The organism is Butyrivibrio sp. VCD2006 (assembly GCF_000423925.1).
Lineage (GTDB): Bacteria > Bacillota > Clostridia > Lachnospirales > Lachnospiraceae > Butyrivibrio.
Genome location: NZ_KE384106.1, coordinates 1 through 57671 on the forward strand (window position 1 = coordinate 1; position 57671 = coordinate 57671).

Genomic DNA, 57671 nt, shown 5'->3' on the forward strand with positions numbered 1-57671 from the left:
TAGATCACCACCTTTACTGAAAAGGGAACAGCAGCATTGACTGTCGTCCTGTGACTATATAAGTTGGCTTATACCAATGCTAAGAGTCCGGGCTCAATGTCCCACTTGTTTGTACTTGTGAGGGCGACGACACATATAAGTATACGGGGTCGAAATAAACTACTTCGCCACACCTCCTCTCGTGCTCTGTAGTATACCGCTGTTCCTTAGTATAGTATAAGGCTTTATTGAGAAAATGTAGAGGGGATGCACAGACAGATTTTTTCATTCCATGTTTGTGCCTGAGCGAAGTGAAAGGAATGATAAAAAGTATGACAAAAGAAGAATTAATTAGTTATTTTAGCAAAAAGAAATTGGCGTTCCTTGACGGAGCAACAGGAACTTATCTAATAAAAGGCGGTATGGCAGGTGGTGTCTGCCCTGAAACATGGATTCTCGATCATCCCGATGTAATAAAAAGTCTCCAGAAGAGTTATGTGGATGCAGGTAGTGATATTATCTATGCTCCCACCTTTACAGCCAACAGAGTAAAGCTTAAATATTTTGGTGTTGAAGACAGAATAGAAGAAATCAACACAAAGCTTGTAGAGTATTCAAAGGAAAGCGCAGCGGGTAAAGCCCTTGTTGCAGGTGACGTGACAATGACCGGACGTCAGCTTAAGCCCATGGGCGATCTGGAATTTGAAGAGCTTATCGAAATTTATAAGGAACAGATAGAAATTCTTTGTAAGGCAGGAGTTGACCTTATTGTTGTGGAGACAATGCTTAGTCTTCAGGAATGCAGGGCAGCACTTATCGCAGCTAAGGAAGTATCGGATATCGCTGTCATGGTGACTCTTACCTTTGAATCTGACGGCAGGACACTTTTTGGTACAGATGCAAAAACTGCTGCCATTGTTCTTGAATCATTAGGAGCTGCTGCCGTAGGTGCAAACTGCGGTGCAGGCCCTGATACCATGGGCGATATAATTGCCGACATGGCTTCTGTAACAAATATTCCTATTATTGCAAAGCCAAATGCCGGACTTCCTGTGATGAATCCTGACGGATCTACATCATATGACATGGAGTGTGAGAGATTTGTTCCTGAGATGGAAAAGCTTATAAAAGCAGGAGCAACAGTTATCGGCGGATGCTGTGGAACAGGTATTGAATATATTAAAGGGCTTCATGATAGATATGGGGTTTCTGAAGGCGGAGAAGACAACCTTCCTGAGACTTTAGAGTATCCGGATGGAAGAAAGTTTACAAGAAAACAGAAGGGTGTAAGATTCCTTACCAGTGAAAGACAGAGCATTTCATTTGGAATGGACGATCCCTTCATGATTGTCGGTGAGAGAATTAATCCCACCGGTAAAAAGAAGCTCCAGGCTGAGCTTAGAGAAGGCAATCTATCAATGGTTTGCGATTTTGCCGCAAAGCAGGAGGAAGACGGAGCAGCCATTCTTGATGTAAACGTTGGAATGAGCGGAGTTGATGAGAAGCAGCTGATGAGTGATGTACTTGATGAGCTTATTCCGCTTACATCACTTCCGTTATGCATAGATACAAGTGATGAGAAGACCATGGAGATGGCTCTTAGGAAGTATCCCGGAAGAGCTCTTATTAACTCTATCTCTTTGGAAAAGGATAAAGCTGAGAGATTTCTACCGCTTGCCAAGAAATATGGTGCGATGTTCATAGCACTTCCAGTAGGCCCTAAGGGACTACCCACAAGTCTTGAGGAAAAGCATGAGTTCATTGACACCCTGTGCGATAAAGCTTACAAATTAGGCCTTACAAAAGAAGACATAGTTGTCGATGGCCTTGTAGCAACAATCGGAGCAAATCCCAACGCTGCACTTGAGACACTTTCAACTATCGCATATTGCAAAGAAAACGGACTTGCAACTATCTGCGGATTATCAAATATTTCCTTTGGACTTCCGCAGAGAGCATTTATAAATACAGCCTTCCTTACAATGGCTATTGCGAACGGCCTAACAATGGCTATATGCAATCCTTCGCAGGAGCTTCTTGTAAACAGTGCTTTTGCTTCTGATCTCTTAAGACATAAGGAAGAGGCTGACATAAGGTACATAGAGAGAATGGACCGCTATGACGGAATGAACGTCACTGTCGCATGCGTTCCTAAAGGACAGACGCTGCAGGCTGTAGGTGTTACGCCTTCTTCAGATAAAAATGCTTCCGGAAATAGCACTTCAAATGACGGCAAAGAAGTTACACCTGAGAATCCTCAGGATGCTTTCTTGAAGCTGATTAAGAAGGACGTTATGAAGGGCAGCAAAAAGACTGTTGAGAAGGATACTAAGGAAGCCATTGCTGCCGGATGCGATCCCAAACAGCTTTTGAATGATGTTCTTATGCCTGCAATAAATGAGGTTGGTGAGCTTTTTGATAAAGGAAAATATTTCCTTCCTCAGCTTATTGCCAGTGCTGAAACAATGAAGATGAGTATCGGTGTTCTTGAGCCACTGCTTAAGGAAGCTGAGGGTGATGGCGGTAAAGCTAAAGAAACCATAATTATCGCAACTGTTCATGGAGATATCCATGATATCGGTAAAAACCTGGTTGCTTTGATGCTTAAGAACCATGGCTTTAATGTAATAGATCTTGGAAAAGATGTTCCAAGTGAAAAAATCGTGGATACTGCACTTGCAGAAGGCGCATCGATCATCGCATTATCAGCTCTTATGACAACAACCATGCAGGAAATGAAAAACGTGGTTAAACTTGCAGCTGAGAAAAACTGTACCGCAAAGATAATTATAGGCGGCGCAGTCGTAACAGAAGACTACGCATGGGAAATCGGTGCAGACGGCTACTCATCCGACGCAGCCAACTGCGTCCGCGTAGTCAAAAAAATCCTAGGTGTCATCGACGAGGATAAATAAAAAAGTGATTATGTAGACAATGAAACCTAATAAATGCTATCTATGTATATCTTGAAAATAATGAAGTAGTAGATAAGACCATGGCATTTATTAAAACTTATCTATGAGAATTGTGACACTTTGACGTATACGATTATTTGTTATTTAATATATTAATAATCAAAATCATTCTTACTAAATTATTTCTAGGAAGAGCCTTAGGACATTATATACCTTTTAAGCCGATTGTGCGTAAGCAATGAGGCGCAAAAGGTATATGATGCCTAAGACGACCCTATAAACAATAGGAGGAACTTAATGAACGGTTCTGAGGCGATAGTTAAGTGTTTGTTGGAAGAAAAAGTTGATGTTGTTTTTGGCTACTCCGGAGTCGCAATAGCTCCCTTTTACGATGCTCTGGGCGAGACAAACGTAAAACAGATACTTATTAGAACTGAGCAAAATGCAGCTCACTGCGCAAGCGGATACGCGAGAATAAGCGGCAAGGTAGGCGTATGTGCCGTTACCAGTGGCCCCGGCGCAACTAATCTTATTACAGGTATTGCAACAGCATATGCAGACAGTATTCCTCTTGTCTGCATAACAGGTCAGGTTAATTCGGAACTTATCGGAAGTGATGTTTTCCAGGAGGCTGATATCACAGGAGCTGCCGAATCATTTGTTAAGTACAGCTATCTCATTAGGGATGTTAACGACATTCCCAGGATCATGAAGGAAGCTTTCTATATTGCCAATACAGGTAGAAAGGGACCTGTTCTTATTGATGTCCCGATAGATGTTCAGCAGCAGGAAATCAGCAAATTCTCATATCCCGAGAAGATTAACATGAGAACCTACAAGCCTACTGTTGAGGGTAATGCTGTTCAGATAAAAAAGGTCGTAAAGGAGCTTGCTAAGGCTACAAGACCTATTATCTGCGTTGGTGGCGGTGTCCACCTATCAGGCGCTGTCGATGAGATAAGGAAATTTGTTAAGGATAACTGCATTCCTGTTGTTTCAACAATGATGGGAATTGGCGTAATGGCATCAGAGGATCCATACTATTTCGGAATGGTTGGAAATAACGGAAGACCCTGCGCAAACAGGGCTCTTAACGAATCTGATCTTCTTTTAATGGTTGGAGCAAGAGTAGCGGACAGAGCAGTTAACAGACCTGATCTAATCACAGAGAACAAGGTTCTTATCCATATTGATGTTGACCCTGCTGAGATTGGTAAAAATGCAGGCCCCAACATTCCTCTTGTAGGTGATATAAAGCATATTTTCAAAAAGATAAATGAATTCGAGGATAAGGAGGATCTGATCCACGAGAGAACAGAGTGGATAAAGACTCTTAATCAGTATAAGGTCGACATGCCTGAAAAGAGGCCTGAGATTGATACTGATAAGTATGTTGATCCTATGCAGTTTTTACAAAACCTCTCAAGAAAGCTGCCTAAGGATGCCATTTATGTTGCTGACGTTGGACAGAACCAGATTTGGTCCTGCAGATGGCACCTTGTAAGAGAGGGAAGATTCCTTACATCAGGTGGAATGGGTACCATGGGCTACTCGATCCCTGCTGCCTTTGGAGCAAAATATGCAGCTCCAAAGAAGAAGGTTGTGGCCGTTATGGGTGATGGTGCATTCCAGATGTCCATGATGGAACTCTCCACAATGAGACAGTATGGAATGAACGTAGCACTTATTGTCTTTAACAACGGTTATCTTGGAATGGTTCGTGAGTATCAGCACTATAAGCTTGATGACCGCTACAACATGGTAGAACTTCACAACACACCTAAGCTCGACAAAATCGCTGAGGCATATGAAATGAAATATCTTCGAGCATCTTCTCAGGCAGAGGCGGAAGCTCTTATTGATGAGCTTATGAAGAAGGATGAATGTGTGTTGTGTGAAGTTGTTGTTGACCCTATGGATCTTGCAAAATAAGGCCCTCATCCGGCAGCTTCGCTGCCACCTTCCCCCGGAGGGGGAAGGCTTTAAATCATTGCCTTCCCCTTGGGGGGAAAGCTTTAAATCATTGCCTTCCCCTTGGGGGAAAGCTTTAAATCATTATCTTCCCCTTGGGGGGAGACTTTAAATCATTGCCTTCCCCTTGGGGGGAAGGTGGCGCGAAGCGTCGGATGAGGGGTAAAGGAGCAAACATGAAACGAATATATTCAGTACTCGTTGAGAATCACGCCGGTGTACTTTCCAAAGTGGCAGGTCTTTTCTCAAGAAGAAATTTTAATATCGATTCCCTTGTTGTAGGCGAGACCAATTCCAAGGATGTGTCCTGCATGACAATCGTCTCAAGTGGAGATGAGAGAACAATAGAGCAAATAGAAAAACAGCTCAATAAGAAGCTCGATGTCATAAAGGTAAAAACCTTTAAAGAGAGCATGAGCATCTGCAGAGAGCTCACACTTCTAAAGGTGCGATACAACAGAGAAAACAGAAGAGACATCATGGAGAACTGCGACATAATGAAGGCGCAGATTGTCGATATGAGCAAGAACATGATGATAATTCAGATATGCGACACCCCTGAGAGGGTTGGTGTTTTCATTGAAATGCTAAGAACTGTCTCAATTGTAGAGATGGCTCGAACAGGAACTGTGGCCCTTACAAAATGTTGTGAAGGCGATAAATAAAAATTTAATGCTTTAAAGTTTTAATTTAAAAAAGTATTTCGTTGACTTTGAACTTAAATGCTAATATAATCGCTTAGTATAGGGTTACGGGAAGAACTAAAAAGTAATTCTATAAAATTATGATTTGAATGAGTTGGAGGGGTATGAAAAGAAAAGTCTTTCAGCTGCTTGTTGATAATACATCCGGCGTACTTACCAGAATTTCAGGTCTTTTTGCAAGACGTGGTTATAACATCGAGAGCATAACTGCCGGAACTACAGCAGATCCCAATTATACCAGAATAACAATAGTTACATCAGGTGATGATGTGATCCTTGATCAGATTGAGAAGCAGCTTTCCAAGCTGATCGATGTAAGGGATATTCATGAGCTTGAGCCCGAGGAGAGTGTTTACAGAGAGCTTGCTCTTGTCAAGGTTCGCGCAGGTGAGAAGGAGAGAGATAGCCTTATCACTATCGCCGGAATTTTCAGAGCTAATATCATCGATGTTACTCCCGAATCACTTATTATCGAGATCACCGGTAACCAGTCCAAGGTTGATGCTCTTTTAAAAATGCTTGAGGGCAAGGAGATACTTGAGCTTGCAAGAACAGGTATCGCAGGACTCGGAAGAGGTACCGACAAGGTTATTTCGATAGAAGAGCTCGAGAAAATGTGAGAGCTCACTAGCAAAAGTTAACTTCGAAAATTTCAGGATTTTCGCAGCTATATAAAAACATATATATTTACGGAGGTAAGAGACATGTCACAGGATGCACGTATTTTCTATCAGGAAGATTGTAATCTTTCACTTTTAGAGGGTAAGACAATTGCGATTATCGGTTATGGTTCTCAGGGACACGCCCATGCGCTTAATCTTAAGGAGTCAGGATGCAAGGTAATCGTAGGACTTTATGAGGGTTCTAAGAGCAAGGCTAAGGCTGAGGCACAGGGACTCGAGGTTTATACAACAGCAGAAGCTGCTAAGAAGGCTGACGTGATCATGATTCTTATCAACGATGAGAAGCAGGCTAAGATGTACAAGGAAGACATCGAGCCCAACCTTGAGGCAGGCAACATGCTTATGTTCGCTCACGGTTTCAATATTCATTTCGGACTTATTCAGCCTCCGAAGGATGTTGACGTAACAATGATCGCTCCCAAGGCTCCCGGCCACACAGTAAGAAGTGAGTACCAGGCAGGTAAGGGAACACCTTGTCTCGTAGCTGTTTACCAGGATGCTACAGGTAAGGCACTTGATAAGGCACTTGCTTATGGCGCAGGTATCGGCGGAGCAAGAGCAGGTATTCTTGAGACAACATTCAGAACAGAGACTGAGACAGACCTCTTTGGTGAGCAGGCAGTTCTTTGCGGCGGTGTATGTGCACTTATGCAGGCTGGTTTTGAGACACTTGTTGAGGCTGGCTACGATCCGAGAAATGCATACTTCGAGTGTGTACACGAGATGAAGCTGATCGTTGATCTTATCTATCAGTCAGGTTTTGCAGGAATGAGATATTCAATCTCCAACACAGCTGAGTACGGTGATTACATCACAGGTCCTAAGCTTGTTACTGAGGAGACCAAGAAGACAATGAAGAAGATCCTTGCTGACATTCAGGATGGTACTTTTGCTAAGGAATTCCTTCTTGATATGAGTGAGGCAGGCGGACAGGTTCACTTCCAGGCTATGAGAAAACTTGCAGCTGAGCATCCCGCAGAGCAGGTTGGTGCTGAGATCAGAAAGCTTTACAGCTGGAACAACGAGAGCGATAAGCTTATCAACAACTGATAAAAACCAATAAATCACTTAAAAGGAGAGCTGCCGCGAAAACGGCAGCTCATTTTGGAAGAGTATGGAATACTATAAAAAAAGACCGTTTCGTAAACGGGCACTGCAGCTTTTTCTTCTTTCATTCAGTATGTATATGGTGGCGGTTTTGCCTTTCTTCATAGAAAGAGGCATGCCGTTTTTCTATTACGGAGATTATAACGTACAACAGATTCCCTTTTATACTGTGGCACACAGAGCTGTAAGAAGTGGCAACCTGTTTTATTTATGGAACGTGGATTTTGGAAGCTCTCTCATTGGAAGCTTTTCATTTTATCTTCTTGGGAGTCCTTTTTTCTGGCTGACAGTTCCGTTTCCCGAAAGCTTTATTCCATATATGATGCCGTTTTTGATGGCATTGAAATATTCAGTCTGTTCCATTACAGCATATGCTTATATCAGAAGGAAGGTCATTCGCGATGATTCCGCAATGATCGGAGCACTTCTATATGCTTTTTCCGGTTTTAATGCCTGCAACATTGTATTTAATCATTTTACAGATGTTGTAGCGTTCTTTCCGCTGTATCTGCTTACCTTCGACAGGCTTATGGAAATAGATCATCATAAGGATCTGTGGATATTTAAGCTCGGTAAAAAGAGATTTATCCAGTTTACGCTTATGACAGCGTACATGGCTGTTATCAATTATTATTTCTTTTTTGGTGAAGTAATATTTTTGATTCTTTATTTTGTCATTTGCTATATTCCCGGAAATTCATTAAGGACAAATATCAGAATGTTCCTTAGAGCTTTGGCGGGCGGAATACTGGGTGTTATGGTACCGGCATTCTATGTCCTGCAGGCTGTGATGGGAGTTGCTGGCAACAACAGACTAAATAATATTCTCATCGGCTATGATGTTGTGTCATATTCCAGTATGAACATGCTTTGGGATATCCTAAAGAGCATGGTCATGATTCCGGACATAATCGGAAAGGGTACTGTATTTTACACTTCACCTGTTAAAAATGCTTCTCTTGCTGTATTCTTGCCGCTTTTTGGATTGTCGGGCGTCATTGCATATTGCCTAATGAAAAAGAAAAGTGTATATAGGAGACTGATGCTTGTCTGTCTTGTTTTTGCACTAATTCCTGGGCTTAATGCAGTTTTCTCACTTATGAATGAGAGCTACTATGCAAGATGGTTTTATATGCCTATTCTGTTTATGTCGCTTCTGACAGCTAAGGCTATTGAAAGAGGAAAATCCAGAGAGCTGAAAATCGGCACATTAACAACCTGCGGACTTTTCATAATCATTCTGGGAATTTCACTGCTTCCTTCATACAATGACTATCATGAGGTTGTAAACTTTGGACTCATACAGAATGAAAAGATCTACTGGAGAGATGTGATCGGAACTGCGATCATGATGATCATGCTGATAGTTTCGGTATTCGTTGTTCCAAAATGCGTAAGAAGGATAAAGCTTCCTTTTTCCTCAGGAGAAGGCATAGAATTGAAGCGCCCTATCATGAGACTTGAAGTGCTTTTCATTTTTACTGCGATAGCATCTATCATTTCTCTTCATATTGTTTTGAAAAATGGCAGCGGTCTTATTACTGATTTCGGTAAAGAACAGTGGCAGGCGCAGATGATTGATTCAAGCCCGGACCTTCCTGAAGATAATGATTTTTTCAGAACCGAAACCGATAACACGGCTACCAATTACGATATGTTCTGGGGGTATGGTTCGCTTCACAGCTTTATAAGTACGATACCTGCACCGACCTTTGATTTTCTTTATGGAACAGGGGAAATTGACAGGACAGTTGAGACGAGAATACCTGAGTTCAATATCGGTCTTAGGGCTATATTGTCACAGAAGTATTATTTTGAGAATTCTCTTATAAATGAAGAGGGCATCTTCAAGACAGGAAACGGAATCCAGGGATTCTATTTATACGATTCTCAAAATGGCATAGATATATACCAGAATTTGAATTATATACCTATGGGCTTTACATATGATTACTGCATCAGGGAATCCGACTTTGAAGCAATTGATGATATTGAGATAAAGGATCACCTTCTCTCGGTTGCTGTCGTTTTGTCAGATGATGATGTGGACAAATACAGCGAGTTTTTAAAAGAGTTGCCGGAAGCCTATTACACAGAGCCTCTTGCATTTGATGTATTTGTAAATAATTGTGAGGAAAGAAGAAATTCAGCCTGTCAGAAATTTGAAACCGATACAAAAGGTTTCTATGCCATGACAAGCAATGTTAATTCCGATAAACTGCTGTTTTTTTCTGTGCCTAACATGAAGGGCTTTACCGTTAAAATAGACGGTAAAAAGACAGAAATAATTAACGCAGATTACGGAATGATGGCGATAAAATTGTCCCCCGGAGTACACGAAATAAGAGCGGATTATATTCCGGCAGGATTTTTTGAAGGATTCATAATAAGCATTATAGGAATAGTGCTTTTATGTATATATGTAGCAATTTGTCATTTTTACAAAAATCGCTGAATATGGTATCTTTATTCAAGATGTATAAAGCGGTTTAGTGAGATTTTATCTGAGTTTTTTGAAAGGTGGGGAGTTAATTTAATGGCAGGAATGACTATGAGCCAGAAGATTCTGGCAGCACATGCAGGACTTACCGAGGTTAAGCCGGGACAGCTTATTGAGGCTGATCTTGATCTTGTTCTTGGTAACGATATAACCAGTCCTGTTGCCATCAAGGAGATGGAAAAATTTAATACTAAGAGTGTCTTTGATAAGGACAAGATAGCGCTTGTACCTGATCATTTTGTTCCCAATAAAGATATTAAGTCAGCTGAGAATTGCAAATGCGTAAGAGAGTTTGCAAAGAGAAATTCCATCACCAACTATTTTGAAGTTGGACAGATGGGTATTGAGCATGCACTTTTACCGGAAAAAGGATTAACGCTTCCCGGAGACCTTATTATCGGCGCGGATTCTCATACATGTACCTATGGTGCACTTGGCGCATTCAGTACAGGTGTAGGTTCAACTGATATGGCTGCCGGAATGGCAACCGGTAAGGCATGGTTTAAGGTACCCTCAGCTATAAAGTTTGATCTTGTGGGAGAGCTTCCTAAGTATGTAAGCGGTAAGGACGTGATCCTTCATATCATCGGCATGATCGGTGTTGATGGTGCTCTTTATAAATCCATGGAGTTTACAGGCGAGGGCGTTAAGGCTCTTTCTATGGATGATAGATTTACTATCGCCAACATGGCAATCGAGGCCGGCGGAAAGAACGGTATTTTCCCTGTAGATGAGAAGACTATCGAGTATCTTAAGGAGCATGCTGCAGGAAAAGAATATAAGACCTTTGAGGCTGATCCTGATGCTGAATATGATGAGGAATATACTATTGACCTTAGCTCGCTGAAATCAACCGTTGCATTTCCGCATCTTCCTGAGAATACTCATACATTCGATGATATTGATGAGATTAAGATTGATCAGGTTGTTATCGGATCCTGCACAAACGGACGTATAGATGATATCAGAATGGCAGCTGAGATTCTTAAGGGCAGAAAGGTTGCTGACGGCATAAGATGCATTATCATCCCTGCAACGCAGGCTATTTATATGCAGGCAATGGAAGAGGGACTTCTTAAGATATTCATTGAAGCAGGCGCTGTTGTTTCCACGCCTACCTGCGGACCTTGCCTTGGCGGTTATATGGGAATTCTTGCTTCAGGTGAGAGATGTGTATCGACAACCAACAGAAACTTTGTAGGAAGAATGGGCGCTACCGATTCGGAGATTTATCTTGCTTCTCCTGCTGTAGCTGCTGCAAGTGCTGTGACTGGTAAGCTGTCTCAGCCCTCCGAACTGTAATTGACTCTCATCAGCTCTTCGGGCACCTTCTCTCGGAAGGGAGAAGGCATAAAAACAGAAAGGAACTATCATGAAAGAAGCTAAAGGAAAAGTTTTCAAATTCGGGGATAATGTCGATACTGACGTAATCATCCCTGCAAGATATCTGAACACAACAGATCATGCTGAGCTTGCAGCTCACTGCATGGAGGATATAGATAAGACCTTTATTCAGAATGTAAAAGAGGGCGACATCATTGTTGCCAATAAGAACTTTGGCTGCGGATCTTCAAGAGAGCATGCACCTATTGCCATAAAAGCTGCCGGTGTTTCCTGTGTTATTGCAGAGACCTTTGCACGTATTTTTTACAGAAACAGTATTAACATCGGGCTTCCGATCGTTGAGTGCAAGGAAGCAGCAACAGAGATAGCTGCAGGTGATACTGTCAGCATCAATTTTGATACAGGTGTTATTACCGATGAGACCACCGGTAAGACATATCAGGGACAGGCTTTCCCTCCCTTTATGCAGAAAATAATTGACAGCGAAGGACTGGTAAATTATATCAATGCAAAATGATATCAGATTATTCATGGTGATTCCCTGCTACAATGAGCAGGAGGTTTTACCTGAAACATCCAGGAGACTGGAAGAAAAATTTAATGACCTTATCAGCAAAAACATCATATCAGGCTCAAGCAGAGTGGTTTTTGTTGATGATGGTTCAAAGGATAACACCTGGCAGATGATCGATGATCTGCATAAAAAGAATCCTATTTTTCAGGGTGTTAAACTATCAAGAAACAGAGGACATCAGAACGCACTTCTCGCAGGTCTTATGACTGTGAGAAGTGTTTGTGACGTCTCAATATCTATGGATGCCGATCTTCAGGACGATATTGGAGCTATCGATGAGATGCTCGAAAAGTATAAGCAGGGTGCTGAGATTGTTTTTGGAGTAAGAAGCAGCAGAGAAACCGATACTGCTTTTAAAAGAGGTACGGCACAACAGTATTATAAATTGATGAATAAGATGGGCGCAGATATTGTCTACAACCATGCTGATTTCAGATTGATGAGCAGAACTGCACTGGAGATGCTATCCGAGTTCACAGAGGTGAATCTGTTCCTTAGAGGAATAGTTCCCATGGTGGGATTAAAGACGGATATTGTTTACTATGAGAGATCAGAGAGATTTGCAGGAGAGAGCAAATATCCTCTTATGAAGATGCTATCTTTTGCATTTGAAGGCATTACATCTCTGAGTGTTAAACCTATAAGAATGATCTCTGGTCTTGGAGTCCTGATTTTTTCAGTTAGTATTGTAATCCTGATCTACTCACTGGTGAGACACTTTACCGGTAATACAATCCCGGGATGGACCACAACCGTTTTATCTATTTGGGCCACAGGTGGTCTTACAATGATTTCACTTGGAGTAATAGGTGAGTACGTCGGTAAGATATATCTTGAGACAAAAAACAGACCAAGATATATAATAAGTGAGTATCTTGGTGATGCAGAAGATAAGGTAAATCTCACTGATGTTAAAATTATAAGATGATAAGGTTTTCCTTATTTGCCATATATTATGGCGCTAAAATGCATTGTGATTTAGGGTTCAATGCATGAACTATTTTTTTAAGAGGTTATAGAAATGTCAGAAGAAAAGAAAAAGAAAACTCCTGCGGATTTTAAGAAGGAGAGCGAAGAGAGCTTTAGAGTTAAGCTTGCAGATGGATCAAATGTAAAAAAGGTCATCGGAGTAGTAAGTGGTAAGGGCGGTGTTGGTAAGAGTCTTGTTACAGGACTTTCTGCCTGTGCAATGAACAGGAAGGGCTATAAGACAGCTGTTCTTGATGCGGATATTACAGGACCTTCAATCCCTAAGATGTTTGGGGCTGCTCAGATTAAATACGCAGATGATGCCGGCAATATGATTCCTGCTGAATCCGATAATGGAATCAAGATTGTTTCAATAAATCTTTTAATGGAAAATGATACCGATCCGGTTATCTGGAGAGGACCTGTTATTGCAGGCGTTGTTAAGCAGTTCTGGGGAGAGGCCGCATGGGGCGACATTGATTATATGTTCGTTGATATGCCTCCCGGAACCGGCGATGTACCGCTCACAGTATTCCAGTCACTTCCTGTTGACGGAATAATTGTTGTTTCAACTCCTCAGGAGCTTGTATCCATGATCGTTGAGAAGGCAGTGAATATGGCAAAGATGATGAACGTGCCTGTTTTAGGTCTTGTTGAGAATATGAGCTACATGAATTGCCCTCACTGTGACAAGCCGATCTATGTATTTGGTGAGAGCAAGATTGACTCTTATGCAGCAGCAAACGGCCTTGATGTTTTAGCAAGAATTCCTCTTGATCCCACATTCACAGAAAAATGCGATGCGGGTAAGATAGAAGAATATGACGCTGATTTCATGGATAGTCTTGTATATAAACTCGAGAATTTATAAAATAATAATATAAAAAAGTAGCTTATGGGGGATGTCTGTTATGAGATGGAAACCGGGGAAAAAACAGTTAAGTATAATGGCTTGTGTAATTTTTTGCAGCTTTGTCATTATGCTTATGTATTATGTTATTTTCAAAGGTGGTAATCTGGCTAAGGGTTTAAGCCAGCTCCTTTCCATACTGACTCCCATCATCATAGGCTGTGTCATAGGTTATATTCTTACGCCTGTCCTGAATACTATTGAAAGAAGATGGATTTATCCTCTTTATAATCTTAAAGGTATTGATCTAAAAAATCCTCAGCATCTCAAAAAAAGAAAAAAGGTTAGAAGCTTTTCTGTAGCAGCTACAATGATTCTTTTCTTTGCACTTCTCTATGCGATGCTGATGATTCTTATTCCTCAGCTGATCAGAAGTATCAGAGATATTATTCGAAATTTCCCGTTTTATGCCGCAAACCTTCAGAGGTTTATGGATAAATATCTAAATGATAATCCTTCTGTCAGAAGGGTTATGGATTCTCTTTTGCAGGAGTATTCGACTAATGTTACGAATCTGTTAAAGGAAAGCTTTGTACCAAATCTATCCTCAATGATTTCAACTATTTCAAAGAGTATGATGAGTATTATTCAGATTTTTCTTTATCTGATCGTTGGAACAGTTGTCGCTGTTTATGTTTTGAATTCGAAAGAGACATTTATCGGGCAGGGTAAGAAGCTCTGCTATGCATATCTTAAAAGGGATTTCGCCAACGAAGTCATAGGTGCATTCAGATATGCCCACCACACATTTACAAGCTTTGTAATGGGAAAGCTTGTAGATTCGCTGATTGTCGGAATTATCTGCTTCATAGCGATGAAGATCTTGAAAATTCCTTATCCGATCGTACTTGCCTTCTGTGTGGGCCTTACAAATATAATCCCTTTCTTTGGCCCGTACATAGGTGGCGGCTTTGGTCTTGTGCTTCTTATAATGATCAATCCTATTAAAGCACTGATGTTCCTTATAGCTATTGTTGTACTTCAGCAGATTGATGGAAACATACTGGGGCCTCTTATCCTTGGTAACTCAACAGGTTTGTCAGGCTTTTGGGTTATCTTTGCGATTATGTTTTTCGGTGGAGTATGGGGGCCTATTGGATGGCTAATAGGTGTTCCTGTATTTGCTTGCATTTATGCACTTATTGGGCATATCACCCTAAAGAGATTGCGAGACAAGAAACTACCAAGAGATACTTCAACTTATATCGATACTGCATACATGGATGAGAATGGAATTGTTACTTTGGATGAAGCTGATAATTCAAAATATTATGTACATAATGAGTCCTCATCCTGGCGAAAGATTTTCAAAATCTATAAGAAGAGCAAGAAGTATATTGAACAGGTAGTTCCTGCTACGCCTAATCCGGTTAGCATTAGTGATGATGAAGAAAACACAGACGTAAAAAAGGATAAATAAAAGTATCCTTTAAGACATTAATTTTGTAATGTACACCTTAAAATATTAATGCTTAAAATTGCGCCTTGACACTTGATTATATGTAACTATAATAATTTGTAAATGTGTCGCACTAAAGTGCTAAAAACATAGGCTTAGTGATATAAACTTCAAAGGAGCAAATGTAGTATGGGAAAAAAGAATTTGGATTGGTCAAGTATTGGTTTCAATTATCACGTAACGGATTATCGTTATGTCTCTAATTTTAAGGATGGAAAATGGGATGATGGTGAGATTACCACAGATTCCAAGATAGTTCTTAGTGAGGATGCCGGTGTTCTTCATTATGCGCAGGAGGTTTTTGAAGGCCTTAAGGCATATACAACTGAGGATGGTCATATTGTATGCTTCAGACCTGACCTCAATGCAAAGAGAATGGTTGATTCCGCAAGCAGACTTGAGATGCCCGCATTCCCTGAGGACAGATTTATCAAGGCTGTTGAAGAAGTTGTTAAGGCTAATGAAGATTGGGTACCGCCTTTCGGAAGCGGAGCTACTCTTTATATCAGACCTTTAATGTTCGCAACAGGTAATGTAATAGGTGTTAAGCCTGCTGATGAGTATCAGTTCAGAATTTTCGTTACTCCCGTAGGCCCTTACTTTAAGGGAGGCGCTAAGCCCATCGTTGTAAAGATAAGTGATTTCGACAGAGCTGCACCGCACGGAACAGGTAACATCAAGGCCGGACTTAACTATGCAATGAGCCTTCATGCAATTGTAACAGCTCATGAAGAGGGCTTTGCTGAGAACGTATATCTTGATGCTCAGAGCAGAACATATATCGAGGAGACAGGCGGAGCAAATATCATATTCGTAGATGCTGACGGTAACCTTGTAGTTCCTAAGTCATTTACTGATTCAATCCTTCCTTCAATCACAAGAAGATCAATCGTTCAGGTTGCAAAGGATTATCTTGGACTTAAGGTTGATGAGCGTCCTGTACGTATCGATGAAGTATCAAACTTCAAGGAGATGGGTCTTTGTGGAACAGCTGCAGTTATCAGTCCTGTTGGTAAGATAAATGACCACGGTAAGGAGATCTGCTTCGAATCAGGCATGGAAAAGATGGGACCTGTTATCCAGAAGCTGTATGATACTCTTACAGGTATCCAGATGGGTGAAATTGATGCACCTGAAGGATGGGTACACGTAATTAAATAATTGATTTCATAATCAATTGCAAGGATATATATTTGAATTTACAAATCGCATAAATTATAATTATTTAAGCTGTTTCTCATATCAGCAGGTATTTTTATTTATGCCTTTGTAATTCGGATATATATCTTTTTTATTTTGTTTTGTTTGGGGATATCTATGAAAAATTCAAAAAAGAAGATTATGACATATATATTGCTTTTGGCAGTCCTGCTTATTTCATTCGGACTTATGTCATTTAACAGAATATCAGCTCAAAATGGGGATATTGTTGAAATATCTGTAAACGGTGAGGTTATAAAAACATTTCCGTTATCTGTAAATCGTAAATACACCATAAAAGGAATAGAAGGTGAAAATAAGCTAATTATAAAGGATAATTCTTGCTATATGGACTCTGCTGACTGTCCGGACAAGCTTTGCGTTACGCAGGGTGTTATTTCAAAATCCGGTGAGTCAATAATATGTCTGCCTCATATGGTTGTAGTTACAATTAAAGGAGAAGATTCTGACGAAGTTGATTCCGTTGCGAAATAACTTCCCGGAACTATATACAGGTTATATGAAGACTAAGAAAACCGCCTTACTTGGCCTTGTTCTGGCCTATGCAATGATTTTGTCATATATAGAGAGCATGATTCCGTTCTTTTTTGGTGTGCCCGGAATGAAGCTTGGACTTCCAAACATGGCAATTGTTTTTCTTCTTTACCTGTATGGGGAAAAAGAAGCTATTTTGATAAATGTACTGAGAATCGTTTTAACAGGACTTTTGTTTGGCAGCATGTTTGGAATCATGTTTTCAATTGCAGGCGCAGTTATAAGCTTTATCACAATGTCTATAGTTAAAAAATCTGATATTTTGGATGTAAGAGGAGTAAGTATATGCGGCGGTGTTGCCCATAATATAGGTCAGCTTTTAATAGCTGCATTTCTTGTAAAAACCTCGGGTATTATGTATTACTTGCCCGTTCTTCTTATTGCCGGTTCTTTATGCGGCTTTATCAATGGATTTATTGCTGATTCGATGATGAAATATAGCAAACTTCTCAAGGCTTAGATATGCCCATCCTATTTTCTGATTTATTTTTTTTCGCACATTTTTTAACCCCTTTTAATAAAAACTTTATAATGTAGATGCTCAAAAACACTTATAATTTATTTGTGGATTTATGATGTGATAGCATGATTTTTTTATGAGGGATTTTCGGTGCGAAAAAATAAAAGCACAGCCGGAATAATTATCATAGTTTTGATCGCTTTGATAATTGTCACAATCATAAATACTTTGCTTGTATTTAACATGACAGCTGAAGAGACCCGAAATTCAGGAGCTTATCAGCTGGAAAGTATTGTGGCAGAGCTTGATAAAGGGATAATTTCCGCAAAAAATTCTACATCAGAAATAGCTATTCAGGCGCAACCGTTGTTGGAAGATAAGGATGCTCTTGCTGAGTTCATCTATGCTAAAAAGGATGAAATCGCAAAAGAATCAAACGGTATGGGCTTTAATGTTTATGTTGCAGGCACTGATTTTCAAATAATACCTAATCTTAATGATACTGAAGGATATGTTGCTACGGAAAGAATTTGGTATAGAGGTGCCATAAATAATAATGGAGCAATTTATGTCAGCGATCCATATGCTGATATAGTTACCGGTGATATTTGCTATACAGTATCAAAGGAACTTCTTACAAAAGGAATAGTAATAGCTATAGACTGTTCCTTAGCGAAAATTCAAGAAGAGATTGAAAAAATATCCATATCTAATAACAATGAGGCAGTGCTGGTTTCAGGTGATGGAGTAGTAGCGGCTTGTAGTAACACTACTAGTGTTGGCACAAAACTACAGGATTCATTTCCCGATCTGGCCGGTATTTTTGCGCTTGCCAAAACCTCTGATACAACAGTTTCGTCCAGAATAAAGAACGGACTGTTTAATAACAATCTTTTTGCCACAGGAACGGATTCCAGATGGTATCTTATTGTCAGTATAAATGACTGGGAACTCTATCGGGCTATTTATATCTGGCTGTTTGTAGCCATTGTCCTTAATGCAATACTTTTTAGCGTTGTCTTTATGCTTTATTACATTAGTAAGATTAATGAGAGAAAGGCTCAGGATGCGCTTGATTCTAAGGACAAATTCCTAAGAGCAGTTACAGGTGACTTAAAATCTCCTTTAAATCAGATTTTGAACAACTCAAACTCAAAAGCTTTTGATGAAGACATAAACTATGAAGCAAGATTTGAGGCTATTCAGGATGCAACAAAACAGTTATCTGAAAGTATTCAGCAGATAATCAGTTACTCAAATTATGTAAAAGAAGAAAAAGAAAAGAGTACAAAGCAAAGTGTTAAAAAGTATACAAGAGTAAGCAGCAGATTCAGGAATCTGATTCTGGGTCTTATGGCACTTAGTATGCTTATTAGTGTAATTTCCATAAGCTGGATGACTTCAAGATGGTGTAAAGCCAGAATGCGTGAAATTGTAGGTGAGTACAATAATACAGTTTCTGAATGGGTACTTACTCAGGAGAGCATTCTTGACATGTTTTGCTCACATATAGCAACAAATCCTGACTTGCTTGATGATTATGACGCTACTATTGAATATCTGGATAAGATTACTTCACGTTATGAAGAGGTTTCAGCAACTTATATTGCAAATAAAGATTTCTCGCCTACTGTTTACATGAATAACGGGTGGAAACCCGATGAAAACTTCAGGGTTGAAGACAGACAGTGGTACATGGATGCAATAAACAATGATTATAAATATAATATTTCCAGTCCTTACATTGATGTTGTAACAGGTCTTTACTGCATCACAATTTCGGAGAAGGTATATAACTACAAAACCGGTGAATTTATTGGAGTTTTCGGTATTGATTTTTACATGGATAAGCTTGTTGATATTCTTGGAAAATCATATGCGGATAAGAATTACGCTTTTCTTACTGATAACCGAGGAATGATAATAAATCACCCTAATGGAACCTACCAAATGAGGGTTGGTAATACCACAAATATAGCAAACCTTCCATACTCGAAGGTGAAAACAGATGGTGATGACGTCATGATCTTTACAGATTATGATGATGATTTAAAAGTTATGCTTGCTACAGAGAATGAATACTCAGGCTTTAAGGTTTACATTGTATTCTATTTCCTCAGTATATATGGAAGAACCATAATATATGGCTCAATAGCTCTATTTGCATCTCTTTTGTGTGTAATTGTAGTTTACAGACTTCTTGGCAGATTGATCACCTGGCAGGAGGAGATGAATAATCAGCTTCAGGAGGCTGCAGACAGCGCAATAGCAGCAGGAAAGGCAAAGAGTGATTTCCTTGCCATGATGTCTCATGAGATAAGGACGCCAATTAACGCGATTATCGGTATGAACGAAATGATACTCCGTGAGAGTCCAAGAGATGACATCAAGGGATATGCAAGGAAAATACGAAGCGCTTCAAAAACGCTGCTGTCTCTAATTAACAGTATTCTTGACTTCTCTAAGATTGAGGAAGGTAAACTCGAGATTATTGCTGTTAACTATGAAACAAGAAATCTCTTAAATGATGTAATTAATATGATAATTCCAAGGTTCAAGAACAAAGATCTTGAACTTAAGCTTGAGATTGATCCCGGACTTCCCAGAGGAATGTACGGTGATGACGTACGAATCAAGCAGATTATTCTTAATATTCTTACAAATGCTGTTAAATATACCGAGAAGGGTAGTGTTACACTTTCAGTATCAGGAAGTGCATGCGGAAAAGAGCATGTGATGATTGATGTTAAGGTAACGGATACAGGTATTGGTATTAAGGATGCAGATATTGATAAGCTGAATGCTCTTTTCCAGAGACTTGATGAGAAGAGAAACAGAAATATTGAGGGAACCGGACTTGGTATATCTATTGTGACAAGTCTTCTAAAGATGATGGGAAGTCATCTTGAAGTAAAGAGTGTTTATGGTGAAGGATCGGAATTCTCCTTTGAGTTAAAGCAAAAAGTTACTGACTGGGGCGATATCGGTGAATTTAATCTTGATTCAGTGGTCAGCGAGGAACAGGAAACATCTGATAAATACCTTGTTGCTGATCACGCGGATATTCTTGTTGTTGATGACAACGATATGAACCTTGCTGTAATAGAAGGACTTCTAAAGAGAAACAGAATTTCACCTGATTTTGCTACAAGCGGCGCTCAGTGTATCGAAGAGGTTCGAAAGAAGCATTATGATATTGTCCTTCTTGATCACATGATGCCTGAAATGGATGGTATCGAGACTCTTGAACAACTTAGGAAGAACAATATCCTAAGAAAGGATACAACTGTTATTGCACTTACTGCAAATGCGGTAGTTGGTGCAAGAGAGGAATACCTTGCTGCAGGATTTAATGATTATCTGTCAAAACCTGTAGATCCTAATGCTCTTGAAAAAATGCTTGGTAAATATCTTCCTGATTATAAGATATCTTATGAAGAAGCGAAGGCAGAACCCAAGAAAGAAACAAAGACTATGGCAAAGGCACCTGAGCCGGTTCACACTGCGATAGGTTCAAATGAGAACTTTGAAGATTCTGATATCATTGAATTCGTACCGGGATCACCCATTTTTGAAAGCGCAGACAGTGGCGAATCCAACAATGAAGTGATTAGAGCCCTTGAAAAGCTTTCATATATTGACACTAAAGCAGCAATTCCTCTTTGTGGTTCTGAGGATGCCTATATAACAATTTTGCAGATGTTTATCAGAACTGCTGATATCAAGAAGAAGAGAATCAAAGAGCTCTATGAAAAGAAGGATATAAAGAATTATATAATTGAAATTCATGCATTAAAGAGCTCAGCAAGACTTATTGGTGCGATGGAATTCAGTGAACTTGCAAGAGAACTTGAGCTTGCAGGCAAAGAAAACAATTTATCAGTAATTGAAGAAAAAACAGACGAAATTTTCGTTTGGTATGATAAAATTAAGAATGAAATAAGTTCAATCATTAGCTGATACTTTTTCGGAGGGACAAAGATGGCCGGTTGGGTATTTGTGGTCGATGATGATATGACCAATCTGCTTGCTGCAGGTAATATTCTAAGCCAGAACAACATTCGTGTAACAGCGATAAAATCAGGTAAGAAGCTTCTTGCTCATTTGAAGAATAATAAACCTGATCTTATTTTGCTGGATATTCTTATGCCTGAAATGGACGGCTTTGAAACTTATGAAAAGTTACGCGAGCAGGAGAAAAACAGAGGCGAAGAAGAAATACCTGTAATTTTCCTGACTGCTGACGAGGATAAGAATTCAGAGAACAGAGCCCTCCAACTGGGAGCTGTTGATTATATCCATAAGCCTTTAAATGAAGAGGTTCTTTTAAAGAGAATTAATAATGCCCTTGAGCATAGCTCCCGTATAAAGGAGCTTATAAACGATGCTACAATTGACGGTCTTACAGGATTTTTGAATAAATCTGCTGTAAATGAAAAGCTTACAGAGGTTTGTAAGACCACAGATGGTGCACTTATGATTCTTGATATAGATAATTTCAAGAAGGTCAATGATCTTTATGGTCATGATAAGGGTGATCGGATTCTTACTGCATTTGCGGATATAATAAAGACAACTACCCGTGAAAAGGATATAATCGGAAGGATTGGAGGAGACGAGTTCGTCATTTTCCTGAAGAACTTCAAGGCAGAAAGTGGAATAAGTGCAATAAATGATCGTATTAATCATCAGCTTATGGCAAGAGTACATGAGTTTGTTGGTGATACTATTCCTTTTAACATCGGTGTTTCAATAGGTGTATCCTTTATACCTACTGATGGTCGTGAATATGAGCTTCTTTTCAGAAAAGCTGACACCGCGCTTTATCAGGTTAAGCAGCATGGTAAGCACGGCTACAATATTTTCTCTGATTCCATGGAGCAGGTTATCGAATATGATGTTGCTTCCAAGGATGAGATAGACAGAATCAGCAATGCGCTTAAGGAAAATGAGACCTATAATAGCGCAATGTGGATTGGGCAGGATGCTTTCAGCCACATCTACAGGTATATGATGAGATATATCAGAAGCTATAATGGCACTGCTTATAAGGTGCTTTTCAATGCAACGCCTGCCTATAGTGATATGTCCAAGGTTGAATTTACCGAGTGTATGAAGAAATTTGGTACCTTTTTGTCTAATTCACTTCGCAAAAGTGATGTTATGATGCAAAATGGTGTTAATGAGTTCTTTCTGTTTTTGCCTGACATCGATGAGAAATACATTGATAATGTTATAAACAGAATCATCGAATCATGGCAAAACCTTGATTTTTCTTCAAAGATAAATGTCTCTTTTGAGACGGAGATCATCTCTAACGACAGCGCAAATGACGGAAAGAGACGATCAGGGGATTTTTCCAATAAATAATACTCCCAAAAATAATATAAATGGAGCTCTTTAAAATGATTGCTTTTGTAAATGGAATACTGGATGAAAAAAGAGATCTGTTAGCGGTAATCGATGTCGGAGGTATTGGCTATAATGTCAATATCTCTGCTTATACTGCGGACAGATTACCCTCAAAGGGTGATGCGGTAAAGCTGTACACCTATATGAGCGTGCGTGAGGATGCTATGAATCTCTATGGCTTTTTGACAAGAGATGAACTGGATTTTTTCAAGCTCCTTATAAGCGTAAGCGGAATTGGTCCTAAGGGAGGTCAGGCAATTCTTTCCGTAATGACCCCGGATGACCTTAGATTCGCTATACTTTCCGGTGACTCTAAGGCTATAAGCAAGGCACCGGGCGTTGGCAAAAAGACTGCGGAAAGGCTTGTCCTCGAACTTAAGGATAAGATATCAAATGATGATATCCTTGAAGGAAGAGCCGGAGGAAGTGGCGAAAGTGTGGCACCTTTGTCAGACGAGCCACAGAACGAGGCTGTGGAAGCACTTGTAAGTCTTGGCTATGGATTGTCGGAAGCTTCAAAGGCAGTTAGGAAAGTTATTGCCGAAGGTGCGAAGGCTGAGGATACTGAAAGCATCTTAAAGCTTGCACTTAAGGAATTGATTTAAGTTAATCGTATTATTGTAATATAAGGAATCAGGTATGGAAAAAAGAACAATTAAGACCTCCAATGAGCGCGGTAATGGGGCAATTAGCGCAAGGGAACTGGATGAGGATAAAAAGATCGAGGGTTCATTAAGACCAAAAAGGCTCGCTGATTATATCGGACAATCAAAGATCAAGGAAAATCTTAATGTTTCAATAGAAGCTGCCAAGAAAAGAAATCAAAGCCTTGATCACATTCTCCTATATGGACCTCCCGGACTTGGAAAGACGACTCTTGCAGAGATCATAGCAGCAGAAATGGGTGTTCACTGTAAGGTTACAAGCGGACCTGCCATCGAGAAGCCAGGAGAGATCGCGGCAATTCTTAATAACCTTAAAGAAGGCGATGTCCTGTTTATCGACGAGATACACAGACTTAACAGGCAGGTGGAAGAGGTTCTGTATCCTGCAATGGAGGATTACAAGATCGATATCATGATCGGAAAGGGACCCACTGCAAGATCGATAAGACTTGATCTTCCACATTTTACTCTTATCGGAGCAACCACAAGAGCAGGAATGCTTTCTGCGCCTCTCCGTGACAGATTTGGAATGCTTTATAAAATGGAATTCTACGAGACCTCAGAACTTATGCAGATAATCATGCAATCCGCAAAGGTTCTCGGCGTTGAGACTCTTGAAGACGGTGCTCACGAGATGGCGAAAAGAAGCAGAGGAACGCCAAGAATAGCCAACAGAATTCTTAAGAGAGTAAGAGATTATGCACAGGTTCGATATGACGGTGTCATAACAGAGGAAGTGGCAAGAACAGCGCTTGATCTTATGGATGTAGACAAGCTTGGTCTTGATCATAATGACAGAACGCTTCTTCTTACCCTGATAGAGAAGTTTGGCGGAGGACCTGCAGGACTTGATACACTTGCGGCCTCAATAGGCGAAGATGCAGGCACGATCGAGGATGTATATGAGCCTTATCTGTTGAAAAACGGGCTTATAAACAGAACTCCCAGGGGAAGAGTTGTTACCGATCTTGCATACGCACATCTTGGGCTGGATGTGATGACAGATACATGATATTGTGGTATAGTTTTTATAAAATAACATGCAATACTATTGATAAGCATTGGGTTCAGGATATATAATTTAATACATATTTAGTTTTAAGTAGGGGAGGATACTTATGGCTTCTAAGACAGATACCGAGGTAATTATTGGCGGTAAAGTGTTTACACTTAGCGGATATGAGAGCGAGGAATATCTTCAGAAGGTTGCTTCATACATCAATAACAAAATTGCTGATTACAGCAAGATGGATGGTTTCAAGAGACAGCCTGTTGATACGCAGAATGTCTTGCTGCAGCTCAATATAGCTGATGATTATTTCAAAGCTAAAAAGCAGGTTGAGATGCTTGAAGCTCAGCTGAGCGACAAGGAAAAAGAGCTTTATGATATCAAGCATGAGCTTATAGCTACTCAGATCAAGCTTGAAAATACAGAAAAAAATGTTAAGAATCTTCAGTCTGACATTACAGAGGATTCAAGAAAGATCATCCAGATGGAGACAGAGCTTAAAACTCTGAAAAAGTAATATAAGGCTGCCGATTGGCAGCCTTTTCTATCATATTTATTTATTCATTTTGAAGGGATTATTTGTATATGCGTAAAGTTGAGCTTCTTGCTCCTGCAGGGAATTATGAGACAATGGTCGGTGCTTTTAATGCCGGTGCCGATGCAGTATATCTTGGCGGCCAGGGATTTGGCGCCAGAGCTTTTGCTGATAATTTCACCAATGAAGAGGTTGTCAGGGCTATTCGCTATGCGCATATTCAGGGTAAAAAAATTTACCTGACGGTCAATACTCTTCTTAAGGAAAAAGAAATCCCTGCCTTTAAAGAATTCTTTGCACCCTTTGCATACGCAGGACTGGATGGCGCAATTATTCAGGATCTTGGAATTTTCAAGATAATAAAGGAATCATTCCCATGGGTTGAGCTTCATGTAAGTACTCAGATGACAATTACGGGTGATGAAGGTGCTTCACTCCTAATGGAGCTTGGAGCTTCAAGAGTGGTTCCGGCAAGAGAGCTTTCGATCGATGAGATTAAGAGAATTCATGATAATTGCAAATATCCTGATGGCAGAAGCATTGAGATAGAGGCATTTATTCATGGAGCTATGTGTTATTGCTACTCCGGAGCATGCCTGTTTTCAAGCATGGTGGGAGAGCGAAGCGGTAACAGAGGAAGGTGCGCACAGCCCTGCAGACTTCCATACAGAATGGCAAAGGGAGAAGAATGCTATCCTTTAAGCCTTAAGGATATGTGTATGGCTGACAGAATCCCGGAACTTATTGAAGCAGGTATAGATTCCTTCAAGATCGAGGGAAGGATGAAGAAGCCGGAGTATGCTGCGGGTGTTACTTCGGTATACAGGAAGATTATTGACAGATATTATGAGCTTTCTCAAAATGACAATGATTTTGAAAAAGGAAAGATAAAGCTTAGCACAGTTAAAGAAGATAGAAAAATACTATCTTCGTTATACCTTCGTTCGGAAATAGGTGAAGGTTATTATTTCAGACACAACGGAGCTGATATGATAACCCTTAAGAATCCTGCATATAATGGCTCAGAGGAAGCAGTACTTGAGGACGTAAGAAGCAGATTCATTAACGGAGAAAAGAGAGTTCCCGTGGAAGTAAGCTGCAAGCTTAAAATTGGCGAAAAAGCAGAGCTGACAATCAGTACTGACGCTTTAAACGGTATCTCGGAAACTGTTTTTGTGAAAACAACCGGAGATGAAGTTCAGGCTGCTTTGAAGAGAGCTATGTCAAGAGAGGATGTAGAGAAACAGCTTTCAAAGCTTGGAAATACATTTTTTGAAGCATCGAAGCTTGATATTCAGATTGATGATGCCGGCATCTTTATGCCTAACAAAGCTCTGAATGAACTAAGAAGATCAGCGGTTACAATGCTCGAAGAAGAAATAGCTTTAAAAAGAGGCTATAAGGTATTTGATTTATCTAAGGCAGATTGTGAGAATGCTGCAAATATTGCAGAGACCTGCGCTAAAAATACTATTAAGCGTGTGAAAGCAAAAGGCTTTGGCAGGGATACCAAAATCGATATATCGGTTCTGACCTATGATCAGTTGTTGGAAGCAGTATCATTTGCAAAGAGATCCGGAAAAGTCGGAAGAATATATATCGATTCCAGGATAATAATGATGGATAGGGATATTCCTTCTCCTGATGGCTTTGACTATTATGCTGCACTTCCATATATTGCACGTAATGAAAGCTTTTATGATGCTTATGATGAGATGAGAAAGCTTCTCGAAGCAACGGAAAAGTATTCTGTTAAGGGTGTTCTGGTAAGAAACACAGAGGAGCTTGCGATAGTAAGAAAGGCGGATTTTGGAGGAGACATCGTAACAGATTATGGTATGTATCTCTGGAATCATGAGGCCGCAGCTCTGCATGGTGAGCTTTTAAAAGATAGCACATATAAAGGCTTTAATCTACCACTCGAGCTTAATCTTCATGAGATGAGCGAGTTCATGGATGCGGTTTATTCTGATGTAAGCGATAAAGGAAATGAGGCGCCCTTGGCAGGTCTCATGATTTATGGAAGGGTTCCGATGATGCTTACTGCAAACTGCATTAGGAATACACTTCAGGGATGCACTTCAAACCGCGGTAAAATCTGCGAATACGAAAATACAAAGATAACCGACAGAACAGGAAGAGTGATGCCTGTTACCTATGATTGCACGCATTGCTGCAATATCATATGGAATAGTGTTCCTGTTTCATTATTCAAAAAACTAAAGAAAATAAAAGCTTTTGCAGATGACTATAAGCTTTCATACAGAATGGACTTTACGGTAGAATCAGCGTTAAGAGTGAAGGAGCTTCTGGATTCTTATGAAGGCCTGATTTATGGAAATGCAGCAGAGTCAGACAGATATGAAAGAGCGCTTTTGGAGGAAGACTACACAGCAGGTCATTTTGAGAGAAGCGCAGATTAAGGATGCTATAAAAACGACTTATGGAATTTTACTTGACTGAAATATCTAAATACGTAATTGTTGGGAGCATTGGGGCATATACCCTGTTTAGCTTCCTGGTTTTCATGTATAAAGGAGAGAAAAGAAGGGGCTGGGTATACACTCTACAGATAATATCGCTTTTTGCAACTCAGTTTGCCTGTTTTATTCAGATAATTGCTCAGACTGGAAGTAAGCGGTACTTTTTACTTCTGATGATACAGTCGATTGTTCTCGCAAGCACAATATCACTGTTTCATATGGTATATCCTGACGGAAACAGACTGATAATCAATAACATGTGCATGCTTTTGATGATCGGCATGATCATGATAACCAGAATTTCTTATGGTAAAGGCATAAGACAGTTTATTATTTCAAGCGCGTCTTTAGTACTTGCATTTATTATTCCGGAGATAATTTTCAGATTTGAATTCTTAGAGCGCCGCGGGTATGTCTTTGCAGCTGTAGGAATACTGATTTTGGGAATCATACTGGTATATGGTTCCGTGGCCAACGGTTCCAAGATCAATTTCAGGATTGCGGGGCTTTCATTTCAGCCACAGGAGCTTGTTAAGCTTATTTTTGTATTTTTTATCGCTTCGATACTGTCTGAGAAAAATGACTTTAAAACCGTGGCGATTACATCTGCACTGGCTGCAACACATGTGATAATATTGGTCCTTTTGAAGGATCTCGGAAGTGCGCTTATATTTTTTGTTGTATATTTATGCGTTCTTTTTGTTGCTACAAACAGCTATTTATACTTGCTTTCAGGACTGGGAGCAGGGGTGATTGCCAGTGTTATTGCCTACTCACTGTTTCCTCATGTTCAGCAGAGAGTTGTGGCATGGAGAGATCCCTGGACTACTATTGATTCCACGGGATATCAGATAACACAGTCGCTATTTGCCATAAGCGGAGGTGGTTTGTGGGGCCTCGGGCTTTATGGCGGAACACCATCCTCAATACCTTATGTGGAAGAGGACTTCATGTTTGCTGCTATTGCCGAAGAGATGGGGATAATATTTGCTTCATGTCTAGTTGCGATTTGCATTTCTACTTTCTTGATGATTCTTTTGGAGGCATATAAGATCAGGAATTTATTTGGAAGACTGTTGTGCGTAGGTCTTGCTGTTACATATATTTTCCAGGTGTTTCTTACCGTGGGCGGCGATTCAAAGTTCATCCCTCTTACAGGAGTGACACTTCCTCTTGTGAGCTATGGAGGAACATCTGTAATGGTGACGATCATCATGCTTTCTCTTGTTGAAGGCGAATGCCTTGTGAGAACCGATGAGAGATATCAGGATTACTTAAAAAGAAAGAGGGAGAAGATAAATGCAGGAAAACAATAAATCTTATCCCATTTTGATAATAGGCGCTTTTACGGTTATTCTTTTTGCTTCGATGGTGGCTTACATCTGTACATATGCTGTAACGAATCACAGAGTAATGATGGATAACAGCTATAACGCGCATCAGACTCTCTTAAGAAAGCAGAACACCAGAGGAACTATCTATTCATCAGATGGAAAGGTACTTGCGGAGACCAAAACAGACGAAGTCGGTAATGAGACAAGAGAATATCCTTATGGCAAAACTTTCTCTCATGTGATTGGATTTTCGGTTAATGGCAGAAGCGGAATTGAAAACCTGGCAAATTATTATTTGATAAATTCCAATGCCGCCCTTAAGAGTAAGGCTGAAGCCAAAGAAAATGACCAGAAATTTCCGGGTGATAATGTTTATACAACTCTTGATACCGCTCTTCAGGAGACAGCCTTTGAGGCTTTATCCGCAAGAGATGGAGCTATAGTAGTTACGGAGGTTGAAACAGGTAGAGTTTTGGCTCTTGTTTCAAAGCCTGATTTTGATCCCGGAACAATACTTAATGATTGGGAAGAAATAACATCAGATAAAAATAATACTCAGCTTTTAAACAGGGCTACTCAGGGGCTTTACCCTCCCGGGTCTACGTTTAAGATTGTAACAGCTCTCGAGTACTATAAAGAGAAGGGCGAAGATTACAAAAATTATACTTATAACTGTAATGGTAAGTTCACTTCAGGCGATGATGTGATAAGATGTTTTCATGGAGAGAGTCATGGGAGTCTTGATTTTGCCATGTCCTTTGCGAAATCATGTAATTCATCCTTTGCGAATATGTCACTTCAGCTTGATAAAAGTGATTTCGGGAAAACTCTTGAAAAGCTGATGTTCAATTCCGACCTTCCATGGGAAATGAATTATTCAAAGTCTAATGCTGTATGCAGTGATGCCCTAAGCGATGGAGATACAATGCAGCTTGGCATTGGTCAGGGGACTACGACGGTCACACCGCTTCATATGAACCTTATCACCGCAGCCATAGCAAATGACGGAACGCTGATGAAGCCTTATCTCATTGATAAAGTTGTTACAGCTGATGGAAAGACAATTGAAAGCTTTTCACCTAAAGAATATAAAAAGCTAATGAGTGAAGATGAATCTGATTTCCTTAAGACACTGATGGAAGGCGTTGTGGAAAAGGGAACAGCGTCTAAGCTAAAGGGATTATCATATACTGCTGCCGGAAAAACCGGTTCAGCTGAATTTAAAGACAGCACATCGGATTCACATGCGTGGTTTACTGGCTTTGCACCTGCTGAGGACCCTGAAATAGCAGTGACTATCATAGTTGAGAATGCAGGCTCAGGAGGAGAGTTTGCTGTTCCGATTGCGAAGAGAATATTTGATCGCTACTTTGAGATGAAGTAGCAGGAGGTTTTGTTGAGAATAAGGGGATGTTGCAATTTTTTCTCAAAACTATATATTGGTGATTCGGTTAAGAACGAGAGACTTGTGAAATGGAAATTAAGACACGGAGCGGGACAACTTCTAATATATGTCGTTACTGCTTCTGATATTCCCACAGGTCAGCTTGAAATAAAGCATTGCGCTTTTTTGAAGCAAAAGTATTATTACAGGCATCCTGAATTCATCTATGGAATTGCCGGAAGCTATAATGAAGCTTTGGATATTGTTATGAAGATTTCCGATGAAGCTTCGGAGAATGGTATGGAAGGAGATATCAAGGGCTATCTGAACAGCCTTGTGGGGAATAACTGATGGCGTTGTTTTTATCTATTCTTAAGATAATAGGAATAGTTCTGCTTGTAGTTCTGGGAGTAGTACTTGTTTTATTACTGCTTATTCTTTTTGTGCCGATAAGGTACAGAATTGACGGAAATGTAAAAGAGACTGACCTTGAAAATGAAGTCGATAAGCTTAAGGAAAATGTCTCGGGAATTGTTAAATTCAGTTGGCTATTACATTTTGTAAGCGGTGGGATATCTTATCCTGAAGATCCGGAGTTTAAGGTTAAGGTATTATGTTTCACGGTATTTCCACCGAAAAACAAAAAGAGTGATGATGAAACGGATATAGATGAAGATTACGAGATTGATACCTCGGAGTCTTCTGCGAACACATCCGGAGATACGATTACGGAAAAAGAGAGCGGTTTTGATGAACCCTCTGAGGATACTGATACCATAGAAGATGAAAGCGAGGAACAAAAGGAGCCATCACAATCAGAAGAATCTGAAAGCGAAGTTTTAGAGGAAGATGAATTTGATGAGGATGATGAAAGCTTTTTGGATTTTCTGAAAAATATCCTTGATACGATTAACAGAATAATCAAAGTACCACAGGATGTATTTTCAAAAATCCAATATACAACATCTAGAATCTGTGATAAGATAAACATGGTCAAAAACACGTTATCTAATGATATTTTCAAGCGTGCTTTTGAGGTTACGAAGAAGCAGTTGATCCGAGTCCTTAAGATGATAATTCCAAGGAAATTCAGAATGGATATTTTATTAGGACTGGGAGACCCCACACTTACAGCTGATATCATGGCAGGATATGGTGTTCTTTATCCTATTTTGGTGAATAAAGTATTTCTTATACCTGATTTTGAGAGGCAGATTGTTAAGGGTGAAGCTCATATCAAGGGCAGAGTAACTGTTTTTACACTTCTTCATGCAGCAGCTATACTTTACTTTAACAAAGATGTGAAGAAGACAATTCGTAGGTTTAATAAGATTATCAATTCTTAATTGGGGAGAGTTTTTTATGGGAGATTCAAATTTTAATTCCGTTGTAGATTCTCTAATGAATGGCATGAATACAATTATGGGAGCTAAGACTGTAGTAGGTGAAGCTACTAAGGTTGGCGATACCATAATAGTTCCTCTTGTGGACGTATCCTTTGGGGTAGGTGCGGGTGCAAGTAATGCCGATAAAAAGAATTCTGGAGCCGGTGGTTTTGCGGCAAAAATGTCGCCCAGTGCGGTTCTTGTAATTAAAAACGGTCAGACAAAACTTGTTAACATCAAAAACCAGGATGCGGTTACTAAGGTCCTTGACCTTGTGCCCGACATAGCTGACCGCTTCATGAATCGCGGCAATGACATGATGGATGATGACAGCGCGGTTGATATTGCCTTTCCTGAAGAAGAGAACCTGGAGTAGTATAGCGGTATTAGGGGGTTCCGTATGGAAAAGTTTATTAGCGAAGAACGAATCGACAAGGCAACAGAGGATGAGCTTCTCGAGATGAGACTCTGGATTTATAAAGAGAGCCAGAGACTTGAGATGGAGCAGAAGGCTGTCGATAGTAAGGTTGCTGAGATTGAATGTGAAATGAATAAGTTTCGCGAGAGATTTCAGCGTGAGAGAAGCGAGTTTGAGCACGATAAACAGAAGTTTAAGGATGATCAGGCTCTCTTTGATCAGCAGATTGAGATTCTCAAGGAAGGCTTTGATAAGCTTAACGCAGATAAAAAAGTAATCGAGCGTGAGTGGAAAAAGCTTGAACAGGAGAAGGGATATCTCAGAGAGGATGAATACAGCAAGGCTGAATTCTTCTTTAAGGGTGTTAATTCACTTCTTGCGCTTAAAAAGCGTTATAGAGATCTGATGAAGATTTATCATCCTGATAATATGTGTGGAGATCATAGACTTTGCGATATGATCAACCAGGAATATAACATTTTATTAAGGCAGTTTGACGCCTATATGAAGGCGTAAATAAAAAGTTAATCTTTAAATAATTATTTTTTGCTTGCATTCGCTTACCATTTCTGATATTATATCTGATGTTGCGAATATGTATTTTGAAAATGGTTATTTATTCGCTTGATGCATTTGATTAAAATATGGCTTATAAGGAGGTGTCAAAGTGGCTAAGTGTGAAGTATGCGGCAAGAGCGTTCATTTCGGTAACAACGTAAGCCATTCCCATAGAAAGAGCAATAGAATCTGGAATGCTAACGTACATAAGGTTGCTGTTAAAGTAAACGGCGCTACACAGAGAATGAACGTTTGCACAAGCTGTCTCAGATCTAAAAAGGTTGAGCGTGCTTAATTGAACGAGGTTCGTATTTAAAGGATTCACTTATGTGAATCCTTTTTTTCGCTAAATCAAAGACAAATCTTATTTTGACTTCATTTTTTTACGCTCTTAGTTTATAATCGATTATATGCAATTTTATGATAGCAGAGGCATGCATATTTGATCTCTGCGTCATTTATATGGAGGTGCAGTATGAAGTCTACTTCAATGAACACTCATATGGGTAGTATTGCAATTGATAATGAAGTAATTGCTCAGTATGCAGGAGCCGTAGCTAATGAATGCTTCGGTATTGTTGGTATGGCTAATGTTAATGTTGCCGAGGGACTTGTAAGTCTTCTTAAGAAGGACAACATCAAAAGGGGAATTAATGTAACTATTGGAGCTAACAGAAAGCTTACACTTGATTTTCATGTGATCATTGCTTACGGAGTTAGTATTTCAGCGGTTACGGATAACCTTATAGATAATGTTAAGTACAAGGTTGAGGAATTCACCGGCCTTGAAATAGAGAAGATAAACATCTTCGTTGAAGGCGTTCGCGTCATCGACTAAGGTCAAGGAGGGTAGAATTTTGAGTAACACAATTAAAGCGTCTGATGTGAAAAAGATGTTTCTTGCAGGCGCAAGTAATTTGAATGCAAAAAAAGAGTGGATAAACGAGCTTAACGTTTTCCCTGTACCTGACGGTGATACAGGAACCAATATGACAATGACTATCATGTCAGCTGCTAAGGATGTTAAGAATCTTCCTGATGATATCGATATGGGCAGCCTTTGCAAGAGCATTTATTCAGGTGCTATGAGAGGCGCAAGAGGTAACTCAGGTGTTATCCTTTCACAGCTTTTAAGAGGTTTCACCAAGGGCGTTCGTGACTACGAAGAGCTTGATGCAGAGATAATTGCCAATGCTTTTGATAAGGCTGTTGAGACTGCTTACAAGGCAGTTATGAAGCCCAAGGAAGGTACAATCCTTACAGTAGCTAAGGGCACAGCTGAGAGAGCAATGGAGCTTTCCAAGGAAGGTGCTGATGATCTTGGTACTTTCTTTGAAGAAGTTATTAAGTATGGTGATGAAGTATTAAATAAGACTCCGGAGATGCTTCCTGTACTTAAACAGGCCGGCGTTGTTGATTCAGGCGGACAGGGCCTTATGCAGGTGCTTAAGGGCGCTGTAGATGCTTACCTTGGTAAAGAGGTTGATTATTCAATCGATGAGTCTGCGGCTACACCTGTTGCTACTAAGACTCAGGCTACTGCTGAGGTAGATATTAAATTTGGTTATTGTACAGAGTTTATCGTACTTCTTAACAAGCCTTTAAATGTTAAGCAGGAGATTGACTTCAAGGCATTCCTCGAGTCAATCGGTGACAGCATTGTTATGGTTGCCGATGATGAGATATGTAAAGTTCACGTTCATTCTAATGATCCGGGACTTGCTATCCAGAGAGCTCTCATGTATGGTCAGCTTTCAAACATGAAGATTGATAACATGAGAATGGAACATCGTGAGAAGCTTTTCCACGAGAATCAGAATGGAACATATGCTGAGATTGAAACTGAGATAAATGGTGCGGCTGAGTCAACACCTACTTATAGCAGAGAAGATGATATTCCACTTAAGGGTGAAGTTGGAGAAGCTGCTAAGAGCAATGAGCCTCAGTTCGTAAATGAAGAGCATAAGGATATCGGTTTTGTTGCTGTATGTGCAGGTGAAGGTCTTGCAGAGATTTTCAGAGGACTTGGAGTTGACTACGTTATCGAGGGTGGTCAGACCATGAATCCCAGCACAGAGGATATTCTTGAGGCTGCTTCAAAAGTAAATGCTGATACTGTTTTTGTTCTTCCTAACAATAAGAACATTATACTTGCAGCTAATCAGGCCAAGATTATGATGGAAGATAAGGGTGAGGACAAGAAGATTGTCGTAATCCCTACAAAGACTGTACCTCAGGGTATAACAGCCGCTATTAATTTCATGCCCGGAACTTCTGCTGAAGAAAATGAAGAAGGTATGAAGGAGGCAATTTCCACAGTTAAGACCGGTGAGGTTACATACGCAGTACGTGATACCATGATTGATGATGTTACTATCAAGCAGGGCGACTACATGGGTATTGGCGACAATGGAATTCTTGGAGTTGGCGGTGATATTGATGAAGTAACAGCAATGATGATCGATAAGATCGCTGATGACGGGACAGAGCTTATAAGCCTTTATTATGGCTCAGATATTAAGGAGGAAGAAGCTAATGCTCTTTGCGAGCGTATAAGCTCCAAATTCTCCGGTTGTGATGTTGAGGTTCAGTACGGTGGTCAGCCGATTTACTATTACATTGTGAGTGCGGAGTAAGATGACTGGAAGTAAAAATCCATCTTTAATTGAACATGTATCTTCTTTAAAGGGCGTTGGCGATAAAAGCAGCGCCCTTTTTGAAAAGTGCGGAATTCGAACTGTCGAAGATCTGCTTTCTTATTTTCCAAGAGATTATGATATTTGTGGTGAGATAAAATCTGTGGCGGATTTAAGATCCGGTGAAATAAGCGCAGTAAGACTGTCACCAATAGGCAATATCGCTGTAAAACGAGTAAGAAACCTTAGTATCCTTACCTTTAAGGCAGGCGATGTTACAGGGAACATGCAGATCACCTATTTCAATATGCCCTTTATGAGGAACAATATAAAACCCGGAAAATACTATGTTTTCAGAGGCCTTGTTCAGAAAAAGGGAAGTGGCTTTGTAATTGAGCAGCCAAAGCTTTTCAAAACTGAGGACTATATGGAAATCATGGGCTCAATGCAGCCTAAATATCCTCTTGTTAAGGGGCTTTCCAATCAACTGGTCATTAAAACCATGAAACAGGCGATCATGGCAAGTCCGTATCTTGAGGAGATGCTGCCTTCCTATATCAGAAGACAGATGGATCTAATGGATTATTCTGAGGCGGTCAGAAAAATTCATTTCCCTGCAAATATGGATGAATTTACAGTTGCCAGGAAAAGGATAGCTTTTAACGAGATTCTTGAGTTTATTCTAAGACTCAGATTTTTAAAGAGAAGCGAAGAACAATCCATTAATGACTATGTATATGAATCTTCTGAATGTGCCGATGGCCTTCTTGATAAGCTCCCATACAGGCTCACAGGAAAACAGCTTGAAATATGGAATGATATTAAGGGTGACCTGACCGGAAAAAATGTCATGAACAGGCTTATTCAGGGAGACGTAGGATCCGGTAAGACAATTCTTGCATTTTTGGCACTTTTGTTTACTGCTGAAAATGGATATCAGGGAGCAATAATGGCGCCCACGGAAGTACTGGCTCGTCAGCATTTTGAAGGTTTTTCTCAGATGATGGAAGAGTATGATCTTCCGATAAAACCGGTGCTTTTAGTTGGATCATTATCTGCAAAGGAAAAAAGAATTGCCAATGAAGGCATCGAGAATGGTAGCTATAACTGCATAATAGGAACAAATGCCCTAATTCAGGAAAAGGTAAACTATAGAAACCTTGCATTGGTAATCACTGATGAACAGCACAGATTTGGCGTTCAGCAAAGAGAGAAGCTTTCCGAAAAGGGGAAGAATGTACATATTCTTGCTATGAGTGCAACACCGATTCCCAGGACACTGGCAATTATTCTTTATGGTGATTTGCATATTTCTATTCTTGATGAAATGCCTAAGGGCAGAATACCAATAAAGAATTGTGTTGTGGGAACCCAGTACAGGCCTACTGCTTACAAATTTATAGCAGATCAGATTAATGCAGGACATCAGGCCTATGTAATCTGCCCTATGATTGAAGAGGGTGAGATGGATGGCCTTGAGAATGTCACTGATTACACTGAAAAGCTAAAAAGCACTTTCCCTTCAGGTGTACGTATTAGAACACTTCATGGAAAGCAAAAGCCCTTCGAAAAGGAAGCAATTATGGATGAGTTCGCAAGGGGAAATATAGATATTCTTGTTTCCACAACTGTTATCGAGGTTGGTATTAATGTTCCAAACGCCACGGTAATGATGATTGAGAATTCAGAGCGTTTCGGCCTTGCGCAGCTTCATCAGCTAAGAGGAAGAGTTGGGCGTGGTAAGGATCAATCCTACTGCATTTTCATAAATACGTCAGAGAGTGATGATGCAAAGCAGAGACTGGATATAATGAATCACTCAAATGATGGCTTTAAGATTGCTGAGGAAGACCTTAAGCAAAGAGGCCCAGGGGATCTTTTCGGAATAAGGCAGAGTGGTGAGATGGCCTTTCATGTGGCGGATATATATCAGGATGCCGCTCTCATTAAGGAAGCTGCTGCCTTGGCTGACAGAGTACTTTTGGAGGATCCTGACCTTGTATTGGAGGAGAATGCACCTTTAAAAGAATGGCTTAAATCAAATTTATTTGACTTTACAGCTTTATAAAAGTAAAATTTAGTAGAGTATGTGTTCGAATAATACAACATATTGTATACTTCTCGGAGGAAAATATGTCAAAAGTTGCGATCATAACTGATACAAACAGCGGTATTATGCCCGCCGACGGCGAGGCACTTGGTATAAAGGTTATCCCTACTCCTTTTATGATTGATGGAGTGGAATATTTGGAAGGAATCAATCTTACTCAGGAGGATTTCTTTAGAAAGCTTGCTGAGGGAGCTGATGTCTCAACGAGTCAGCCCAGTCCCGGAGGACTTTTGGAGCTTTGGGATGAGATGCTTAAGGACTATGATGAAATAGTTTATATTCCATTAAGCAGCGGCCTTAGTAGTTCATGTCAGACAGCGACAATGCTTGCTGCTGATGATTATGAGAACAAGGTTTTTGTTGTCAATAACCAGAGAATCTCCGTTACCATGAGACAATCTGTTCTCGACGCGATCGAAATGCGTGACAAGGGCATGAGCGGTAAGGAGATTAAGGATAAGCTTGAGGAAGTGAAGTTTGAATCCAGCATCTATATCATGCTAGATACTCTTTACTATCTTAAGAAGGGTGGCAGAATCACACCTGCTGCAGCTGCGCTTGGAACACTTTTAAAGCTTAAGCCGGTTTTGCAGATTCAGGGTGAAAAGCTTGATGCCTTTGCGAAAGCAAGAACCACAACTCAGGGTAAAAACATAATGATCAATGCGATGCTCTCAGATTTCGAGAATAGATTCGGAGGCCTCGATGCTCATGATGTTCACTTAAGCGGCGCTTATTCTTATGATCTTGAGAAAGCCCTTGAGTTTAAGGGAGAGGTTGAAGCAGCTTTTCCCGGATATGAGATGCACATGGATCCGCTATCTCTTGTTGTGTCATGCCACATTGGCCCCGGCGCACTTGCAATAGCCTGCTCCAGAAAGGTGTATGTATAAGATTAAAAGTCGCAAAGACTTAATTAGCGGTAATCCGCATCCTATGAAAAAAGTTAGTTAAGGTTGGGTAGTATTTATGTCAGTAAGTAATAACTATGATGCCTCCAGCATTACGGTTTTGGAGGGTCTCGAAGCGGTAAGAATGAGACCCGGAATGTATATTGGTAGTGTTTCAACAAGAGGTCTTAACCATCTTGTTTACGAAATAGTAGACAATGCGGTTGATGAACATCTTGCCGGACATTGTTCACAGATAACTGTGACACTTAATCCTGACGGAAGCGCCACAGTAGAGGATAACGGTCGTGGTATTCCTGTAGGCATGCATGCCAAGGGAATTACCGCAGAGCGTGTTGTACTTACCATGCTTCATGCAGGTGGTAAGTTTGATAATGCCGCGTACAAGACAAGTGGAGGTCTTCACGGTGTAGGTTCCTCTGTTGTTAATGCTTTATCTACCTGGCTTAAAGTACAGATAAGAACTGATGGCCAGATCTATGAAGATGCCTATGAGAGAGGTGTTCCCACAGTTCAGCTTAAGGACGGACTTCTTGAACCCGTCGGTAAGACAAGAGAACACGGAACGACTATATCATTCCTTCCTGATCCTACGATTTTCGAAAAGACAAGGTTCAGAGAAGAGGATATAAAGTCAAGGCTTCATGAGACAGCGTATCTCAATCCCAATTTAACAATTATATATATTGATGACAGACCGGGAACGGAGGAATATATTGAATTCCACGAGCCTGAAGGTATAACCGGTTTCATCAGGGATATGAATAAATCCAAAGAGACAGTAACTGACGTAATCTTCTATAGTGGAGAGAGCGACGGTGTCTCTGTTGATGTTGCATTCCAGTATGTTAATGAATTCCATGAGAATATTTTAGGTTTTTGTAACAACATTTATAATGCCGAGGGTGGAACACACCTCACCGGCTTTAAAACCATGTTTACGAATATCATCAATCAGTATGCAAGAGAAATAGGTGCTCTTAAGGATAAGGATGCCAATTTCAATGGTACTGATGTCAGAAACGGAATGACTGCAGTTGTTAGCATCAAACATCCCGACCCAAGATTTGAAGGGCAGACCAAGACTAAGCTTGATAACCAGGATGCGGCAAAAATCGTTTCACAGATAACCGGTGATGAGGTTACAAGATTTTTTGATAGAAATATCGAAATATTAAAATCCATAATCGGATGCGCTGAGAAGGCTGCAAAGATTAGAAAAACCGAGGAAAAGGCCAAGACAAATCTTCTTACTAAGCAGAAGTATTCCTTTGACTCCAATGGTAAGCTTGCGAATTGCATAAGTAAGGATGCATCTAAATGTGAGATTTTCATCGTAGAGGGAGATTCTGCGGGTGGTAGTGCCAAGATGGCGAGAAACCGTGAATTCCAGGCCATTCTTCCGATCAGAGGTAAGATACTTAACGTTGAGAAGGCCAGCATAGATAAAATTCTTGCCAATGCCGAGATCAAGACAATGATAAACGCCTTCGGATGCGGATTTTCAGAGGGCTACGGAAACGACTTTGATATTTCAAAGCTTCGCTATGACAAAATTGTTATAATGGCCGATGCCGACGTAGACGGATCTCACATAGCGACATTGCTTCTTACATTGTTCTACAGATTTATGCCAGAGCTTATATTTGAAGGACATGTATATATTGCTATGCCTCCTCTTTACAAGGCTATACCCAGCAGAGGCAAGGAAGAGTATCTTTACGACGACGCTGCGCTTGAAAAATACAGAAAAAATCACAAAGGACCTTTCACTCTTCAGAGATATAAGGGTCTTGGTGAGATGGATCCTGAGCAGCTTTGGGAGACAACACTTGATCCCGAGAATCGTATGATGAGAATTGTCGAGATTGAAGATGCCAAGATGGCATCACATATGACTGAGCTTCTTATGGGTAATGAAGTTCCACCCAGAAGAGATTTCATACATCAGCATGCAACCGACGCTGAGCTTGATGTATAACACTAAATAAATCTTGAGTTTAATGCAAATATTATTTGCCTTCTCCTTTTAGGAGAAGGTGTCAGCGTAGCTGACGGATGAGGTAACATGGAAGAGAGATTAATTCGCTCCGAATACTCGGAGATAATGCAAAAATCATATATTGATTACGCAATGAGTGTAATCGTCGCAAGAGCTCTCCCTGATATCAGGGACGGTCTTAAACCGGTTCAACGCAGAACTTTATATGATATGTATGAATTGGGAATAAGGTATGACAGACCATATCGTAAGAGCGCACGTATCGTAGGTGACACCATGGGTAAATATCATCCCCATGGTGATAGCTCAATTTACGATTCGCTTGTCGTAATGACCCAGGACTTCAAGAAGGCTGTTCCGCTTGTTGATGGACATGGTAACTTTGGCAACATCGAAGGTGATGGAGCTGCTGCCATGCGTTATACTGAGGCAAGACTTGCCCAGATAACACAGGAAAATTTCCTGGCAGATCTTGATAAGGATGTAGTTGACTTTATTCCAAACTTTGATGAGACAGAGAGAGAACCCACTGTTTTACCTGTAAAGATCCCTAATTTTCTTATAAATGGATCAGAAGGTATCGCGGTTGGTATGGCTACAAGCACACCGCCTCATAATCTCGGCGAAGTAATAGATGCTGAGATTGCTTATATGCAGAACCCTGAGCTTACAACCAAGCAGCTCATGAAATATATCAAGGGGCCTGATTTCCCTACCGGAGGAATCGTTACCAATAAGGACGATCTTCGTGCTATATATGAGACCGGACAGGGTAAGGTGAGAGTCAGAGGTAAGGTTGATGTGGAAAAGGGAAAAGCCGGACATATCAATCTTGTAATTACAGAGATTCCTTACACTATGATTGGCGCAGGAATAGGTAAGTTCTTATCGGACGTAGCAGAGCTTGCTGAAAAGAAGATAACTAATGATATCATCGACATTTCCAACCAGTCTTCAAAGGAAGGCATTAGAATCGTAATTGAGCTTAAAAAAGACACTGATGTTGAGAACTTTAAGAATCTTCTTTATAAGAAGACTAAGCTCGAGGATACATTCGGAGTAAATATGCTGGCTATCTGCGATGGAAGACCTGAGACCATGAGCCTTTCTTCCATCATGAGAGCAGTTGTAGATTTCCAGTTCGAAACAGCAAGGAGAAAATATACAACACTCCTTAAGAAGGAACAGGACAAGAAGGAAATCCAGGAAGGTCTCATTAAGGCCTGCAATGTAATTGATATTGTTATCGAGATCCTCAGAGGTTCAAAAGACAGACCCATGGCAAAGGATTGCCTGGTTAACGGTAATACCGAAGGAATAAGATTCAAGAGTGAGGCTTCAAGAGCTATGGCAGCTCAGCTTCTTTTTACAGAGAGACAGGCTGATGCCATCCTTGAGATGAGACTTTACAAATTAATTGGCCTTGAGCTTGAAGCACTTGTAAAGGAACATGAGGATACTATCGCAAAGATATATCGCTATGAGGATATTCTTGAAGACCATGATTCAATGTCTCTGGTAATTCAGAACGAGCTTTCTGAGATTAAAAAGCGCTACAACGTAAAGAGACGCACTATCATCGATAATGTTGAGGATGCGGTTTACGAAGAAAAGCCGGTAGAAGAAATTGATGTCGCATTTTTGATGGATAGATTCGGATATGCCAAGACCATCGATGTCACCACATATGATAAAAATCTTGAGACCATCAAAAATGACTTTAAATATTCATTTGTAATGAAGAATACCGGAAAGGTTTGCGTGTTTACCGCAAACGGAACACTTCATACCATCAAGGCTATGGACCTTCCCGCAGGAAGAATGCGTGATAAAGGTGTTCCTATCGATAATGTCAGTGATTTTGATACTACAAGTGATCAGATAGTCTATGTAGCAAGTCAGAGTAGCCTTAATCTTTACAGGATTATGTTTGTAACAAAACAGGGTAATACTAAGCTTGTTGACGGTGGCGAGTTTGATGTATCAAGAAGATCCGTCGCGGCTACGAAGCTAGTAGATGATGACGAGGTTATCAGTGTACATGAGATTCATGATATAAGCACTGTTGTATTCCGCTCTGAGAATGGATTCTTCCTCAGATTCAATGTAACAGATATTCCTGAAAAGAAGAAGGGAGCTGTCGGTGTTCGCGGAATTAGACTTGGCTCTAAGGATTCCGTAAGAGATGTATTTTATCTTAAGGAAGCTGATGAGCAGACAATTGAGCACAATGGCAAATCACTTGTACTTGATCACCTTAAGATAACAAGCAGAGATACTAAGGGAACAAAGATCAGACTTTAAAAATCGGAGAAAAATATGAGAGTAATCGCAGGCGAAGCCAGAAGACTCAGATTAGTAACACCTGAGGGGAATGATACCAGACCTACTCAGGACAGAATTAAAGAGACTCTTTTCAATATGCTTCAGAATGATGTTCCGGGAGCTGTTTTTATCGATGCATTTGCCGGTAGCGGCGGTATTGGTATAGAAGCTCTTTCAAGAGGAGCTAAAAAGGCATATTTTATTGAGAATAATATTAAAGCAGTAAAGTGTATAAACCAGAATATTCAGACTACCAAATTTGAAGACAGAGCAACGGTCCTTAAATCAGATATCTTGGTTGGATTAAAGAATATTAAAGAAAAAGAAGTGGATTTAATATTTGTTGATCCTCCATATGAGTCCGGGTTGTATGAAAGAACCTTTGAACTTCTTTCCAGACTTCCCTATGTAACAGAATACACAATGCTTATAGCAGAGTGTAGCCTTGATATGGATTTATCTGTTTTTGAAGATAATGGTTTTGAAATTATCAAGGAAAAAAGATATAAGACTAATCAACATGTTTTTATGAAAAAGCTCAAAAGCTAATTAAATACATTTGATTATATTGTTTTTCTGTGAGAGGGGTACACGGAAAGGAAAAAAGAATATTGAGAAAAAGAATTTGGGAAAAAAGTGTTGTTGCACTTGCACTGAGCGCTGCTCTTGTAGGACAGAGCTTTGCTCCAATTAGTGCTCAGGCTGAGGGAATTAATGACGAGAGTATAGTTCTTGAAAGTGAGATTCCTGAGGCTGATACAACAGATAGCCTTTCAGATGGGGATAATACTGAAGGCTTGGAAGTATCTGAGGGAACTACAGAGAATACAGAAGTTAGTGAAAGTGAGTCTGCAGAGTCAGCTCAGAGTTCAGATGAAAATGCTGAGGCTGCTGAAGCCAACAGTTCTGATGAAAACACAGAATCAGCTGATAGCAATGCTTCTAGTGAGAATTCAGATGATGCACAGAATGCGGAATCAACTGAGAGTAGTGAAGATGCTTCTGACAGCAATGAAAATGCTGCAGTAGAAGGAGATACTTCTTCTGAAAACACAGAAGAAACCGAGAATATTGCAAAAGAAGATGCAGAAGCTGCAGAGAATCCCGAAGAAGCAGTTTCAGATGGAAATGCAGAGGAAAAGGAAGCGGCTCCTTCAGTATCCGATGGTGATGCCAAGGAATCTACAACCGGTGCTTTTGATTATGAGGAGCATATTTCAGGATATACAATTAAGCTTCACGCTGAGGAAGGAATCATTCCGGAAGGCACCGAAGTAAGTATAAAGAAGGTTACAAAGGTTGCGGGACAGAAGGTTGATGATCTTGTTAACGATGCTCTTCCTGCTGAATCTGCAGTTTATGATTCTGCTTCCTTTGATATAACACTTTTAAAGGATGGTCAGGAATTTGAACCTGAAGGAGTAGTTTCAGTTGAAATAACTCTTGATGAAGAGCTTTCTAATGCAAACAGTGAAAGTGATTCTACAACAGTTCAGGTATTCCATATTGAGGACGATGCCACAACTACCGAGATTCCGGCAGATGTTGTAGATAATGCAACTGATGTTTACAGTGATACCGAAGAGACCGTAGTAAGCTATGACGCAGAAAGCTTTTCTGTTTACGACGTGGCTGTTGTTTTGAATTTCGAAACATCTGATGCGGTTGCAGAAGTTAATCCTGTATATAAAAATAGAATTGATGTAAGTCAGAGCGAGCTTGATAATCTTGCATCAACGCTTGATTCAACAGTACACGTTAAGTCTCTGCTTGCTTCAAACGGTAAATGCACTTCTGTTCAGGAAATGGCTGAGGTTGCGAGAAACGCCATCAAGGCGAGACAGAATGTTGTAACAATGGATTTCATGCTTCCCGGCTTACTCGGTGTATCTACACTTATTAATGCAATGTATCCCATCATTTGGGAACATACAGGAGTACCTAACGAAGGTGACTACGTAAGATGGGCTTTTATTGAGATATCCAGACAGGGTACAATTGCCTATGCAGGCGATGTAACATACGGAACACTTCAGCTTTCATTTACATTTACACATGATGCTGCACAGGAAATAGCAACTACAAATAAGATAAATGAGATCATAAATACATATAATTTAAATTCCGGAAGTGATTACGATAAGATTAAAAAGACATATGAGTATATAACAAAAAATATTTCATATGATCACGATTGTGCCAGAAATTCCACCTTATATGGGAATCATATTGGCTACTCGTGTTACTCGGCTGCAGTAACAAAACATACTGTATGTGAAGGATATGCACTCCTTTTCTACAGGATAATGCTTACTCTTGGTATTGATTCAAGACTTATCTCCGGTTTAGCATATGCTTATGAGTCTGATTCAGGTCATGGCTGGAATATAGTACAGCTCGGTGATCTCTATTATTATCTTGATGCTACCTGGGATGCTTATGATCCCAGACCCGGATATAACACGCCTGCTAAAAAAGTGCATTTCCTTAGAGGAAGCAGAAAAGATACTAGTATTGGATTTGATTTTGACCAGGAAGAGCACATAAGATATGACGAGTGCAATACTCCTGATTTCCTTAGAATTTATCCTGTAAGTGCTACGGATTATACATCAACTCCCAGCTTTGTTAAGCCTGATTCTGTTGCTATAAGCCAGGCCAGTGCAACTATAGGTGTTGGTGGGTTCCTTCAGCTTTCAGCAACATGCCTTCCTGCTAATGCTGCACAGGGAGTGAGATGGAATTCTTCCGATACTACAGTAGCTTCTGTAAGTGATTCAGGCTTTGTTGCGGGTTTAAAAAATGGTGAGTGCGAAATCTTCGCAACGTCCATTTATGGTGGTAAAAAGGCTAAATGCCGAGTCCTCGTAACTGACGGACAGGTTAAAATGCTTAATATTGCGACAAACAAAATCACTGTTTTCGCAGGATCAAAAGCACAGATAAATTGCACCGTATTCCCTGAATGGGCAGATATTAGAACTGTTTCATTCAAATCAAGCAAAAAGTCCGTTGCAACGGTCAATAAGAGCGGTGTTATTACCGGTAAGAAGCCAGGAAAATGTACTATTACATGTTCTGTTTCCGGTGGAACTGCCGCAAAGAAAATAACCGTAGTTGTTAAGAAGGCCAAGAGAGTAAAGAAGGTTAAGCTTAACAAGAAAAAGCTAAAGTTATCTGTTGGCCAGACATACAGGCTTAAGGCAAAAATAAAACCCAAGAAGGCTACAAACAAGAGCGTAACCTGGAAGAGCAGTAAACCCGGTGTTGTAGCTGTTGATGCTAATGGTAATCTGGTAGCCTTGAGTAAAGGAACAGCAAAGATCACAGTTAAAACTGTTGATGGTAAGAAAAAGGCAACCTGCAAAGTAAAAGTAAAATAAATTTCAAGTAGTAAAAGAGGAATCACAATGAAAATAGCTGTTTATCCCGGAAGCTTTGATCCCATAACATTGGGGCATCTGGATATTATTAGAAGAGCCTCCGCAATGTTTGATAAGCTGGTGGTTGTTGTCAGTGTCAACACAGCCAAGAGTCCGTTGTTTTCAGCAGATGAACGTGTTAAGATGATTAAAGAAGCAGTCAAGGATTTAAGCAATGTTGAGATTGATTGCTATGAAGGTCTTATCATTGATTACTGTAAGGAAAAGAACATTAAGATTCTTTTGAGAGGTCTTAGAGCTATTACGGATTTTGAATATGAATTACAGATAGCTCAGACGAATAAGGCATTTTCACATAATGAGGTGGATACGGTATTTTTGACGACAAGTCTTGAATATGCATACCTCAGCAGTTCAACTGTTAGAGAATTTGCCAGCTTTCACGGGGACATAAGTCGTTGCGTTACAGATTATGTTGCGCAGAAGATTTATGAAAAATATGGGTATGATAAACAGGCTATTGGGGGGTGAGAATAATGAGCAGTAGAATTGAACAATGTATTGATGAGATTGAGACATTCATTGATAGCTGCAAGTATCAGCCACTGTCACGTACGAACATCATTGTTAACAAGGAGGAGATCGATGAGCTTTTAAGAGAGCTTAGAAGCAAGACTCCCGAAGAGATCAGAAGATATCAGACAATAATCAGTAATAAAGAGGCTATACTTGAGGATGCCCGCAAAAAGGCAAAGGATCTCATTGATAAAGCTACAGAGCAGACACATGCAATGATCAATGAGCATGATATTATGCAACAGGCTTATGCACAGGCGAATGAAGTTATTGCTCATGCTGCTAAGCAGGCAGAAGAGATTTTAACTAAATCCACTAATGAAGCTAATCAGATGAAGGCAGCGGCTGTAAGCTATACAGATAACCTTCTTGCTGAGGTAGAGGTTATAGTTAATAAGGCAATAGAGACAACCAATGCCAATACAACTTCCTTCCTTAGAGATCTGACTGCTTATAGTGAGACTATAAAGTCCAATAGAGCGGATCTTGTACCGCCCAGTGTTAATCCTTCAAATGTTAAGGAGAAGCCGAAAGCATCTGCTAGTATGGCAGAGGTTACACCTGAAATACCATTTGATGAAAATGCGGATTTAAATCTTGATATGCTGTAATTTGTATTATAGATTACACATTTCATCTATCGTTGCTAATTATATAGCTGCCGGTGATCTGATCATACGGCAGCTATTATTTTAACAATCGAAGTGATTCGAAAAAGGGATATATGAGATTAGATAAGTTTTTAGGATCCTGCGGACTTGGAAGCAGGAAGCAATTAAAAGAATATGTAAAAAACGGTATGGTTACCGTAGACGGTGAAGTGGTTTCAAAGTCTGATATCAATATTGATCCGGCCAAAAATGAGATAATATTTTCCGGCGAAAATCTCACTGAGAATTACAAGGAATTCAGATACTATTTGCTTAATAAGCCTCAGGGAGTTGTTTCTGCAACAAGGGACAACCATGATGAAACAGTTCTTGATCTTATAGATGTAGGTTTTGACAATAATCTTGCACCTGTAGGACGTCTCGATAAGGATACCGAAGGTCTTTTGATAATTACAAATGACGGTAAACTTGCTCACAAACTTCTTTCTCCCAAGAAGCATGTTGAGAAGGAGTATGAGGTTCATACAAGGGATCCGTTATCTGATAAGGATATTAAGAAGCTTGAAGAGGGTGTGGATATCGGAGATGATGAGCCGACACTACCTGCTAAATCTTTTATTGAAAACACGGATGGAGAAGATGTCTTACATCTGATAATTCATGAGGGTAGATTTCATCAGGTAAAAAGAATGCTTGAAGCTGTCGGCAATGAAGTTGTATTTTTGCGCCGTATAAGAATGGGTGGATTGGTTCTTGATCCTGATCTTAAACCGGGGGAGTATAGAGAGCTGTCTGATGAGGAGCTTAAGCTCTTAAAATAAAAGCATTTGAGGTAGATATGAAAAAAGTAGCAAAGGGTAATTTTGGATATATAGAGTATAATCGTAAATTCGCAGCAATCAGAACAATAGTGGCACTTATTATTTGCCTTATCATCTTTTTCACAGGTCTGATAATTTACCATTCAAACAAGAGCGCATTCAGTATTATCGCAGCTCTTGGATGCCTGCCTACGGGACTGAGCGCTGTTAATATGATCATGTATATGAAGGCTCATCCCTGTTCAAAAGAAGCTTATGACATAATAGAGTCACATAGAAACGGACTTCTTATCAGATATGATCTTGAAATGACAAGTTACGAGGAAAACTATAGTATAGCGGCTGCAACTGTACTTGATAAGAATGTTGTATGCTTTACCGAAAATAAAGCACTTGATGTTGCAAATTGTGAGAAGCATATCAGAAACCAGATATCTCAGAGTGGTTATAGCAATTATACCGTTAAAGTTTTCAAGGATATAAATGCGTTCTGCACTCGTCTGGATCAGCTTGAACAGATCAGAAAATCAAAGAATATCGATCCTCAGGCTATTGAGGATTCCTGGGTACCGGGTACGGTTGAGACCTGTGCTTTGGTTTTACTTTCGGTTTCATTATAAAGAGCGTGATATGAAAGAGATTAAGATTGATAATAATTCATCGGGAAAGAGATTGGACAAATTTCTGGGAGGCTATTTTTCTGAATGCTCCATGGGATTTCTCTTCAAGATGCTAAGAAAAAAGAATATTACACTTAATGGCAAGAAAGCGACCGGAAAAGAGTTACTTAATAACGGAGACACTATTTCGGTCTTTTTTTCGGATGATACATTTTATAAATTTGCCAATAAGCATGTGAGCTCAGATGAAACCGCAAATAACACATCCGAGTATATAAAGGCTTACGAAAGATTCGGAAAGCTTGATATTGTCTATGAGGATGAGAATATTCTGCTTCTCAATAAGCCTGTAGGTATCCTTTCCCAGAAGGCAGAAGTTAAGGATGTAAGCATCAATGAGTGGCTTATAGGATATCTTCTTAAAGAAGAAGTAATCAGTCCTGAAAATCTCGGTACCTTTAGGCCTTCTGTATGCAACAGGCTTGATAGGAATACTTCGGGACTCCTTATATGTTCAAAAAGTCTTGTCGGAGCCAGAAAAATGGCGGAGGTTCTAAAGGACAGAAGTCTACATAAATATTATAAGACCATAGTCGTTGGAAGAATTTCCGAAGACTCGCATCTGTCAGGCTATTTGTATAAGGATAAAAAGACAAATAAAGTGACACTTTTTGATAAGATACCGGATAAAAATGCTGTAAACTCTGCTGACTATTCCCCTATAGAGACATCCTTTAAGGTGCTCTCACACGGGGCCTTTTCCTATGATGGGAAACAGCAGGAGCTCACAGAGCTTGAAGTGCTTCTTCATACCGGTAAAACACATCAGATTCGGGCACATCTTTCATCCACAGGTCATCCCATAATTGGAGATGGCAAATATGGAAAAGAGGCCATAAATAACTCACTTAGAAATAAGTTTGGGCTTAAGTTCCAATTGCTTCATTCGTATAAATTAGTATTTCCTAAAATAGAAGGAGAGCTTTCATATCTTTCTGATAAAGTTTTTGAAGCAAATTTGCCTGAGCAATTTAATAATATTGAACGTAGCTGTTTTTAATGAGGTAAAAGCATGGCCACATGGAATTCCAGAGGTCTAAGAGGGCAGACTCTCGAAGAACTGATAAATCGTACAAACGAGAAGTATCAGGAAGATGAGCTTGCCCTTATTCAAAAGATCCCAACACCTATTACACCTATAAAAATTGAAAAAGAGACAAGACATATAACACTTGCGTATTTTGACCAAAAAAGTACTGTCGATTATATCGGAGCTGTTCAGGGGATTCCGGTATGCTTTGATGCAAAGGAATGTGCTCAGGATACTTTTGCTCTTGAAAATATACATCCGCATCAGGTTTCCTTTATGGAAAAATTTGAGAAGCAGGATGGAGTCGCTTTTTTTCTTATCTATTACACCGGCAAAGGTGAATTCTACTACCTGACATTCAGAGCTCTTAAGAGATTTTGGGACAGAGCATCAGAGGGTGGAAGGAAAAGCTTTAGATATGATGAACTTGATCCTGAATTCGTAATTTCTGACGATAGCATGGGATACATTCCATATCTTGAATTATTGCAAAAGGATCTCGATCAAAGAGATTGACAAATAAATTGTATTCCTATAAACTTAAATAAATTTAATGTAGTAGCAAAGTAGCACGTTAACGCAATAAAGTGTTTTATGGGAGACGTTTATGAATCGTAGACTTTTACACACTCCGGAAGGAGTACGTGATTTATATGGAGCTGAATGCAGCGACAGATCATGGGTAAAGAATAAAATCTGCAGACGTATGAAGTTATACGGCTTTGAAGAGATTGATACACCGACCTTCGAGTTTTTTGATGTTTTTGCTGAGGAAATCAGCAGTAATAGCGAAAAGGAACTTTATAAATTCTTTGATCAGGATGGAATGACAATGGTTCTTCGCCCTGATTTCACGCCTTCTGTGGCAAGATGTGTAAGTAAATATTTTTTAGAGGATGATGAACCTGTAAGATTCTGCTATAGCGGGAAAACCTTCTTAAATACACATAGCCTGCAGGGTAAATTGAAAGAATCTACTCAGATCGGCGCTGAGCTTATGAATGATGGTTCAATTTTCGCTGATGCAGAGATGATAGCTCTTTTGGTTGAGGCAATATCGTCTACAGGCCTTAATGATTTCAAAATCAGTATCGGTGATGCAGATTACTATTATGGAATCTGCGAGGAAGCCGGCATTGATTATGATACTGAGGAATTAATAAGGGAAATGCTTGTTTCAAGGAATGCATTTGCTGCAGACCTCATCATGGAAGAGTCTGGTATCTCAGAGAAATATCGTGAGCTTATAAAGAACGTTTCAACCTGTATTGGTGATGCAGATGTTCTTGAACAGGCAGGAAAGCTTGTAAATAACAAGAGATCCCTAATGGCTATAGAGCATCTTCAAAACCTTTATAAGGTTTTATGCAGCTATGGTATCGAGAAGTATATTTCATTTGACCTGGGTATGCTCAGTAAATTCAACTATTACACAGGCGTAATGTTCGGTGCTTATACCTATGGCGTAGGAGATGCAATAGCTAAAGGTGGAAGATATGATGACCTTCTTGACAGATTCGGTAAGAGTGCGCCTTCCATAGGCTTTATGATAAATCTGGATGATCTGATGAAGGCTCTCTACAATCAGAAGGTATCTCTTCCTGTACATGATAAAGCTACCGTCATCGAATACACTGAGGACAATTTTAAAGAAGCATTGTCTAAAGCAAAGGACTTAAGAGATCAGGGAAAACGAGTTATCTTAAAGGGGGCGAAATAATATGAATAATCAGGATAGATATCTTACATTTGCCCTCGGAAAGGGACGACTTGTTGAATCTACAATGGAACTTCTGAAAAAATGCGGTATACAGTGTGAAGAAGTCACTGATAAGAAGACAAGGAAGCTTATTTTTACAAACGAAGAGTTAAAGCTTAAATTTTTCCTGGCAAAAGGTCCGGACGTGCCGACATATGTTGAGTATGGCGCTGCGGATATCGGTATAGTCGGAAAAGATACGATTATGGAAGAAAACCGCAGTGTTTATGAGGTGCTTGATCTGGGCTTTGGAAAATGCAGAATGTGTGTCTGCGGCCCTGAATCAGCAAGAGAACTGCTGGATCACCATGAAATGATCAAGGTTGCAAGTAAATATCCAAACATTGCAAAGGACTATTTCTATAACAGAAAGAACCAGACAGTCGATATAATAAAGCTTAATGGCTCAGTTGAGCTTGGTCCTATAGTTAACCTATCAGACGTAATAGTTGATATTGTTGAGACAGGCAGTACGCTTAGAGAAAACGGACTTACCGTACTTGAAGAAATCTGCCCTCTTTCAGCAAGAGTAATTGTTAATCAGGTTAGTATGCAGATGGAAGCTGAGAGAATTCACAAGCTAATTCGTGAGATGAAGGAGAATCTATAATGCGCATAGTAGAGCTTAATGACAAGACAAAGGGAGAACTCCTTGAAAAACTTTTAAAAAGAAGTCCCTCTAATTACGGGGAATATGAAAATATTGTCAATGATATAATCGCTAATGTCAGAGAAAATGGTGACAAAGCCTTATTTGAATACACTTCCAAGTTTGATCACTTTGATCTTTCTGCTGACACAATTAAAGTAACAAGACAGGAAATAGACGAAGCATATAAGGCCTTGGATGCGGACTTCATAGAAGTTATTAAAAAGAGTGCTGAGAATATCCGCGTCTTCCATGAAAAGCAAAAGAGAAATACATGGATTGATACAAATGAAGACGGATCAATTTTGGGACAGAGAATCATTCCCATTGAGATTTCGGGTGTATATGTTCCCGGCGGAAAGGCAGCTTATCCTTCAAGCGTTCTTATGAATGTAATACCCGCGAAGGTTGCAGGTGTTGAGAGAATTATAATGTGCACACCTCCTTCCAAGGATGGAAAAGTAAATCCCGGAACACTGGTTGCAGCTGATATTGCCGGAGTTACTGAGGTTTATAAGGTAGGTGGAGCTCAGGCTGTTGCAGCTATGGCGTTTGGCACAGAATCAGTTCCGAAGGTTGATAAGATAACAGGCCCCGGCAACATTTTTGTAGCACTTGCTAAGAAAGCATGCTTTGGATATGTATCTATTGATTCAATTGCAGGTCCCTCAGAGATTCTCGTAATTGCTGATGAGACTGCAAATCCAAGATATGTTGCAGCTGATCTTTTATCTCAGGCAGAGCACGATGAGATGGCAAGTGCTATACTTGTAACAACAAGTAAGGAGCTTGCTGACAATGTTTCAAAGGAAATCGATGGATTTGTAAAAGAACTCGAAAGAGCAGAAATCATAACAAAATCCCTTGATAACTATGGATATATATTTGTTGCCGAGAATATGTCTGATGTCATTGACGCCGCAAATGCCATTGCTTCAGAGCATCTTGAAATTATTACAAAAAATCCCTTCGAAGTTATGCCTAAGATTAAGCATGCCGGTGCAATTTTCCTCGGCGCTTATTCTTCTGAGCCACTTGGTGATTACTTTGCAGGACCTAATCATATCCTGCCTACTAACCAGACTGCGAGATTCTTCTCGCCCTTATCAGTGGATGATTTTGTAAAGAAAACAAGTATAATCGCGTATTCTGAAGAAGGACTTAAGAAGGTTCACGAGGATATAGAGCTTTTTGCAAAGAATGAAGGATTAACAGCTCACGCTAATTCAATAGCTGTTAGATTTGAGGAGGACTGATATGTCTCGAAAAGGTATGGTTCAGAGAAAAACAGGGGAGACAGACATAACTGTTGAAATCGAGCTCGATGGCTCGGGAAAATCCGACATTAACACAGGAATTGGGTTCTTTGACCACATGCTTTCAGCTTTTGCGAGGCATGGATTATTTGACCTTACTGTAAAATGTGGCGGAGATACCTATGTTGACGGACATCACAGTGTCGAGGATACAGGAATAGTACTTGGTCAGGCTATCGCTCAGGCACTTTCTGAAAAGAAGGGTATCAAAAGATATGGAAGTTCCATTCTTCCCATGGACGAAACCCTTGTAATGGCAGCCATTGATCTTTGCGGAAGACCGTATTTTGTTATGGATGCTGAGTTTTTAGCACCAATGATCGGTGAGTTTGACACTCAGCTTGTAAGAGAGTTTTTCTATGCCTTATCCTATGGAGCAATGATGAATCTTCACCTCAGAGTTATCACTGGTGTGAACGATCACCACAAGGTTGAAGCTTTATTCAAGGCATTCGCCAAGGCTCTTGATGAAGCTACAATGATAGATGAGAGAATTACTGGTGTACTAAGCACCAAAGGAAGTCTTTAATAAACCGGGAGAATATTTATGCTTAAAAAATTTGTGCCCTGCATTTACCTTTTGAAAGGTAATGCAGTAACTTCATTAGAAAATGCTGATGTCATTTCAGATTCACCAGTGGCTCTTGCTGAAAAATATGATGATGACGACTGTGATGCACTCATAATCTTTGATATGTCAGAAGGAGATGCTGAGCATGAAGAGTCTCTCGATATCATAAAAGAGATTTGCAGCATGGTTTCCTGTGATGTATACGGCGCAGGAAATGTAAAGAGAATGGAGGATATCAAAAAGCTCCTTTATGCTGGTTGCAAGAAAGCTTGCCTCAATTTCTCGAAGCAGGGTAATATCGATATTTTGCAGGAGGTTTCTGAAAAATTCGGTAAGGATAAGATTTGCATTTGTTACACTGAAACAGATAAGATTTCAGCATATGATGATCAGATAAGAAAATATGCCGACGAGCTTATTCTTCTTAACAGCTCCGAGATAAAGAAAACTTTTGAAATTGACCTGCCTACAATTCTCTGTGTGCCTGATCTTTCACTTGATAAGATGATAAGACTACTGTCTGAGAGCTGTGTCAGCGGATTGTCAGGAAGAGCCATCAATGCAAATTCCGCAGAGATTCGGAATATGAAGAATATCTGTGCTGAGAATGATCTTGCAGTTAATCGCATTGTACCTAATTTTACCTGGGAAGACTTTAAGAAAAACTCAGATGGAATGGTCCCGGTTGTTGTTCAGGACTATAGAACAGATGCTGTTTTAATGGTTGCTTACTTCAATGAGGAATCCTATAAGAAAACTCTTGAGTGCGGCAAAATGACATATTTTAGCAGAAGCAGAAACGAACTGTGGTTAAAGGGCGAGACCAGTGGTCATTTCCAATATGTAAAAAAGCTTACTGCGGATTGTGATATGGATACCATACTTGCAAAGGTTAAGCAGGTAGGTGTTGCATGCCACACCGGAAGCTATTCATGCTTCTTTAATGAAATCACTGGCAAAAAATATGCAGAAAAGAATCCTCAGAAGGTTCTTGATAGTGTATTTGCTGTAATAAATGACAGAAAGACCAATCCCAGAGAAGGCTCCTACACTAATTACCTGTTTGAAAAAGGCCTTGATAAGATCCTTAAAAAGGTCGGTGAAGAGAGCACAGAGATGGTTATCGCTGCAAAAAATAAAAATTCAAATGAACTCATTTACGAAATGGCCGATTTCCTGTATCATATGATGGTACTAATGGCAGAAAAAGATATTACCTGGGAAGAGATAACAGACGAACTTGCCAGAAGATAAATCGCTGCAATAATATCTTTTATGTATATTTTTGAGGTGTAATTTGAACGAGAAATTAGCTTTATCAGATGAAATCCTTCTTAGCATTAGTAAACCTGAGCGCTATATTGGCGGAGAGGTTAACAGTGCTGTGAAGGATTTATCTAACATTAAAATCAGATTTGCATTCTGTTTTCCGGATGTTTACGAGATAGGTATGTCTCATCTGGGAATTCAGATTCTGTATGGTCTATTCAATGAATATGATGACGTATGGTGCGAGCGGGTATTTTCTCCCTGGTCCGATATGGACAGCGTAATGAGAGAGAATAACATCCCGCTTTTTGCTTTGGAATCACAAGATCCTATTAAGAATTTCGATTTTCTTGGATTCACTCTGCAATATGAGATGTGCTATACAAACATCTTACAGGTTCTTGATCTTTCAGGAGTGCCTATCTATACCAAGGACAGAACCTGGGATGATCCGATTGTGATTGGTGGTGGCCCCTGTTCCTATAACCCTGAACCAATAGCAGATTTCTTTGATCTTTTCTATATTGGTGAGGGTGAGACCAAATACCGCGAGCTCTTTGATCTTTATGAAAAGAGCAAGGAAGAGGGCATTTCAAGAGAAGAGTTTTTATATAGATGCTCTCAGATAGACGGCATTTACGTTCCCTCTCTCTATGAGATCAGCTATAAGGAAGACGGAACCATAGAATCAATTACAACTCTAAGGGAGAATGTTCCGGCAGTAGTTAAGAAGGAACTCTGCCTTGATCTTACAAATGCCTATTATCCCATGAAGCCTGTTATGCCTTTCATAAGAGTTACTCAGGACAGAGTAGTTATGGAAGTAATGAGAGGCTGTATCAGAGGCTGCAGATTCTGTCAGGCAGGTCAATTGTACAGACCTCTTCGTGAGAGAGACGTTAAGACATTAAAGGAATATGCAATAACATTACTGAAAAATACTGGGTATGAAGAAATCTCTTTAAGCTCTCTTAGTACCAGTGACTACACAGGCCTTAATGAGCTTTTGGAATTTCTTATAGATTACTGTAATGAGCACAAGGTTAATATATCTTTACCCTCACTTAGAATTGATGCATTTTCCCTGGACGTAATGAGTAAGGTTCAGGATGTTAAGAAGTCATCACTTACCTTTGCGCCCGAGGCCGGCTCTCAGAGAATGAGAAATGTTATAAATAAAGGTCTTACCGAGGAAGATATTTTGAGAGGCGCTCACGAAGCATTTCTTGGAGGATGGAACAAGGTTAAGCTTTATTTCATGCTTGGACTTCCGGGTGAAACCACCGAGGACATTGAAGGCATCGGTGATATAGCCAACAAAATTGCAGTTGAGTATTTTGAGACAGTTCCGAAGGAAAAGAGGAACGGCAGAACCATAGAGATTACTGCAAGTACATCATTCTTTGTTCCCAAGCCCTTCACACCTTTCCAGTGGGCATCAATGAATACTAAGGAAGAATTTCTTGATAAAGCCAGCATCACAAGAAAAGGAATCATGTCTCAGCTTAATCAGAAGCACATTAAATACAACTGGCATGAAGCAGACGCAAGTATGCTTGAAGGAATCCTTGCTAGAGGCGATAGAAAGCTTTCAACTGTTATTTACAATGTATATAAACGCGGATGCATCTTTGATGCCTGGAGTGAACACTTCAAAAATGATATCTGGCTTGAGGAGCTTGAAAAGGCCGGACTTGATCCTATGTTTTATGTAAAACGCGAGAGAACTAAGGACGAAATCCTTCCCTGGGATATGCTTGATTGCGGTGTTTCCAAGGAATTCCTGTGGCGTGAATGGGAGACCTCCAAGCAGGCAAAGGTTTCACCTAACTGCAGACAGTCCTGCATGGGCTGCGGCGGTGCAAATTATGGTGTTGGAATCTGTTTCCAGCCTAAGACAGGTGTGTAATATATTTTTATGAGTAAAAGACAATCTTCTTAGTCTTTGAGAAGACAGTATGAGTTAAAGAAAAACTTCTTAATCTTTGAGAAGACAGTACGAGTTAAAGAAAAACTTCTTAATCTATGAGAAGGAAGTATGAGTTAAAGAAAAACTTCTTAATCTTTGAGAAGACAGTACGAGTTAAAGAAAAACTTCTTAATCTTTGAGAAGGTAGTATGAGTTAAAGAAATATGCCTTCTCCCTTTTAGGGAGAAGGTGGCACGAAGTGCCGGATGAGGGTATAAATGAAAAAATTACGCTTAAAATTCAGTAAGCACGGTCCCATCCGCTTCCTTGGCCATCTCGATGTGATGAGATATGTCCAGAAAGCAATTAGACGCGCTGAAATAGATATAAAATATAGTGAGGGCTACAGTCCTCATCAGATTCTTTCCTTTGCTCAGCCCCTTAGTGTAGGTTCAACTACTGACGGCGACTACATGGATATGACAGTTCTTAGCTGTGATAGCATTCAGTCAGTAATGGACGCATTAAACGGCGCAATGAATGAAGGAATAGAAATACTTGCTATTACTGAACTCCCTGAAAAGTGCGAGAATGCGATGA

At 40.0% G+C, this 57671-nt stretch carries 47 protein-coding genes and 1 pseudogene (1 of these 48 running past the window's edge); all 48 read left to right on the forward strand.

What is annotated here, in order from left to right; translation table 11 throughout:
* Window positions 1-311: 311 nt before the first annotated feature.
* Window positions 312-2894 carry a homocysteine S-methyltransferase family protein gene (locus G586_RS0117950; protein WP_026528818.1) on the forward strand — a complete coding sequence of 861 codons (2583 nt, stop codon included), beginning with the start codon at window positions 312-314 and terminating at the stop codon, window positions 2892-2894.
* A 297-nt stretch (window positions 2895-3191) separates the two neighbouring features.
* The gene (gene ilvB, locus G586_RS0117955; protein WP_026528819.1) at window positions 3192-4826 is read left to right on the forward strand and encodes a biosynthetic-type acetolactate synthase large subunit; all 1635 of its coding nucleotides are present in this window, start codon (window positions 3192-3194) and stop codon (window positions 4824-4826) included.
* A gap of 215 nt (window positions 4827-5041) precedes the next feature.
* The gene (gene ilvN / locus G586_RS0117960; protein ID WP_026528820.1) at window positions 5042-5530 is read left to right on the forward strand and encodes an acetolactate synthase small subunit; all 489 of its coding nucleotides are present in this window, start codon (window positions 5042-5044) and stop codon (window positions 5528-5530) included.
* 143 nt (window positions 5531-5673) lie between these two features.
* A complete protein-coding gene (gene ilvN, locus G586_RS0117965) occupies window positions 5674-6189 on the forward strand; it encodes an acetolactate synthase small subunit (RefSeq protein WP_026528821.1) in 516 nt (171 codons plus the stop codon).
* An 84-nt stretch (window positions 6190-6273) separates the two neighbouring features.
* The gene (gene ilvC / locus G586_RS0117970; RefSeq protein ID WP_026528822.1) at window positions 6274-7302 is read left to right on the forward strand and encodes a ketol-acid reductoisomerase; all 1029 of its coding nucleotides are present in this window, start codon (window positions 6274-6276) and stop codon (window positions 7300-7302) included.
* Window positions 7303-7366: 64 nt separating this feature from the next.
* Entirely contained in the window at window positions 7367-9814 is a 2448-nt protein-coding gene (locus G586_RS0117975; protein ID WP_026528823.1) for a YfhO family protein, read from the forward strand.
* Between the two features lie 81 nt (window positions 9815-9895).
* Entirely contained in the window at window positions 9896-11161 is a 1266-nt protein-coding gene (leuC, locus tag G586_RS0117980; RefSeq protein ID WP_026528824.1) for a 3-isopropylmalate dehydratase large subunit, read from the forward strand.
* Window positions 11162-11231: 70 nt separating this feature from the next.
* Complete coding sequence (leuD, locus tag G586_RS0117985; protein ID WP_026528825.1) at window positions 11232-11720, forward strand: 3-isopropylmalate dehydratase small subunit; 489 nt, start codon at window positions 11232-11234, stop codon at window positions 11718-11720.
* Complete coding sequence (locus G586_RS0117990; RefSeq protein WP_026528826.1) at window positions 11710-12705, forward strand: glycosyltransferase family 2 protein; 996 nt, start codon at window positions 11710-11712, stop codon at window positions 12703-12705. The genes leuD and G586_RS0117990 overlap by 11 nt, the downstream gene beginning before the upstream one ends.
* Window positions 12706-12798: 93 nt before the next feature.
* Window positions 12799-13617, forward strand: a complete 819-nt coding sequence (locus G586_RS0117995) for an Mrp/NBP35 family ATP-binding protein (protein WP_026528827.1) — start codon at window positions 12799-12801, stop codon at window positions 13615-13617.
* A gap of 40 nt (window positions 13618-13657) precedes the next feature.
* The gene (locus G586_RS0118000; RefSeq protein ID WP_026528828.1) at window positions 13658-15076 is read left to right on the forward strand and encodes an AI-2E family transporter; all 1419 of its coding nucleotides are present in this window, start codon (window positions 13658-13660) and stop codon (window positions 15074-15076) included.
* Between the two features lie 162 nt (window positions 15077-15238).
* Window positions 15239-16276: pseudogene (locus G586_RS0118005) on the forward strand (branched-chain amino acid aminotransferase); the annotation flags it as partial.
* 156 nt (window positions 16277-16432) lie between these two features.
* A complete protein-coding gene (locus tag G586_RS0118010; RefSeq protein WP_026528830.1) occupies window positions 16433-16810 on the forward strand; it encodes a NusG domain II-containing protein in 378 nt (125 codons plus the stop codon).
* Window positions 16811-16835: 25 nt separating this feature from the next.
* Window positions 16836-17330: a Gx transporter family protein gene (locus G586_RS0118015; RefSeq protein WP_026528831.1), complete on the forward strand. Its 495-nt coding sequence runs from the start codon at window positions 16836-16838 to the stop codon at window positions 17328-17330.
* 150 nt (window positions 17331-17480) lie between these two features.
* Complete coding sequence (locus tag G586_RS23750) at window positions 17481-21290, forward strand: response regulator (protein ID WP_051204901.1); 3810 nt, start codon at window positions 17481-17483, stop codon at window positions 21288-21290.
* Between the two features lie 21 nt (window positions 21291-21311).
* Entirely contained in the window at window positions 21312-22700 is a 1389-nt protein-coding gene (locus G586_RS0118025; RefSeq protein ID WP_026528832.1) for a GGDEF domain-containing response regulator, read from the forward strand.
* Window positions 22701-22735: 35 nt separating this feature from the next.
* Window positions 22736-23347 (forward strand): Holliday junction branch migration protein RuvA, encoded by a 612-nt coding sequence (gene ruvA / locus G586_RS0118030; RefSeq protein WP_026528833.1) that lies wholly within the window; start codon window positions 22736-22738, stop codon window positions 23345-23347.
* A 34-nt stretch (window positions 23348-23381) separates the two neighbouring features.
* Window positions 23382-24419: a Holliday junction branch migration DNA helicase RuvB gene (gene ruvB, locus G586_RS0118035; RefSeq protein ID WP_051204902.1), complete on the forward strand. Its 1038-nt coding sequence runs from the start codon at window positions 23382-23384 to the stop codon at window positions 24417-24419.
* Window positions 24420-24525: 106 nt separating this feature from the next.
* Entirely contained in the window at window positions 24526-24933 is a 408-nt protein-coding gene (gene zapA / locus G586_RS0118040; RefSeq protein ID WP_026528835.1) for a cell division protein ZapA, read from the forward strand.
* 68 nt (window positions 24934-25001) lie between these two features.
* Window positions 25002-27374, forward strand: a complete 2373-nt coding sequence (locus tag G586_RS23755) for a U32 family peptidase (RefSeq protein ID WP_051204903.1) — start codon at window positions 25002-25004, stop codon at window positions 27372-27374.
* Between the two features lie 233 nt (window positions 27375-27607).
* A complete protein-coding gene (locus G586_RS23760; RefSeq protein ID WP_242832054.1) occupies window positions 27608-28750 on the forward strand; it encodes an FtsW/RodA/SpoVE family cell cycle protein in 1143 nt (380 codons plus the stop codon).
* The gene (locus tag G586_RS0118055) at window positions 28734-30152 is read left to right on the forward strand and encodes a peptidoglycan D,D-transpeptidase FtsI family protein (RefSeq protein ID WP_026528836.1); all 1419 of its coding nucleotides are present in this window, start codon (window positions 28734-28736) and stop codon (window positions 30150-30152) included. The genes G586_RS23760 and G586_RS0118055 overlap by 17 nt, the downstream gene beginning before the upstream one ends.
* 12 nt (window positions 30153-30164) lie before the next feature.
* Window positions 30165-30503 carry a hypothetical protein gene (locus tag G586_RS0118060; RefSeq protein WP_026528837.1) on the forward strand — a complete coding sequence of 113 codons (339 nt, stop codon included), beginning with the start codon at window positions 30165-30167 and terminating at the stop codon, window positions 30501-30503.
* On the forward strand, window positions 30503-31498 hold the full coding sequence (locus G586_RS0118065; RefSeq protein ID WP_026528838.1) for a hypothetical protein: 996 nt from the start codon (window positions 30503-30505) through the stop codon (window positions 31496-31498). Before G586_RS0118060 ends, G586_RS0118065 begins: the two co-directional genes overlap by 1 nt.
* A gap of 16 nt (window positions 31499-31514) precedes the next feature.
* Window positions 31515-31913, forward strand: coding sequence for a GerW family sporulation protein (locus G586_RS0118070; RefSeq protein ID WP_026497523.1), 399 nt, complete (start codon window positions 31515-31517; stop codon window positions 31911-31913).
* Between the two features lie 24 nt (window positions 31914-31937).
* Entirely contained in the window at window positions 31938-32471 is a 534-nt protein-coding gene (locus G586_RS0118075; RefSeq protein ID WP_026528839.1) for a hypothetical protein, read from the forward strand.
* A gap of 151 nt (window positions 32472-32622) precedes the next feature.
* Window positions 32623-32808, forward strand: a complete 186-nt coding sequence (rpmB, locus tag G586_RS0118080; protein ID WP_026528840.1) for a 50S ribosomal protein L28 — start codon at window positions 32623-32625, stop codon at window positions 32806-32808.
* A 180-nt stretch (window positions 32809-32988) separates the two neighbouring features.
* Entirely contained in the window at window positions 32989-33351 is a 363-nt protein-coding gene (locus G586_RS0118085) for an Asp23/Gls24 family envelope stress response protein (protein WP_026528841.1), read from the forward strand.
* A gap of 16 nt (window positions 33352-33367) precedes the next feature.
* Window positions 33368-35149, forward strand: coding sequence for a DAK2 domain-containing protein (locus tag G586_RS0118090; protein ID WP_026528842.1), 1782 nt, complete (start codon window positions 33368-33370; stop codon window positions 35147-35149).
* A 1-nt stretch (window position 35150) separates the two neighbouring features.
* Window positions 35151-37217: an ATP-dependent DNA helicase RecG gene (recG, locus tag G586_RS0118095; protein WP_035773553.1), complete on the forward strand. Its 2067-nt coding sequence runs from the start codon at window positions 35151-35153 to the stop codon at window positions 37215-37217.
* A gap of 65 nt (window positions 37218-37282) precedes the next feature.
* Window positions 37283-38152: a DegV family protein gene (locus G586_RS0118100; protein ID WP_026528844.1), complete on the forward strand. Its 870-nt coding sequence runs from the start codon at window positions 37283-37285 to the stop codon at window positions 38150-38152.
* Between the two features lie 76 nt (window positions 38153-38228).
* Window positions 38229-40151 (forward strand): DNA gyrase/topoisomerase IV subunit B, encoded by a 1923-nt coding sequence (locus tag G586_RS0118105; protein WP_026528845.1) that lies wholly within the window; start codon window positions 38229-38231, stop codon window positions 40149-40151.
* 87 nt (window positions 40152-40238) lie between these two features.
* Window positions 40239-42476 (forward strand): DNA gyrase/topoisomerase IV subunit A, encoded by a 2238-nt coding sequence (locus G586_RS0118110; protein WP_026528846.1) that lies wholly within the window; start codon window positions 40239-40241, stop codon window positions 42474-42476.
* Between the two features lie 15 nt (window positions 42477-42491).
* The gene (gene rsmD / locus G586_RS0118115; RefSeq protein ID WP_026528847.1) at window positions 42492-43046 is read left to right on the forward strand and encodes a 16S rRNA (guanine(966)-N(2))-methyltransferase RsmD; all 555 of its coding nucleotides are present in this window, start codon (window positions 42492-42494) and stop codon (window positions 43044-43046) included.
* A gap of 62 nt (window positions 43047-43108) precedes the next feature.
* The gene (locus tag G586_RS23765) at window positions 43109-45880 is read left to right on the forward strand and encodes an Ig-like domain-containing protein (RefSeq protein ID WP_035773555.1); all 2772 of its coding nucleotides are present in this window, start codon (window positions 43109-43111) and stop codon (window positions 45878-45880) included.
* Between the two features lie 27 nt (window positions 45881-45907).
* A complete protein-coding gene (gene coaD, locus G586_RS0118125; protein ID WP_026528848.1) occupies window positions 45908-46411 on the forward strand; it encodes a pantetheine-phosphate adenylyltransferase in 504 nt (167 codons plus the stop codon).
* A 5-nt stretch (window positions 46412-46416) separates the two neighbouring features.
* Window positions 46417-47067, forward strand: coding sequence for a hypothetical protein (locus G586_RS0118130; protein WP_026528849.1), 651 nt, complete (start codon window positions 46417-46419; stop codon window positions 47065-47067).
* A 113-nt stretch (window positions 47068-47180) separates the two neighbouring features.
* Complete coding sequence (locus G586_RS0118135; RefSeq protein ID WP_026528850.1) at window positions 47181-47888, forward strand: pseudouridine synthase; 708 nt, start codon at window positions 47181-47183, stop codon at window positions 47886-47888.
* 17 nt (window positions 47889-47905) lie between these two features.
* Entirely contained in the window at window positions 47906-48508 is a 603-nt protein-coding gene (locus G586_RS0118140) for a hypothetical protein (protein ID WP_026528851.1), read from the forward strand.
* Between the two features lie 10 nt (window positions 48509-48518).
* Window positions 48519-49568, forward strand: a complete 1050-nt coding sequence (locus G586_RS0118145; RefSeq protein WP_026528852.1) for an RluA family pseudouridine synthase — start codon at window positions 48519-48521, stop codon at window positions 49566-49568.
* Between the two features lie 12 nt (window positions 49569-49580).
* Window positions 49581-50114 (forward strand): Holliday junction resolvase RecU, encoded by a 534-nt coding sequence (locus G586_RS0118150; RefSeq protein WP_026528853.1) that lies wholly within the window; start codon window positions 49581-49583, stop codon window positions 50112-50114.
* Between the two features lie 91 nt (window positions 50115-50205).
* Entirely contained in the window at window positions 50206-51318 is a 1113-nt protein-coding gene (hisZ, locus tag G586_RS0118155; protein WP_026528854.1) for an ATP phosphoribosyltransferase regulatory subunit, read from the forward strand.
* Window position 51319: 1 nt separating this feature from the next.
* Entirely contained in the window at window positions 51320-51967 is a 648-nt protein-coding gene (gene hisG / locus G586_RS0118160; RefSeq protein ID WP_026528855.1) for an ATP phosphoribosyltransferase, read from the forward strand.
* Window positions 51967-53262: a histidinol dehydrogenase gene (gene hisD / locus G586_RS0118165; protein ID WP_026528856.1), complete on the forward strand. Its 1296-nt coding sequence runs from the start codon at window positions 51967-51969 to the stop codon at window positions 53260-53262. Before hisG ends, hisD begins: the two co-directional genes overlap by 1 nt.
* 1 nt (window position 53263) lies before the next feature.
* Window positions 53264-53851, forward strand: coding sequence for an imidazoleglycerol-phosphate dehydratase HisB (gene hisB, locus G586_RS0118170; RefSeq protein WP_026528857.1), 588 nt, complete (start codon window positions 53264-53266; stop codon window positions 53849-53851).
* A gap of 18 nt (window positions 53852-53869) precedes the next feature.
* Window positions 53870-55147 carry a bifunctional phosphoribosyl-AMP cyclohydrolase/phosphoribosyl-ATP diphosphatase HisIE gene (gene hisIE / locus G586_RS25810; protein ID WP_081674455.1) on the forward strand — a complete coding sequence of 426 codons (1278 nt, stop codon included), beginning with the start codon at window positions 53870-53872 and terminating at the stop codon, window positions 55145-55147.
* A gap of 43 nt (window positions 55148-55190) precedes the next feature.
* Entirely contained in the window at window positions 55191-57071 is a 1881-nt protein-coding gene (locus G586_RS0118180; protein ID WP_026528859.1) for a TIGR03960 family B12-binding radical SAM protein, read from the forward strand.
* Between the two features lie 278 nt (window positions 57072-57349).
* On the forward strand, window positions 57350-57671 hold the 5' end (the start) of the coding sequence (locus G586_RS23770) for a TIGR03936 family radical SAM-associated protein (RefSeq protein ID WP_051204904.1). The gene runs 434 nt beyond the window's last position; only the first 322 of its 756 coding nucleotides appear in the window; it begins with the start codon at window positions 57350-57352; its stop codon lies off the right edge, out of view.

Bases quoted from the DNA above. Each gene is read 5' to 3' on its own strand.
- G586_RS0118065 (WP_026528838.1), top strand. From the start codon at position 30,503: ATGGCGTTGTTTTTATCTATTCTTAAGATAATAGGAATAGTTCTGCTT.
- G586_RS0118140 (WP_026528851.1), top strand. From the start codon at position 47,906: ATGAAAAAAGTAGCAAAGGGTAATTTTGGATATATAGAGTATAATCGT.
- zapA (WP_026528835.1), top strand. From the start codon at position 24,526: ATGGCTTCTAAGACAGATACCGAGGTAATTATTGGCGGTAAAGTGTTT.
- recG (WP_035773553.1), top strand. From the start codon at position 35,151: ATGACTGGAAGTAAAAATCCATCTTTAATTGAACATGTATCTTCTTTA.
- rsmD (WP_026528847.1), top strand. From the start codon at position 42,492: ATGAGAGTAATCGCAGGCGAAGCCAGAAGACTCAGATTAGTAACACCT.
- G586_RS0117995 (WP_026528827.1), top strand. From the start codon at position 12,799: ATGTCAGAAGAAAAGAAAAAGAAAACTCCTGCGGATTTTAAGAAGGAG.
- ilvN (WP_026528821.1), top strand. From the start codon at position 5,674: ATGAAAAGAAAAGTCTTTCAGCTGCTTGTTGATAATACATCCGGCGTA.
- G586_RS0118015 (WP_026528831.1), top strand. From the start codon at position 16,836: ATGAAGACTAAGAAAACCGCCTTACTTGGCCTTGTTCTGGCCTATGCA.
- leuC (WP_026528824.1), top strand. From the start codon at position 9,896: ATGGCAGGAATGACTATGAGCCAGAAGATTCTGGCAGCACATGCAGGA.
- G586_RS0118070 (WP_026497523.1), top strand. From the start codon at position 31,515: ATGGGAGATTCAAATTTTAATTCCGTTGTAGATTCTCTAATGAATGGC.
- G586_RS0118000 (WP_026528828.1), top strand. From the start codon at position 13,658: ATGAGATGGAAACCGGGGAAAAAACAGTTAAGTATAATGGCTTGTGTA.
- G586_RS0118130 (WP_026528849.1), top strand. From the start codon at position 46,417: ATGAGCAGTAGAATTGAACAATGTATTGATGAGATTGAGACATTCATT.
- G586_RS0118085 (WP_026528841.1), top strand. From the start codon at position 32,989: ATGAAGTCTACTTCAATGAACACTCATATGGGTAGTATTGCAATTGAT.
- G586_RS0117990 (WP_026528826.1), top strand. From the start codon at position 11,710: ATGCAAAATGATATCAGATTATTCATGGTGATTCCCTGCTACAATGAG.
- G586_RS0118075 (WP_026528839.1), top strand. From the start codon at position 31,938: ATGGAAAAGTTTATTAGCGAAGAACGAATCGACAAGGCAACAGAGGAT.
- ruvB (WP_051204902.1), top strand. From the start codon at position 23,382: ATGGAAAAAAGAACAATTAAGACCTCCAATGAGCGCGGTAATGGGGCA.
- G586_RS23760 (WP_242832054.1), top strand. From the start codon at position 27,608: ATGATACAGTCGATTGTTCTCGCAAGCACAATATCACTGTTTCATATG.
- ilvB (WP_026528819.1), top strand. From the start codon at position 3,192: ATGAACGGTTCTGAGGCGATAGTTAAGTGTTTGTTGGAAGAAAAAGTT.
- hisZ (WP_026528854.1), top strand. From the start codon at position 50,206: ATGAATCGTAGACTTTTACACACTCCGGAAGGAGTACGTGATTTATAT.
- hisIE (WP_081674455.1), top strand. From the start codon at position 53,870: ATGCTTAAAAAATTTGTGCCCTGCATTTACCTTTTGAAAGGTAATGCA.
- G586_RS0118135 (WP_026528850.1), top strand. From the start codon at position 47,181: ATGAGATTAGATAAGTTTTTAGGATCCTGCGGACTTGGAAGCAGGAAG.
- G586_RS0118110 (WP_026528846.1), top strand. From the start codon at position 40,239: ATGGAAGAGAGATTAATTCGCTCCGAATACTCGGAGATAATGCAAAAA.
- G586_RS0118100 (WP_026528844.1), top strand. From the start codon at position 37,283: ATGTCAAAAGTTGCGATCATAACTGATACAAACAGCGGTATTATGCCC.
- ruvA (WP_026528833.1), top strand. From the start codon at position 22,736: ATGATTGCTTTTGTAAATGGAATACTGGATGAAAAAAGAGATCTGTTA.
- G586_RS0117950 (WP_026528818.1), top strand. From the start codon at position 312: ATGACAAAAGAAGAATTAATTAGTTATTTTAGCAAAAAGAAATTGGCG.
- G586_RS23755 (WP_051204903.1), top strand. From the start codon at position 25,002: ATGCGTAAAGTTGAGCTTCTTGCTCCTGCAGGGAATTATGAGACAATG.
- ilvN (WP_026528820.1), top strand. From the start codon at position 5,042: ATGAAACGAATATATTCAGTACTCGTTGAGAATCACGCCGGTGTACTT.
- G586_RS0118025 (WP_026528832.1), top strand. From the start codon at position 21,312: ATGGCCGGTTGGGTATTTGTGGTCGATGATGATATGACCAATCTGCTT.
- G586_RS0118150 (WP_026528853.1), top strand. From the start codon at position 49,581: ATGGCCACATGGAATTCCAGAGGTCTAAGAGGGCAGACTCTCGAAGAA.
- leuD (WP_026528825.1), top strand. From the start codon at position 11,232: ATGAAAGAAGCTAAAGGAAAAGTTTTCAAATTCGGGGATAATGTCGAT.
- ilvC (WP_026528822.1), top strand. From the start codon at position 6,274: ATGTCACAGGATGCACGTATTTTCTATCAGGAAGATTGTAATCTTTCA.
- G586_RS0117975 (WP_026528823.1), top strand. From the start codon at position 7,367: ATGGAATACTATAAAAAAAGACCGTTTCGTAAACGGGCACTGCAGCTT.
- G586_RS0118105 (WP_026528845.1), top strand. From the start codon at position 38,229: ATGTCAGTAAGTAATAACTATGATGCCTCCAGCATTACGGTTTTGGAG.
- coaD (WP_026528848.1), top strand. From the start codon at position 45,908: ATGAAAATAGCTGTTTATCCCGGAAGCTTTGATCCCATAACATTGGGG.
- G586_RS0118010 (WP_026528830.1), top strand. From the start codon at position 16,433: ATGAAAAATTCAAAAAAGAAGATTATGACATATATATTGCTTTTGGCA.
- G586_RS0118055 (WP_026528836.1), top strand. From the start codon at position 28,734: ATGCAGGAAAACAATAAATCTTATCCCATTTTGATAATAGGCGCTTTT.
- hisG (WP_026528855.1), top strand. From the start codon at position 51,320: ATGAATAATCAGGATAGATATCTTACATTTGCCCTCGGAAAGGGACGA.
- G586_RS0118145 (WP_026528852.1), top strand. From the start codon at position 48,519: ATGAAAGAGATTAAGATTGATAATAATTCATCGGGAAAGAGATTGGAC.
- hisD (WP_026528856.1), top strand. From the start codon at position 51,967: ATGCGCATAGTAGAGCTTAATGACAAGACAAAGGGAGAACTCCTTGAA.
- hisB (WP_026528857.1), top strand. From the start codon at position 53,264: ATGTCTCGAAAAGGTATGGTTCAGAGAAAAACAGGGGAGACAGACATA.